This window comes from Ralstonia sp. 1138, assembly GCF_040544795.1.
In the GTDB taxonomy this organism is placed as follows: Bacteria; Pseudomonadota; Gammaproteobacteria; order Burkholderiales; family Burkholderiaceae; genus Ralstonia; species Ralstonia flatus.
On record NZ_JBEPKQ010000003.1, the window covers coordinates 907,021 to 962,872 of the forward strand.

Annotated in this window: 54 protein-coding genes and 1 tRNA gene (2 of these 55 running past the window's edge); 35 read left to right on the top strand and 20 right to left on the bottom strand. The window is 63.5% G+C overall.

The genetic code is table 11. The features are described 5' to 3' along the window. Positions 1-278: the 5' portion of a DUF1488 family protein gene (locus ABIC76_RS17115; protein WP_102067569.1), read on the bottom strand. It extends 1 nt beyond the left edge of the window; 278 of the gene's 279 nt are visible here — the first part of the coding sequence; the start codon lies at positions 276-278; only part of the stop codon is in view: it crosses the left edge, with 2 bases visible at positions 1-2. Between the two features lie 237 nt (positions 279-515). Here ABIC76_RS17115 and ABIC76_RS17120 point away from each other — a divergent pair, with 237 nt between their 5' ends. Beyond that, complete coding sequence (locus tag ABIC76_RS17120) at positions 516-1,013, top strand: hypothetical protein (protein WP_102067570.1); 498 nt, start codon at positions 516-518, stop codon at positions 1,011-1,013. A 69-nt stretch (positions 1,014-1,082) separates the two neighbouring features. Here ABIC76_RS17120 and ABIC76_RS17125 read toward each other — a convergent pair whose 3' ends face one another. Beyond that, on the bottom strand, positions 1,083-1,742 hold the full coding sequence (locus tag ABIC76_RS17125) for a response regulator transcription factor (RefSeq protein ID WP_027681145.1): 660 nt from the start codon (positions 1,740-1,742) through the stop codon (positions 1,083-1,085). Between the two features lie 248 nt (positions 1,743-1,990). Between ABIC76_RS17125 and ABIC76_RS17130 the strand changes: the two genes are divergently transcribed. The 4 genes from ABIC76_RS17130 to ABIC76_RS17145 all read left to right on the top strand — a co-directional run bounded on the left by ABIC76_RS17130 (position 1,991) and on the right by ABIC76_RS17145 (position 4,534). Continuing rightward, positions 1,991-2,659, top strand: a complete 669-nt coding sequence (locus ABIC76_RS17130) for a DUF2589 domain-containing protein (protein WP_027681146.1) — start codon at positions 1,991-1,993, stop codon at positions 2,657-2,659. 108 nt (positions 2,660-2,767) lie between these two features. Next, the gene (locus ABIC76_RS17135) at positions 2,768-3,541 is read left to right on the top strand and encodes a DUF2589 domain-containing protein (RefSeq protein WP_354534657.1); all 774 of its coding nucleotides are present in this window, start codon (positions 2,768-2,770) and stop codon (positions 3,539-3,541) included. Further along, a complete protein-coding gene (locus ABIC76_RS17140; RefSeq protein ID WP_354534658.1) occupies positions 3,531-3,983 on the top strand; it encodes a lysozyme in 453 nt (150 codons plus the stop codon). Before ABIC76_RS17135 ends, ABIC76_RS17140 begins: the two co-directional genes overlap by 11 nt. Before the next feature lie 41 nt (positions 3,984-4,024). After that, positions 4,025-4,534: a hypothetical protein gene (locus tag ABIC76_RS17145; RefSeq protein ID WP_354534659.1), complete on the top strand. Its 510-nt coding sequence runs from the start codon at positions 4,025-4,027 to the stop codon at positions 4,532-4,534. 17 nt (positions 4,535-4,551) lie between these two features. On the opposite strand, the gene rnhA is transcribed toward ABIC76_RS17145, so the two are convergent. Beyond that, positions 4,552-4,998 carry a ribonuclease HI gene (rnhA, locus tag ABIC76_RS17150; RefSeq protein ID WP_009240904.1) on the bottom strand — a complete coding sequence of 149 codons (447 nt, stop codon included), beginning with the start codon at positions 4,996-4,998 and terminating at the stop codon, positions 4,552-4,554. A gap of 39 nt (positions 4,999-5,037) precedes the next feature. Then, entirely contained in the window at positions 5,038-5,943 is a 906-nt protein-coding gene (locus ABIC76_RS17155) for a class I SAM-dependent methyltransferase (protein WP_354534660.1), read from the bottom strand. Between ABIC76_RS17155 and gloB the strand changes: the two genes are divergently transcribed. The 8 genes from gloB (at position 5,942) to ABIC76_RS17195 (ending at position 17,116) form a co-directional block, all read left to right on the top strand. Beyond that, positions 5,942-6,781, top strand: coding sequence for a hydroxyacylglutathione hydrolase (gene gloB / locus ABIC76_RS17160; protein ID WP_354534661.1), 840 nt, complete (start codon positions 5,942-5,944; stop codon positions 6,779-6,781). The two genes, ABIC76_RS17155 and gloB, sit on opposite strands and share 2 nt — an antisense overlap. Before the next feature lie 138 nt (positions 6,782-6,919). Beyond that, complete coding sequence (locus ABIC76_RS17165) at positions 6,920-8,470, top strand: transglycosylase SLT domain-containing protein (RefSeq protein ID WP_102067575.1); 1,551 nt, start codon at positions 6,920-6,922, stop codon at positions 8,468-8,470. Positions 8,471-8,613: 143 nt separating this feature from the next. Then, positions 8,614-10,515, top strand: a complete 1,902-nt coding sequence (prpE, locus tag ABIC76_RS17170) for a propionate--CoA ligase (protein ID WP_354534662.1) — start codon at positions 8,614-8,616, stop codon at positions 10,513-10,515. A gap of 347 nt (positions 10,516-10,862) precedes the next feature. Then, a complete protein-coding gene (gene carA, locus ABIC76_RS17175) occupies positions 10,863-11,999 on the top strand; it encodes a glutamine-hydrolyzing carbamoyl-phosphate synthase small subunit (protein WP_206275250.1) in 1,137 nt (378 codons plus the stop codon). Between the two features lie 21 nt (positions 12,000-12,020). Continuing rightward, positions 12,021-12,695 carry a leucine efflux protein LeuE gene (gene leuE, locus ABIC76_RS17180; RefSeq protein ID WP_354534663.1) on the top strand — a complete coding sequence of 225 codons (675 nt, stop codon included), beginning with the start codon at positions 12,021-12,023 and terminating at the stop codon, positions 12,693-12,695. Positions 12,696-12,711: 16 nt separating this feature from the next. Then, positions 12,712-15,957, top strand: coding sequence for a carbamoyl-phosphate synthase large subunit (gene carB, locus ABIC76_RS17185; RefSeq protein ID WP_354534664.1), 3,246 nt, complete (start codon positions 12,712-12,714; stop codon positions 15,955-15,957). A gap of 195 nt (positions 15,958-16,152) precedes the next feature. Next, on the top strand, positions 16,153-16,629 hold the full coding sequence (gene greA, locus ABIC76_RS17190) for a transcription elongation factor GreA (RefSeq protein ID WP_027681156.1): 477 nt from the start codon (positions 16,153-16,155) through the stop codon (positions 16,627-16,629). 19 nt (positions 16,630-16,648) lie between these two features. Then, positions 16,649-17,116: a DUF4149 domain-containing protein gene (locus ABIC76_RS17195; RefSeq protein WP_027681157.1), complete on the top strand. Its 468-nt coding sequence runs from the start codon at positions 16,649-16,651 to the stop codon at positions 17,114-17,116. A 57-nt stretch (positions 17,117-17,173) separates the two neighbouring features. On the opposite strand, the gene ABIC76_RS17200 is transcribed toward ABIC76_RS17195, so the two are convergent. Next, on the bottom strand, positions 17,174-17,674 hold the full coding sequence (locus ABIC76_RS17200; protein ID WP_354534731.1) for a YhbY family RNA-binding protein: 501 nt from the start codon (positions 17,672-17,674) through the stop codon (positions 17,174-17,176). Between the two features lie 108 nt (positions 17,675-17,782). Here ABIC76_RS17200 and ABIC76_RS17205 point away from each other — a divergent pair, with 108 nt between their 5' ends. From ABIC76_RS17205 to phoR, 11 genes are all read left to right on the top strand, one after another. Next, on the top strand, positions 17,783-18,448 hold the full coding sequence (locus tag ABIC76_RS17205) for an RlmE family RNA methyltransferase (RefSeq protein ID WP_343547478.1): 666 nt from the start codon (positions 17,783-17,785) through the stop codon (positions 18,446-18,448). 129 nt (positions 18,449-18,577) lie between these two features. Further along, the gene (ftsH, locus tag ABIC76_RS17210; RefSeq protein ID WP_102067580.1) at positions 18,578-20,464 is read left to right on the top strand and encodes an ATP-dependent zinc metalloprotease FtsH; all 1,887 of its coding nucleotides are present in this window, start codon (positions 18,578-18,580) and stop codon (positions 20,462-20,464) included. Between the two features lie 148 nt (positions 20,465-20,612). Then, positions 20,613-21,476, top strand: a complete 864-nt coding sequence (folP, locus tag ABIC76_RS17215) for a dihydropteroate synthase (protein WP_354534732.1) — start codon at positions 20,613-20,615, stop codon at positions 21,474-21,476. Between the two features lie 108 nt (positions 21,477-21,584). Continuing rightward, a complete protein-coding gene (gene glmM / locus ABIC76_RS17220; RefSeq protein WP_354534665.1) occupies positions 21,585-22,928 on the top strand; it encodes a phosphoglucosamine mutase in 1,344 nt (447 codons plus the stop codon). Positions 22,929-23,119: 191 nt separating this feature from the next. After that, positions 23,120-24,154 carry a phosphate ABC transporter substrate-binding protein PstS gene (gene pstS, locus ABIC76_RS17225; RefSeq protein ID WP_027681163.1) on the top strand — a complete coding sequence of 345 codons (1,035 nt, stop codon included), beginning with the start codon at positions 23,120-23,122 and terminating at the stop codon, positions 24,152-24,154. A gap of 116 nt (positions 24,155-24,270) precedes the next feature. Then, on the top strand, positions 24,271-25,245 hold the full coding sequence (gene pstC / locus ABIC76_RS17230; protein ID WP_102067582.1) for a phosphate ABC transporter permease PstC: 975 nt from the start codon (positions 24,271-24,273) through the stop codon (positions 25,243-25,245). Between the two features lie 38 nt (positions 25,246-25,283). Then, complete coding sequence (gene pstA / locus ABIC76_RS17235; protein ID WP_027681165.1) at positions 25,284-26,168, top strand: phosphate ABC transporter permease PstA; 885 nt, start codon at positions 25,284-25,286, stop codon at positions 26,166-26,168. Continuing rightward, positions 26,165-26,956 (top strand): phosphate ABC transporter ATP-binding protein PstB, encoded by a 792-nt coding sequence (gene pstB / locus ABIC76_RS17240; protein ID WP_004634243.1) that lies wholly within the window; start codon positions 26,165-26,167, stop codon positions 26,954-26,956. Before pstA ends, pstB begins: the two co-directional genes overlap by 4 nt. 40 nt (positions 26,957-26,996) lie before the next feature. After that, on the top strand, positions 26,997-27,704 hold the full coding sequence (gene phoU, locus ABIC76_RS17245) for a phosphate signaling complex protein PhoU (protein ID WP_027681166.1): 708 nt from the start codon (positions 26,997-26,999) through the stop codon (positions 27,702-27,704). A 24-nt stretch (positions 27,705-27,728) separates the two neighbouring features. Then, a complete protein-coding gene (phoB, locus tag ABIC76_RS17250) occupies positions 27,729-28,442 on the top strand; it encodes a phosphate regulon transcriptional regulator PhoB (protein ID WP_004634238.1) in 714 nt (237 codons plus the stop codon). 86 nt (positions 28,443-28,528) lie between these two features. Continuing rightward, positions 28,529-29,857 (top strand): phosphate regulon sensor histidine kinase PhoR, encoded by a 1,329-nt coding sequence (gene phoR, locus ABIC76_RS17255; RefSeq protein ID WP_027681167.1) that lies wholly within the window; start codon positions 28,529-28,531, stop codon positions 29,855-29,857. 77 nt (positions 29,858-29,934) lie between these two features. Here the strand turns inward: phoR and ppk1 are convergent, their stop codons facing one another. Beyond that, positions 29,935-32,106: a polyphosphate kinase 1 gene (gene ppk1 / locus ABIC76_RS17260; protein WP_027681168.1), complete on the bottom strand. Its 2,172-nt coding sequence runs from the start codon at positions 32,104-32,106 to the stop codon at positions 29,935-29,937. A 169-nt stretch (positions 32,107-32,275) separates the two neighbouring features. Here ppk1 and ppx point away from each other — a divergent pair, with 169 nt between their 5' ends. Then, positions 32,276-33,814 (top strand): exopolyphosphatase, encoded by a 1,539-nt coding sequence (gene ppx / locus ABIC76_RS17265; RefSeq protein WP_027681169.1) that lies wholly within the window; start codon positions 32,276-32,278, stop codon positions 33,812-33,814. 80 nt (positions 33,815-33,894) lie between these two features. Here ppx and ABIC76_RS17270 read toward each other — a convergent pair whose 3' ends face one another. The 5 genes from ABIC76_RS17270 to ABIC76_RS17290 form a co-directional block, all read right to left on the bottom strand. Next, positions 33,895-34,728, bottom strand: a complete 834-nt coding sequence (locus ABIC76_RS17270; RefSeq protein ID WP_027681170.1) for a GNAT family N-acetyltransferase — start codon at positions 34,726-34,728, stop codon at positions 33,895-33,897. A gap of 128 nt (positions 34,729-34,856) precedes the next feature. Further along, positions 34,857-35,330 carry a phosphohistidine phosphatase SixA gene (gene sixA, locus ABIC76_RS17275; protein WP_354534733.1) on the bottom strand — a complete coding sequence of 158 codons (474 nt, stop codon included), beginning with the start codon at positions 35,328-35,330 and terminating at the stop codon, positions 34,857-34,859. Between the two features lie 138 nt (positions 35,331-35,468). Beyond that, positions 35,469-35,545, bottom strand: a tRNA-Pro gene (locus ABIC76_RS17280). A 35-nt stretch (positions 35,546-35,580) separates the two neighbouring features. Next, positions 35,581-36,402 (bottom strand): sulfite exporter TauE/SafE family protein, encoded by an 822-nt coding sequence (locus tag ABIC76_RS17285; protein WP_354534666.1) that lies wholly within the window; start codon positions 36,400-36,402, stop codon positions 35,581-35,583. A gap of 2 nt (positions 36,403-36,404) precedes the next feature. Then, positions 36,405-36,770, bottom strand: a complete 366-nt coding sequence (locus ABIC76_RS17290; protein WP_102067588.1) for an ArsR/SmtB family transcription factor — start codon at positions 36,768-36,770, stop codon at positions 36,405-36,407. A gap of 100 nt (positions 36,771-36,870) precedes the next feature. On the opposite strand from ABIC76_RS17290, the gene ABIC76_RS17295 reads away from it, so the two are divergent. Then, positions 36,871-37,731 carry an MBL fold metallo-hydrolase gene (locus ABIC76_RS17295; protein WP_354534667.1) on the top strand — a complete coding sequence of 287 codons (861 nt, stop codon included), beginning with the start codon at positions 36,871-36,873 and terminating at the stop codon, positions 37,729-37,731. 4 nt (positions 37,732-37,735) lie between these two features. Here the strand turns inward: ABIC76_RS17295 and ABIC76_RS17300 are convergent, their stop codons facing one another. Continuing rightward, positions 37,736-38,632, bottom strand: a complete 897-nt coding sequence (locus ABIC76_RS17300) for a LysR family transcriptional regulator ArgP (RefSeq protein WP_354534668.1) — start codon at positions 38,630-38,632, stop codon at positions 37,736-37,738. 74 nt (positions 38,633-38,706) lie between these two features. On the opposite strand from ABIC76_RS17300, the gene ABIC76_RS17305 reads away from it, so the two are divergent. Beyond that, on the top strand, positions 38,707-39,348 hold the full coding sequence (locus tag ABIC76_RS17305) for a LysE/ArgO family amino acid transporter (RefSeq protein WP_102067591.1): 642 nt from the start codon (positions 38,707-38,709) through the stop codon (positions 39,346-39,348). A 27-nt stretch (positions 39,349-39,375) separates the two neighbouring features. On the opposite strand, the gene ABIC76_RS17310 is transcribed toward ABIC76_RS17305, so the two are convergent. Further along, the gene (locus tag ABIC76_RS17310; protein WP_354534669.1) at positions 39,376-39,603 is read right to left on the bottom strand and encodes a hypothetical protein; all 228 of its coding nucleotides are present in this window, start codon (positions 39,601-39,603) and stop codon (positions 39,376-39,378) included. 300 nt (positions 39,604-39,903) lie between these two features. Between ABIC76_RS17310 and ABIC76_RS17315 the strand changes: the two genes are divergently transcribed. Then, positions 39,904-40,254: an avidin/streptavidin family protein gene (locus tag ABIC76_RS17315; protein ID WP_354534670.1), complete on the top strand. Its 351-nt coding sequence runs from the start codon at positions 39,904-39,906 to the stop codon at positions 40,252-40,254. Positions 40,255-40,260: 6 nt separating this feature from the next. Here the strand turns inward: ABIC76_RS17315 and ABIC76_RS17320 are convergent, their stop codons facing one another. Further along, entirely contained in the window at positions 40,261-40,719 is a 459-nt protein-coding gene (locus tag ABIC76_RS17320) for a MerR family transcriptional regulator (RefSeq protein ID WP_354534671.1), read from the bottom strand. Positions 40,720-40,807: 88 nt separating this feature from the next. Between ABIC76_RS17320 and ABIC76_RS17325 the strand changes: the two genes are divergently transcribed. Together ABIC76_RS17325 and ABIC76_RS17330 are read left to right on the top strand one after the other, a co-directional pair. Further along, positions 40,808-42,043 (top strand): NADH:flavin oxidoreductase/NADH oxidase family protein, encoded by a 1,236-nt coding sequence (locus ABIC76_RS17325; RefSeq protein ID WP_354534672.1) that lies wholly within the window; start codon positions 40,808-40,810, stop codon positions 42,041-42,043. A gap of 90 nt (positions 42,044-42,133) precedes the next feature. Beyond that, positions 42,134-42,967: an aldo/keto reductase gene (locus tag ABIC76_RS17330; protein ID WP_354534673.1), complete on the top strand. Its 834-nt coding sequence runs from the start codon at positions 42,134-42,136 to the stop codon at positions 42,965-42,967. Positions 42,968-42,988: 21 nt separating this feature from the next. Here ABIC76_RS17330 and ABIC76_RS17335 read toward each other — a convergent pair whose 3' ends face one another. The 3 genes from ABIC76_RS17335 to ABIC76_RS17345 form a co-directional block, all read right to left on the bottom strand. Further along, on the bottom strand, positions 42,989-43,408 hold the full coding sequence (locus ABIC76_RS17335; RefSeq protein ID WP_354534674.1) for a hypothetical protein: 420 nt from the start codon (positions 43,406-43,408) through the stop codon (positions 42,989-42,991). A gap of 514 nt (positions 43,409-43,922) precedes the next feature. Further along, a complete protein-coding gene (mdeB, locus tag ABIC76_RS17340) occupies positions 43,923-46,622 on the bottom strand; it encodes an alpha-ketoglutarate dehydrogenase (RefSeq protein ID WP_354534675.1) in 2,700 nt (899 codons plus the stop codon). A gap of 91 nt (positions 46,623-46,713) precedes the next feature. Next, the gene (locus tag ABIC76_RS17345) at positions 46,714-47,730 is read right to left on the bottom strand and encodes a 1-aminocyclopropane-1-carboxylate deaminase (protein WP_024975458.1); all 1,017 of its coding nucleotides are present in this window, start codon (positions 47,728-47,730) and stop codon (positions 46,714-46,716) included. A gap of 145 nt (positions 47,731-47,875) precedes the next feature. Between ABIC76_RS17345 and ABIC76_RS17350 the strand changes: the two genes are divergently transcribed. Continuing rightward, positions 47,876-48,397, top strand: a complete 522-nt coding sequence (locus tag ABIC76_RS17350; protein WP_027681186.1) for an Lrp/AsnC family transcriptional regulator — start codon at positions 47,876-47,878, stop codon at positions 48,395-48,397. 130 nt (positions 48,398-48,527) lie between these two features. On the opposite strand, the gene ABIC76_RS17355 is transcribed toward ABIC76_RS17350, so the two are convergent. Further along, positions 48,528-50,006 (bottom strand): aminotransferase class V-fold PLP-dependent enzyme, encoded by a 1,479-nt coding sequence (locus ABIC76_RS17355; RefSeq protein WP_354534676.1) that lies wholly within the window; start codon positions 50,004-50,006, stop codon positions 48,528-48,530. A 145-nt stretch (positions 50,007-50,151) separates the two neighbouring features. Between ABIC76_RS17355 and ABIC76_RS17360 the strand changes: the two genes are divergently transcribed. Next, positions 50,152-50,622 carry an Lrp/AsnC family transcriptional regulator gene (locus ABIC76_RS17360; RefSeq protein ID WP_147214506.1) on the top strand — a complete coding sequence of 157 codons (471 nt, stop codon included), beginning with the start codon at positions 50,152-50,154 and terminating at the stop codon, positions 50,620-50,622. Between the two features lie 55 nt (positions 50,623-50,677). Here ABIC76_RS17360 and ABIC76_RS17365 read toward each other — a convergent pair whose 3' ends face one another. Beyond that, positions 50,678-51,736, bottom strand: coding sequence for a type VI secretion system protein TssA (locus ABIC76_RS17365; protein ID WP_354534677.1), 1,059 nt, complete (start codon positions 51,734-51,736; stop codon positions 50,678-50,680). A gap of 76 nt (positions 51,737-51,812) precedes the next feature. Then, a complete protein-coding gene (locus ABIC76_RS17370) occupies positions 51,813-51,947 on the bottom strand; it encodes a hypothetical protein (protein WP_354534678.1) in 135 nt (44 codons plus the stop codon). Between the two features lie 24 nt (positions 51,948-51,971). Here ABIC76_RS17370 and ABIC76_RS17375 point away from each other — a divergent pair, with 24 nt between their 5' ends. From ABIC76_RS17375 to ABIC76_RS17385, 3 genes are all read left to right on the top strand, one after another. Continuing rightward, positions 51,972-53,051 carry a type VI secretion IcmF C-terminal domain-containing protein gene (locus ABIC76_RS17375; RefSeq protein ID WP_354534679.1) on the top strand — a complete coding sequence of 360 codons (1,080 nt, stop codon included), beginning with the start codon at positions 51,972-51,974 and terminating at the stop codon, positions 53,049-53,051. After that, entirely contained in the window at positions 53,051-53,647 is a 597-nt protein-coding gene (locus ABIC76_RS17380) for an OmpA/MotB family protein (RefSeq protein ID WP_354534680.1), read from the top strand. Before ABIC76_RS17375 ends, ABIC76_RS17380 begins: the two co-directional genes overlap by 1 nt. An 803-nt stretch (positions 53,648-54,450) precedes the next feature. Then, positions 54,451-55,852, top strand: partial view of a two-partner secretion domain-containing protein gene (locus ABIC76_RS17385; protein WP_354534681.1) — the 5' portion only. It continues 743 nt past the right edge of the window; only the first 1,402 of its 2,145 coding nucleotides appear in the window; its start codon is at positions 54,451-54,453; the stop codon falls past the right edge of the window.

Sequence of the window (55,852 nt, forward strand, 5' to 3'; positions counted from 1 at the left end):
TACATGCCGAAGCGGAAATGGCCGCTGCGCAGCACGATGTTGTGTGAGTCCGTCAGCTTGAACAGCGACCGCGCCATGTCTTCAATGGTGCCGCGATGCGATTCCATTGCTTGCAGCAGATCTTCCTGCCGCCACGAGCGCGCGCCGAAATGCTCTTCGAGCGCTTCCGCCGTCACCGCGTAGCAGGCGAGGCGGCCGTCGACGCTGGCGGTGCAGGTCAGGGTGAGATCCGCGGCGCAATAGCGTGGCGGGCTGGCGTGGAATTCGATGGTTTCCATGGGCGGCCTCCATGAAAAGACGGCGATGCACCGTGCGCCGCCTTCCAACCAGTGTATGGCGTGGTCGCGTGAATGCAATGAAATGACCGGCTTCGTGTCCGGATAAGGTGGATGCGGGCGCGAAACGCAACGCCCGGGCCGCTGGTCCCTGTCCTTTGCTCCATTGTTGGCGCGCCGCCGCGCAGACACGATCAGGGAGCGCATCCGCGCACCCAACCCTGATCAACGGAGTTCACCATGAAACATACGTTCCTGTTGGCGCGTCGCGCCGCTGCCCTTGTTGCTGCTTCGGCAGCCATGCTGGCCGCCGTGCCGGCTCACGCTCATGCCATCGAAGGCTGCCCGAGCGGCAGCTACCTGTATCACTTCGGTTTTGCCGATTGGCGCAAGACCGGTACCGCCTGGCAGGCGCGCGATTCGGACTACGCACATACACCGTCGGGTCTGTCCGTGTTTCTCGATCTGACCGAGTCGGAATACCGGAAGATGAACCAGGCGCGCTCCGACGAGCTTGGCGCCGTGTCGGTGGTGCTGCGCGTGCCATGCGACAACTCGTATTCGAAGAACCTCACGCTGACGGCCAACCCGGTCACGCTCAGCAACTGGGTGAGTGAAGGCGGCAGCAAGCACGCTGTGCTGAGCATCAAGGGCAGCAACCCGAGCGCAGAGAAATTCAACCAGGCGTTCCAGAATGAGCTGATCAACCACTCCAGTCTCATGGCGACGGAGCGCTGATTCCCGGCCGCCACTCTGCGACCTTCGGCGATGTGTCGAAGGTCGCGAGCAAGGCAGCTGTGTGCGGCGCTACATCGCACACATCTGCAGACGGGCAAGGCTCGCCTTGCAACGCGACAGCCACAGCGCCGCTTCTGTCCGATTGTTGACGCCAATCTGCCGGAACAGCGCGTACAGATGGTTTTTGATCGTGCCTTCAGCCACGTTCAGCACGCGGCAAATCTGCTTGTTGGATTTGCCCTCTGCAAGCAGTTGCAGCACCTCATGCTGTCGCGGCGTAAGGCGGCGCCAAAGTTCGGCCGGGCTTTCTCCCGATGTTTGGCGCGGATCGTCGGGGTAGAGATTGCTGATGGGCGGCAGGTAGACCGCGCCCGAGGTAATGCGCTGCAGGGCTTCGAGCAGAACGTCGGCCGTGGCCTGCCGGTCGACCACGCCGGCCGCGCCGAAGCGTAGCGCGTCGCCCACCACATGCCGGCCGACCGCTTGCACCGTCAGCAACACAGGCACTTCGGGCAGCACCGCTTTCAGCTCCGATAAACGTTGTCGTGCGTCGTCGTCTTCTGCGCTCCATTCCATCACGACGGCGCTGGGCTCGGCCTGCCTGCAAGCCGGCCCGATTTGCGCCGTGTAGTGCGTATCGATAAACACACCCTGTGCGTCGAGTGCATTCAATACATTGGACACACCTGCCGCAAAAAGCGGCAAGCTATCGATTACCAGAATATTCATCGACCCCTCGTACTTCAGTTAATTGTTTTCAGCGAGACCGATTATTTTGTAGAGCGGGATCGATCCGGATGCATTGAAACGGAAGTTCAGTGCCGAAAGTCACGGGCTGGCTATCGCCATGTACTGGGCCGCTGTTCCGTGGCCTTGGCTGGGACTTTCGAGGCATCGAACCCCGCCGGAAAAACTCTTACTTTGGATTCGGGCGCACAAACCTGCGCGTCCGAATAATTCAATGTGAGGAGTTTTAAATGGACAACGGACTTATCGGGTCGGTTATCAATGCGCTGCCGATCGACAAGATGATCTCTGCGCCGCTGCAGGCCATGATCGCAGCGCAAACCTCGGCGGCAAAATCCTATGCGGATTTTCTGTTGCAGGTCTGTATTCAGAACGGCAAAGCCGTTGCGGTGCAATTTGACTACGACGAAACCATCGTCGACGAGAAGGGCGTGTCGCAGGGCACGATCCAGAAGACGATGCGCATTCCGCTGCTGTGCGCGGTCGTGCATCCGGTGATCGCCATCGAGGAAGGCACGATCGACTTCGAGCTGGAGATTTCGCAGTCGGAGAAATCGTCGTCCACCACCGAGGCGGAAGGGTCGTTCCAGGCCAAGCTGGGCTGGGGCCCGTTCAGCGTGTCGGTGTCGGGCCGCGCTTCGCACAAGTCGGAGCAGACGCGCAGCACCGATACGCGCGCCAAGTACTCCTTCCACACCCAGGTCAAGCGTCAGAACCCCCCGGAAGCGCTGATGCGCGTGATGGAGTTCTTGACTGACGCGGCAACCAAGCCGGTGGTCGTCAAGGGCAAGGAGAACGACGTCAAGCCGCTGCCGGCCACGCCGACCGACGGCACGATGGTTGGCGAAAAGGTGCCGGCTGGTGGCAACGCTCCGGCCCCGGCTCCGGCAACGCCGTAAGCCGCCGCGGCGATGGACGCCGGCCGGCCTCCCCACGGTCGGTGTCCTGATCGGTGCGCGCCTGCGCGCGTCGCCCATTGATCTGTTCGATTCGACCGACCCGACACCATGTTCAAACTCTTCAGCCGCCGCGGGCGTGACGATGGCCGTGCGTCGTCCGCGCCTGCCACACCGCCGGCGCCCGCCGCCAGCGCGCCACCCACGCCACCCACGCCACCGGTCTCTTCCGATGCCGCGCCGTTTCCCGAGACTGCGTCCGATGCGTCTCCACCGTCGCCACCGGGTTCGTCTCCGCCTGGAGGCGGCAATGGCGGTGGAAGCAACAGCAACAGCCACGGTCATCCGGGCTTGAACGGCCTGACGCTGGACGACATCACGCGCGGTATGCAGCACGCCGCAGCTTCCGCCAACCAGATGCTTGCGCAGCAGTACACCACGTTGCTCGACCAGTTTTTCGACGCCGACGAGAGCGGCACGCTGGTCGCCCGCGAAGTGGAACTTGCGCTCGACAGTCAGCACCGGCTGGCGCTGCCGCTGGTGTCGCTGGCGATGCCGCGCGGCCTCGCACTCGACGAAATGACGGTGAACATGACCGTGCGCAGCGACCTCGCCGAGGCCTTGCCCTTGCACGGCGCAGCCACTGGCGGTGTGGGCCGATTCTACGTTTCGCTTGCGCCGCATTCCCAGCGTGAGACCGGCCGCGATAGCGAGCACATCGACATCGAGATGAAGTTCACCGCGCTGCAGCCTCCGGAAGCTGTGATGCGCGTGATCGACGAATACACGAATCGGCTGGTGCCAAGGCCGCTGCAGCCCAATGCCGCGGGTTCCGACGGCCCCGGCACACCCAGCACGCCCCAGGAGAAAAGCGATGAGCACTGAGCACAACCCGCGCACCACAGGCGAGCGAGGCCTCGCGCTGATCAAGGAATCGGAAGGGCTGCGTCTGTCGACGTATCTGGACGCGGTCGGCAAACCGACCATCGGCTACGGCCACCTGATCCGGCCCGGCGAGACCTTCAACGGGCCGATCTCGCAGCAACAGGCCGAAGCGCTGCTGCGCAAGGACCTAGCCGACACGGAGCAGGGCATTGCCAAAGCCGTACGCGTGTCGATCACGCAAGGGCAGTTCGACGCCCTGGCGTCGTTCGTCTTCAACCTGGGGGCGGGGCGGCTGCGCTCGTCGACGCTGCTGCGCAAGCTCAACGCGGGCGATTACGTCGGCGCGGCCAATCAGTTCCTGTTGTGGGACAAGGCCGGCGGCAAGCCGCTCAAAGGGCTGACGAAGCGTCGTCAGGCCGAACGCAAGCTGTTCCTGTCCTGATTCACCACCACGTTACTTCAACGTTCAACGGAGAAGCTCGCATGCATACCGAACCGATGTCCGTGATTCCCACCACCCGCCCACGCCGCCTGTATCGCGTATTGACGTGGCTTGTCGCCGCGGCGGTTGCGATCGGCATGTCCTACGCCCGCGCCGCCGACAATACCGCCCCCACGTGCACTGCCGAGGCAGAGCGCATCCGCAGCGAACTCGGCAAGCAGGATCTCCCGACGTTCAACGAGCAAGCCGGGGGCTACCTGGCCGACACGCTGAATCAGCTCTACGCCTACGGCACGTTGCCCAACCGTTATGTGCCGGAGCGCCAGGCCAACTGGGAGCCGGGCGCGAATCGCCCCGTCATGATGCAGAAGCGCAGCATCGGCGGTGATGCATGGGTGCAGGCCGGCCTGCTGCAGGCGGATATCGACGATGGCCTTTCCAAGCGAGGCCCGCTGCGGCTGGTCTACGCGCAGGACGGCAAGCCGCAGTACGTCACGACCACCGCCGCCAATGCGCCGCAGATCCCGACGCAGCGTTGCGCGGGCAAGTGATCGTGCGCGCGGCCGCGTCAGGCTTTCGCCTGGCGCGCCATCTCGACGCCCTTGTTGGCCAGTGCATCAGCGCGCTCGTTGCCGGGGTGGCCGGCATGGCCCTTGACCCAATGCCAGCTCACCTCATGTCCGGCGACGAGTTCGTCCAGCGTGCGCCAGAGGTCGTCGTTCTTGACCGGCTTCTTGTCGGCCGTTTTCCAGCCGCGCGCCTTCCAGCCGGCCAACCATTCGCTGATGCCTTTCTGGACGTACTGCGAATCGGTATAGACCTGCACCCGGCATGGCCGCTTCAGCGCGCGAAACGCCTCGATCACGGCCATCAATTCCATGCGGTTGTTGGTGGTCAGCGCTTCGCCGCCAAAGAGTTCTTTTTCGTGGCTGCCCGAGACGAGCACGGTGCCCCAGCCACCAAGGCCGGGGTTGCCCTTGCACGCGCCATCGGAATAAACGGTGACTTCCTGCATTGAGAAACGATGGGTGATCAGTAAATGGAACGGGCGCGCTCAGACGCCCGATTTGCCGTCACGCGCGGTCGCCGATGGAGCCTTGCTCGAATGCGAGCCCGAAGGTGTCGCGACCGGTGTACCGGCCGGCACCAGCGCCGGCGATTTGCGTGTCTTCCATGCCGGGCCGACCAGGCGCATGGTGCGCACGCGCTTGACGGCCTGCAGCATGTAGACCGCGCCGAAGATCGGCCACCAGCGGTCGCCGGCCTTTTCCATGAAGGCGGTGCGCTGCAGCCATTTGTCCGAGCGATTGGGCGGGCAGTAGCAGCCGAAACGGCCGCGCACGATATCAAATCCAAGCAGCTTGAGCCAGTCCTTCAGACGCGTGAACGCAATCATCTGGCTCTGCGCGGGCAGAAACGATTCCGTGCCCAGGCGCCGCATGCCCTGTCGCATGCCCCATAGGCTGAGCGGGTTGAAACCGGTGATGACGAGACGCCCCTCCGGCATCAGCACGCGCGCCACTTCGCGCAGCACTTCGTGCGGATCGTCAGTAAATTCGAGCACGTGGGGCAGGGCGACGAGATCGATGCTCTGCGAAGCAAAGGGCAGCTCGTCATAGCGGCAGATCACGCGGGGCGTGGCTTGGCGCTGCGGCGTGTTGGTGTCCGGGTCTGCGTCGGCGGCATCGGCGGATTCTGCCGGGTTGCCGTCCATCGGGTCGAGCGTTTCGATGGGGGCTGTCGGATCGATGTCATCCACCACGCGGGCGATCAGCGGGATGCGGTTCTCGCGCAGCGCCCCAAAACCCGGGTGGCCCAACTGCAGCGCGTGATAGCCGAACATGTCGGCCACCGTGCGATCGAATTGAGCCTGCTCCCAGCGCAGGACATATTGCCCGGGCGGCGAAGCCAGCCAGTGGTGCCAATCTATAATGCGACGATCGTTAGAGGAGTCGGACATGGTCCAGGGTGGTGTGCCGCGTGGTGTAGCGCTTGAGGTGGAGGCGATCGCTGCGTTTACCGACAATTATATTTGGGCACTACACGATGGCCGTGTGGCTGCTGTCGTCGACCCGGGCGACGCGCAACCGGTGCTGCGCTTCCTGAAGGAGCGCGGGCTCGCGCTCGGTGCCATTGTAATCACACATCATCATGGCGATCACGTCGGCGGGGTGCGCGAACTGCTCGCGGCGTATCCGGAGAATCCCGAGGGCGCGCCGCTGCCCGTCATCGGCCCAGCCAACGAATCGATCCCGTGCCGCACGCAGGCCGTGCGCGAAGGCGATGTCGTCACGCTCGCGCAGCCGGCCGCCACCTTCCGGGTGTTCGATGTGCCCGGGCATACCAGCGGTCATGTCGCCTATGTGGGACACCTTCAGGGTAATGCCGCATCGGCGAGCCTGTTTTGTGGCGATACACTCTTCGCCACCGGTTGCGGCCGGCTTTTTGAAGGGACGCCCGCGCAGATGCGCGCGTCGCTGGCCAAGCTGGCGGCGCTGGCGCCCGATACGCGTGTCTATTGCGCGCATGAATACACTGCATCGAATGTGCGCTTTGCGCGCGCAGTCGAACCTGGCAACGCCGACTTGGCCGCCTGGGAGGATGAGGTAACGGCGTTGCGGGCCGAGGGCCGCGCGACTGTACCCACGACCGTTGGCCACGAGCGGGCGACCAATCCCTTCATGCGATCGGATGACGCCAATGTGACGCAGGCCGTGGCCCGCCATGCGGGTATCGAGGCCGATGATCCGGTTGCGATATTCGCTGCGTTGCGACAGTGGAAGAACGATTTCCGTTGAGAAACCTTGGCGCGCGGTGATGACGCGGCCAGATGTGATGCATCCAGCAGGCGCTCCGCCGGGTGAACGCGGGTTGACGCGGTCGGATGCGTTTCTTACTATCTGGGGCAATTTTTAGCCCTAACCCCACAGAACTTGATGCGATCCGTGCGACTTCTTGCGGCAACTGTGCTCAGTCTGCTCCTCGCGGCCTGTGCAACGGCCCCCGGGCCGAATGCCGACACGGCCAGCACCAGCGCCTCCACCGTCTCCGGCCAAGCCTCTGCGCCGGTCGTCAATATCGACCAGCAGCCCGTCGCGTCCCTGAAAGGGCCGGCCAAGGATCTCTGGGCGCGCATTCGCCAAGGTTTTTCCATGCCCGATCTGCAAAGCTCGGCCGTGGATGATCGTACCGACTGGTATGCGCAGCGCCCGGACGCCTTCCGCCGCATGGTGGATCGCTCCAACCGCTACCTGTATCACATCGTCGAAGAGCTGGAGCGGCGCAACATGCCCACCGAGCTGGCGCTGCTGCCGTTCGTGGAAAGCGCGTTCAATCCGCAGGCGGTGTCGAGTGCCAAGGCTGCCGGCATGTGGCAGTTCATCCCCAGCACCGGCCGAACCTACAACCTCAAGCAGAACGTTTTCCAGGACGAGCGCCGCGATGTGCTGGCCTCGACCGACGCCGCGCTCGACTATCTTTCCAAGCTGCACGACCAGTTTGGCGACTGGCAACTCGCGCTGGCCGCCTACAACTGGGGTGAAGGCGCGGTGGCGCGGGCGATTGCGCGCAACCAGGCCGCCGGCCTGTCGACCGATTACGTCAACCTGAACATGCCCGCCGAGACGCGCATGTACGTGCCCAAGCTCCAGGCGGTGAAGAACATCATCGCCAACCCGGAGCGCTATGGCGTCACGCTGCCCGAGATTCCGAACCATCCATATTTCGTCACCGTCACCACGTCACGCGATATTGATGTGACGCTGGCGGCCAAGCTGGCGAATCTGCCGATGGATGAGTTCAAGGCGCTGAACCCGTCGTTCAACCGGCCGGTGATCCTCGGCGCGTCGAACCCGCAGATTCTTCTGCCGTACGACAACGCGGAAACGTTCCAATACAACCTCAACACCTATCGCGGCGGTCTTTCGAGCTGGACAGCCGTGACAGTCGGTAACCGCGAGCGTGTCGAAGCGCTGGCGGCCCGGCTCAAGGTCGACCCCGATACCATTCGCGAGATCAACCGCATTCCGAAGGGCATGCGCTTGAAGGCGGGCTCCACCGTGGTGGTGCCGCGAGTGGACGGCGCGCAGGAGAACGCACCCGACATCAGCCCCGAGCTGGCCGAGAACGCCACCATGGCGGTCGAGCCGGACATGCCCGACCTCAGGAAGGTGGTGGTGCGCGCGGGCAAGCGCGACACGGTGGCGGGTCTGTCGCGGCGGTACGGCGTATCGGTTGCGCAGATTCGTGCATGGAACCAGTTGCCTGGCGATGCCATCCCCAAGGGACACAGCGTCGTGCTGATGCTGCCGCAAGCGCGTGGCGGCAGCCGTGGCGGGCACGTGCGCGTCATGCGCGTGTCGGCCACGACGTCGCGCGCCACAGCGGCAACCCCGCGCGTGCCGACTGCGAAGGTGGCCGGCAAGCCGGTGGTCAAGGCGAAACCGGTGGCCACCTCATCCAGTTCGGTCAAGCGCAAGAAGCGCTGAGTCTGGCAAGAAACGGCGTCCTGCGGGGCGCCGTTTTGTTTTTGGGGCGGCGGTAAGACCTGCGTAAGTTGGCCGCCGCACAGTAGGCGCATCCAGCACATCGAAGATCGAGCCATCGCACACGATGGCCAGGAGACAACGTCATGCCCATGTCCGCCGCATACCGCGCGCTGTATCAGCGTTCCATTGATGATCCCGCAGGCTTCTGGGGCGAGCAGGCCCAGCGCATCGAGTGGCAAACGCCGTATTCCGCAGTCCTCGACGATTCGCGCCTGCCGTTTGCCAGGTGGTTCGTGGGCGGCCGCACCAACCTATGCCACAACGCCGTCGATCGGCATCTCGCCACGCGCGGCGAACAGGCGGCGCTCGTGTACGTCTCCACCGAAACCGGTGTCGAGACGACGTACACGTATCGCCAGCTCCATCGCGAGGTCAACCGCATGGCGGCGAGCCTGCAGGCGTTGGGTGTCAAGCGCGGCGACCGCGTGCTGATTTATCTGCCGATGATTCCCGAAGCCGCATTTGCCATGCTCGCCTGTGCACGCATCGGCGCGATCCATTCGGTGGTGTTCGGCGGTTTTGCCTCCAACAGTCTCGCCACGCGCATCGACGACGCCACGCCGCGCGTGATCGTCAGTGCGGATGCGGGGTCGCGCGCGGGCAAGGTGGTCGAGTACAAACCGTTGCTCGACGCTGCGATTGAGCTGGCGGCGCACAAGCCCGAGCGCGTGCTGCTCGTCAATCGCCAACTTGCGCCCATGCAGCACAACGCGCGCGACGTCGATTACGCAACGCTGGCCGCGCAGCATGCCAATGCCGATGTGCCGTGCGAATGGATGGAATCCAGCGAGCCCTCATACATCCTCTATACCTCCGGCACCACCGGCAAACCGAAAGGCGTGCAGCGTGATACCGGCGGCTATGCCGTCGCGCTGGCGGCGTCGATACCGCTCATTTTTGGCGCCCAGCCTGGCGACACGATGTTCACCGCATCCGATGTCGGCTGGGTGGTGGGGCACAGTTACATCGTCTATGCGCCGCTGCTCGCGGGCCTGACGACGGTCATGTACGAAGGCACACCAATCCGCCCGGACGGCGCGGTCTGGTGGCGCATCGTCGAGCAATACGGCGTCAACGTGATGTTCACGGCGCCGACCGCCATTCGTGTGCTCAAGAAGCAGGATCCCGCGCTGCTGCAGCGGCACGACCTGTCGAGCCTACGCCGCCTGTTCCTTGCCGGCGAGCCGCTGGACGAGCCCACCGCAAGCTGGATCGGCGAAGCGCTGCACAAGCCCATCGTCGACAACTACTGGCAGACCGAGACGGGCTGGCCGATGCTGGCGATTCCGCAAGGTGTCGAGCCTTCCGTGCAAAAGCTCGGCTCGCCTGGCTTTCCAGTCTATGGCTACAAGCTCGACATCCTGGATGAGGCCACCGGCGAGCCGTGCGCCCCGGGCGAGAAAGGGCTCCTCGCCGTTGCGGCGCCCCTGCCGCCGGGCTGCATGACCACCGTCTGGGGCGACGACGCCCGCTTCCTGAAGACGTACTGGTCCGCGTTTCCCGGGCGGCACATCTATTCCAGCTTCGACTGGGGCGTGCGCGATGAGGAGGGCTATGTGACCATCCTCGGCCGCACCGACGATGTCATCAACGTGGCCGGCCACCGCCTCGGAACGCGCGAGATCGAAGAAAGCCTGTCGTCGCATCCCGCCATCGCCGAGGTGGCGGTGGTGGGCGTGGCAGACCAGCTCAAAGGCCAGGTGGCGATGGGGTTTGCCATCGTGCGTGATGCTTCGCGCATTGCCGAGCCCGCAGGGCGCTTGGCCCTCGAAGGCGAACTGATGCGCACGGTGGAGGCGCAGCTCGGCGCCGTGGCGCGCCCCTCGCGGGTGTTTTTTGTCGGCGCGTTGCCCAAAACGCGCTCCGGCAAACTGCTACGCCGCGCAATGCAGGCGGTGGCGGAGGGGCGTGACCCTGGAGATCTGACCACCATCGAAGATCCCACGGCGCTGGCCCAGGTCCAAGCTGCTCTGCGAGGCGAGTAAGGAGGAGGGTGGGAAGTGACGTTCTCGTCAGCTCTGGGCCACACCTGCCGGCTTCGTGGGACAGCCAAATTCAGAGGCTGCACGCCGTTAAGTCCTTCCTTTCATTGAGTTTTTTGCGGCGCCGGGGTATACTCGTCGGGTTTGAGTTCAGAAACCCATCACCCTAGCGCCAACCGCTTCCTACCTCCCGCCTACCGCCCCGTCTGCCTCGCTTCTCGGTGATTTCTGGTGAGTTCTGTCCCAGCCCCGACTCGACGCGCAAACGGTCAGGATTCCGCGCAGCCGGAATACCGCTTTGGCGCCAAGGTGATCAGGTCGGCACAGGGTGAATCCAGCAGGAGCTACCCGTGTTGCCGTCTTTCCCGCCCGCCATCCTCGCGCTTGCAGACGGCACGGTCTTTCGTGGCTATTCCATCGGTGCGGCCGGTCATACGATCGGCGAAGTGGTGTTCAACACCGCGATCACCGGCTACCAGGAAATCCTTACCGATCCGAGCTACTCGCGCCAGATCGTCACGCTCACGTACCCGCATATCGGTAACGTCGGTGTGAACCGTGAGGATGTCGAAGCCACGAAAGTCCATGCCGCCGGTCTCATCATCAAGGATCTGCCGATCCTGGCGTCGAACTTCCGCAAGGAGCACTCGCTCTCGCACTACCTCAAGGGTGAGAAGGTTGTCGCCATTGCCGGCATCGACACCCGCAAGCTGACCCGCATCCTGCGGGAGAAGGGCGCCCAGAACGGCTGCATTCTCGCGGGCGAAGACAACGTGCAGAAGGCCATCGATCTGGCGCGCTCGTTCCCGGGCCTGTCGGGTATGGATCTGGCGAAGGTCGTGTCCGTGACCGAACCGTACGAGTGGACCCAGACCGAATGGGCGCTGGGCCGCGGCTACGGCAAGCAGGAAGCGCCGAAGTACCACGTGGTCGCGTACGACTTTGGCGTCAAGTTCAACATCCTGCGCATGCTGGCCGAGCGCGGCTGCCGCGTGACGGTGGTGCCGGCGCAGACCAGCGCAGCCGACGTGCTGGCGCATAACCCGGATGGCGTCTTCCTCTCCAACGGCCCCGGCGATCCGGAACCGTGCGACTACGCCATCGCCGCTGCCAAGGAATTCCTGGAGCGCCGCCTGCCGACGTTCGGCATCTGCCTGGGTCACCAGATCATGGGCCTGGCTGTCGGTGCCAAGACGCTCAAGATGAAGACCGGCCACCACGGCGCGAACCACCCGGTCAAGGATCTGCAGGACGGCCGCGTGGTCATCACTTCGCAGAACCACGGCTTTGCAGTCGACCCGGAATCGCTGCCGGCCAACGCACGCGTGACGCACGTTTCGCTGTTCGACGGCACGCTGCAGGGCTTCGAACTGACGGATCGTCCGGCATTCTGCTTCCAGGGTCACCCGGAAGCGTCGCCCGGTCCGCACGACATCGCGTATCTGTTCGACCGCTTCACCGCGGCGATGGACGCAGCCAAGCAGTAAAGCAACGAGACCGCATCCGCCATGAACGCCTTCATGCTCGCCCACTTCGGTATCACCGAGTTCTGGACCTTCCTGCTCGGCACGATCTTCATCGTGCTGCTGCCGGGGCCGAACTCGATGTACGTGCTGTCGGTGGCGGCCCGCCGCGGTGTGCGCGCGGGCTACCAGGGCGCTTGCGGCGTGTTTCTGGGCGATGCCATCCTGATGGTGTTGTCGGCGGCGGGCGTGGCTTCGCTGTTGAAGGCGAGCCCGGCGCTGTTCTACGTCGTGAAGTACATCGGTGCGGCCTACCTGGCGTGGATTGGCCTGCAGATGCTGCGTGGCGCGCTGCGCAACTGGCGCGTGCGCAAGGCCGGCGAGTCCGTCGCACAAGACGCGGCGCCGGCTGACGAGTCGCATCCATTCAAGAAGGCGCTGATCATCAGCCTGCTGAACCCGAAGGCGATCCTGTTCTTCATCTCGTTCTTCATCCAGTTCGTCGATCCGCACTACGCGCTGCCGGTGGTGTCGTTCGTCGTGCTGGGGCTGGTCTGCCAGATCTGCAGCTTCCTGTACCTGACCACCATCATCTTCGTGGGCGCGCGGCTGGCCGCGGCGTTCCGCGCGCGACGACGTTTGTCTGCCGGTATGAGCAGCGGCGTCGGCGCCATGTTTATCGGCTTTTCCGCCAAGCTGGCGACGGCCACACTGAATTAATCGAATCGAGCGGGTTATGCCAAAACGTACAGATATCAAAACCATCCTGATCATCGGCGCGGGTCCGATCATCATCGGCCAGGCGTGTGAATTCGATTACTCCGGCGCGCAGGCTTGCAAGGCGCTCCGTGAAGAAGGCTTCAAGGTGGTCCTGGTCAACAGCAACCCGGCCACGATCATGACCGACCCCAACACGGCCGACGTGACCTACATCGAGCCGATCACCTGGGAAGTCGTCGAACGCATCATTGCCAAGGAGCGCCCGGACGCGATCCTGCCGACGATGGGCGGCCAGACCGCGCTGAACTGCGCGCTGGACCTGCATCGCCACGGCGTGCTGAAGAAGTACAACGTCGAGCTGATCGGCGCATCGCCCGAGGCCATCGACAAGGCCGAAGACCGCCAGAAGTTCAAGGACGCGATGACCAAGATCGGTCTCGGTTCGGCCAAGTCCGGCATTGCACATTCGATGGACGAAGCCGTGGCCGTGCAGTCGCAGATCGCCAAGGAAACCGGCACGAGCGGCTACCCGATCGTGATCCGTCCGTCGTTCACGCTGGGCGGCACGGGCGGCGGCATCGCCTACAACCGCGAAGAATTCGAAGAGATCTGCAAACGCGGTCTTGATCTCTCGCCGACCAACGAGCTGCTGATCGAAGAATCGCTGCTCGGCTGGAAGGAATACGAGATGGAAGTCGTGCGCGACAAGGCCGACAACTGCATCATCGTCTGCTCGATCGAAAACCTGGACCCGATGGGCATCCACACCGGTGATTCCATCACCGTGGCCCCGGCGCAGACCCTGACCGACAAGGAATACCAGATCCTGCGTAATGCCTCGCTGGCCGTGCTGCGCGAGATCGGCGTGGATACCGGCGGCTCGAACGTGCAGTTCTCGATCAATCCGAAGGATGGCCGGATGATCGTGATCGAAATGAACCCGCGTGTGTCGCGTTCGTCGGCGCTGGCGTCGAAGGCCACCGGTTTCCCGATCGCCAAGGTCGCTGCCAAGCTGGCCGTGGGTTACACGCTGGACGAGCTGAAGAACGAAATCACCGGCGGTGCGACCCCGGCGTCGTTCGAGCCGTCGATCGACTACGTGGTCACCAAGGTGCCGCGCTTCGCGTTCGAAAAATTCCCGCAGGCCGACAGCCACCTGACCACGCAGATGAAGTCGGTCGGTGAAGTGATGGCCATGGGCCGGACCTTCCAGGAATCGTTCCAGAAGGCACTGCGCGGCCTGGAAGTCGGCGTGGACGGCCTGGACGAAAAGTCCACCGACCGCGACGAGATCATCGAAGAGATCGGCGAAGCCGGTCCGGACCGCATCTGGTATCTGGGCGACGCATTCCGCCTGGGCCTGTCGATCGACGAGGTCTACGCCGAGACGTCCATTGATCCGTGGTTCCTGGCGCAGATCGAAGACATCGTCAAGACGGAAGCACTGGTCAAGGCCCGCACGCTGGAAAGCCTGTCGGCCGCCGAGCTGCGTCTGCTCAAGCAGAAGGGTTTCTCCGACCGCCGCCTTGCCAAGCTGACCAAGACGACCGCCAAGACCGTGCGCGAGAAGCGTATCGCCGAGAAGGTGCGTCCGGTCTACAAGCGCGTCGACACTTGCGCCGCTGAATTCGCGACCAACACGGCGTATCTGTACTCGACGTACGAAGCCGAGCATGGCGAGTGCGAAGCCGAACCGACCAGCAACAAGAAGATCATGGTCCTGGGCGGTGGCCCGAACCGGATCGGCCAGGGTATCGAGTTCGACTACTGCTGCGTGCACGCCGCGCTGGCGCTGCGCGAAGACGGGTACGAGACCATCATGGTCAACTGCAACCCGGAAACCGTCTCGACCGACTACGACACGTCCGATCGCCTGTACTTCGAGCCGGTGACACTGGAAGACGTGCTCGAAATCGTCGACAAGGAAAAGCCGGTCGGCGTGATCGTGCAATACGGCGGCCAGACGCCGCTGAAGCTGGCGCTGGACCTGGAGGCCAACGGCGTTCCCATCATCGGCACGTCGCCGGACATGATCGACGCGGCCGAAGACCGTGAGCGCTTCCAGAAGCTGCTGCACGAGCTGGGCCTGCGTCAGCCGCCCAACCGCACCGCGCGCGCCGAAGACGAAGCCCTCAAGCTGGCCGAAGAAATCGGCTATCCGCTGGTGGTGCGCCCGTCGTACGTGCTGGGCGGCCGCGCGATGGAAATCGTGCACGAGCCGCGCGATCTCGAGCGCTACATGCGCGAAGCCGTGAAGGTGTCGAACGACAGCCCCGTGCTGCTCGACCGCTTCCTGAACGACGCCATCGAATGCGACGTGGATTGCCTGTCTGACGGCAAGCGCGTCTTCATCGGCGGCGTGATGGAGCACATCGAGCAGGCCGGCGTGCACTCGGGCGACTCGGCTTGCTCGCTGCCGCCGTACTCGCTGTCGCAGGCGACCGTCGACGAACTGAAGCGCCAGACCGCCGCGATGGCCAAGGCGCTGAACGTGGTCGGTCTGATGAACGTGCAGTTCGCCATCCAGCAGAAGGGCGGCGAAGACATCGTCTACGTGCTGGAAGTGAACCCGCGTGCTTCGCGTACGGTGCCGTACGTTTCGAAGGCGACCGGTGTCTCGTTGGCCAAGGTTGCAGCTCGCTGCATGGCGGGTCAGTCGCTGGATTCGCAGGGCGTCGAGACGGAAGTCGTGCCGGCCTACTACAGCGTCAAGGAAGCGGTGTTCCCGTTCAACAAGTTCCCGGGCGTTGATCCGGTGCTCGGACCGGAAATGCGCTCGACTGGCGAAGTCATGGGCGTCGGCAAGACGTTTGGCGAGGCGCTCTTCAAGAGCCAGCTCGCCGCCGGTTCGCGCCTGCCCGAGAAGGGCACCGTGCTGATGACCGTCAAGGACAGCGACAAGCCGCAAGCCGTGGAAGTTGCCCGCGCGCTGCATACGCTGGGCTACCCGATCGTGGCGACGCGCGGTACCGCCTCGGCCATCGAAGCCGCCGGCATTCCGGTGCGCGTGGTCAACAAGGTGAAGGACGGCCGTCCGCACATTGTCGACATGATCAAGAACAGCGAGATCGCGCTCGTCTTCACGACCGTCGACGAGACGCGTGCCGCGATTGCCGACTCGCGTTCCATCCGCCAGGCTGCATTGGCGCAGCGTGTCACGTACTACACGACCATCGCCGGTGCGCGCGCCGCGGTGGAAGGTCTGAAGCACATGCAGCACCTGGATGTGTATGACCTGCAGGGCCTGCACGCCACCCTGTAAGCCCATCGTCAGGGCCTGCGACGCGGCATAGCGTCGCGGTGAACCGCCCGGAGAGGAGCAGTTGCCGCCTCCGGACGGTTCGCCTAAACTAGAGCGTCCGTGTCAAAACAACGACAGCCGCCGTCAGGCGGGTGTGCGCTACGCGCCCTCCCGCTTCGCAGCGGCTGATTTTTTTGTGATTCCGAATTACTTACGATGAGCACCATTCCGATTACCAAGCGCGGTGCCGAGATGCTGAAAGAGGAGCTTCAACGTCTGAAGACCAAGGAGCGTCCGGCCGTCGTCAACGCCATCGCCGAGGCACGTGCCCAGGGCGATCTGTCCGAAAACGCCGACTATGATGCCGCCAAGGAGCGCCAGGGCTTCATCGAAGGCCGCATCCAGGAAATCGAGGGCAAGCTGTCTGCCGCGCAGATCATTGATCCGGCTTCGCTGGACGCCGACGGTCGCGTGGTTTTTGGCGCCACGATCGACCTGGAAGATCTGGACTCGGGCAAGCCCGTCACGTATCAGATCGTCGGCGATGACGAAGCTGATCTGGAAACCGGCAAGATCTCGATCAGCTCCCCGATCGCACGTGCGTTGATCGGCAAGTTCGAAGGCGATGTCGCTACCGTGGTCGCCCCGGGCGGCGAGCGCGAGTACGAAGTCCTGGCCGTCAAGTACCTCTAACCAGATCGGGGCAACCACCATGCCGCAGCGCTTCTTCCAGTTGCTTGCCACGGTATGGTGCGGTTCGCTCTGGACCATCGGCTACATCGTCGCGCCGACGCTGTTCGCGATGCTGGAAGATCGCCAGTTGGCCGGCTCGATTGCCGGCCGGTTGTTTCATGCGGAAGCGTGGATCGGCCTGGCGACAGGGTGTTTGCTGCTGCTGGCTGCCACGGCGCTGGTACGCCGCGGTGAGGTCGGCTACCGGCGGCTGCGCTGGCTTGTGCTGGCGATGCTGCTATGTGTGCTGGTGGGCTACTTCGGCCTGCAGCCGTTCATGGCTTCGCTGCGCGCACAGGCCGATGCGCTTGGCGTGGCGGTGGGGGATTCGCCTTACCGCGCACAGTTCGGCATGTTGCACGGCGTATCGAGCGTGTTCTATCTGGTGCAGAGCCTCTTGGGCTTGGCGCTGATCTGGAAGGCAGCCGGTGCTCGGCAAGCCGTCTGAGACCCAAAAAAAGACCGGCTGAAAAGCCGGTCGTTTTCTGTGCAGCCCCGAACTGGATCAGGACAGCGCTTTCTTTTTCTGGCTGGTTTGGCGCGGCTTTGCACGTTTGACGTTGCCGCCGGCCGTGACGCGTTCGTTGCCAAGGACGCTCAGCCGCACCGGCTTCGGACGGCGCGCGCTATTCGGGTTCGGCTTGCGCACGGTAACCGAGCGTGGACCAGCGCCCACCGTGGTCTTGCGCGGCGGCTTGAGGTCTCGCGGCTGGTTTTCCTTCAGGTACGCCGAGCCTTCGCGCCAGATCACCAGCAGCTTGCCGATGTGCTGTACGGGGGCCGCCTGCAGGCGGGCGCAGATGGTGTCATAGAGTTCGATGCGCGCTTCGCGGTCATCGCCGAAGACGCGGATCTTGATCAGCCCGTGGGCCGCCAGCGAGCGGTCGATTTCGGCCAGAACGGCCTTCGTCAGACCCTCCGCACCGATGATGACGACCGGGTTCAACGCGTGCGCTTCGGAGCGCAGTTCCGATCGTTGGGCAGGGGTGAGGGTAAGGGCGGGCATAAATAAGGGCGAGATCGCGCAAAAAGACAAACGGCGCGTATTATCCGCCAAAACCAGTCCTGGCCGCCATGTTTGGCGCGACATCCGGGCGAAATTGCAACCAATTCGATGGCAAAGAACAAGTTCAACCAGTCGTGGCTGCACGACCACATCAACGATCCGTACGTCAAGCTGGCGCAGCGCGAAGGCTATCGCGCGCGTGCCGCCTACAAGCTGAAAGAGATCGACGAGCAGGACAAGCTCATCAGGCCGGGCCAGGTCATCGTCGATCTTGGTGCCGCGCCCGGCAGCTGGAGCCAGTACGTACGCAACAAGCTGGCCGCCTCGCCGCGCGCCAAGGACGGCCGGATTGACGGGGCGATCGTCGCCATCGATATCCTGCCGATGGAAGCCATCGCCGACGTCACCTTCATTCAGGGTGACTTCCGGGAGGACGACGTTTTCCGGCAACTGGAAGAAATCGTTCTGGAAGCCACCGGCGGGGGGAAAGTGGACCTTGTTTTGTCCGATATGGCCCCCAATCTCTCTGGCGTGGCGTCGGCAGACGCCGCACGCATGGAGCACATCGCCGAGCTGGCTGTGGAATTTGCCATGGCGCACCTGAAACCTGAGGGCGCGCTGCTAATCAAATGTTTCCACGGCAGCGGCTATAGTCAGATCGTCGAGATGTTCAAGCGTCATTTCAAGATCGTGGCGCCACGCAAGCCCAAAGCCTCGCGCGACAAATCGTCCGAGACATTCCTGTTGGGCCGCCAGCTCAAGCATCCGGGCTGACGGACGATACTCAGGAAAGGGCCCCGCTGGCGTGGTGGTCCGTCGGTCTTGCGGGCAATCAACCCGCGGCGGTGTCCGTGCATTACAATGCCAAGCATCCCGTCAAGGCATTTCTAAAGGAGTCTCGCCTTGAATAACAACTGGTTTCAGAAGGCGGCCATCTGGCTGGTGATTGCCTTGGTGCTGTTCACCGTCTTCAAGCAGTTCGACAAGCCGCGCACCCAAGAAGGTGTGACGTACTCGCAATTCATGGACGACGCAAAGGCCGGCAAGGTCAAGCGCGTTGAAGTCCAGGGCCGTACGTTGTTGGTCACGCCCAACGAGGGCAACAAGTATTCGATCATCTCGCCGGGCGACATCTGGATGGTCGGCGACCTGATGAAGTACGGCGTGCAGGTGACCGGCAAGGCGGAAGAAGAGCAAGGTGTGCTCCTGACCGCGCTTTACTACCTCGGCCCCACGCTGCTGATCATCGTGTTCTGGTTCTACATGATGCGGCAGATGCAGGGCGGCGGGAAAGGCGGCGCCTTCTCGTTCGGCAAGTCCCGGGCGCGGCTGATTGATGAGAACAACAACAGCGTCACGTTTGCCGACGTGGCAGGCTGTGACGAATCGAAAGAAGAAGTCGTCGAACTGGTCGACTTCCTGAAAGATCCGCAGAAATTCCAGAAGCTTGGCGGGCGTATCCCGCGCGGCGTATTGCTGGTGGGCCCCCCGGGTACCGGTAAGACGTTGCTGGCGCGCGCCATTGCTGGTGAAGCCAAGGTGCCGTTCTTCAGCATCTCCGGTTCGGACTTCGTTGAAATGTTCGTCGGCGTGGGCGCAGCCCGCGTGCGCGACATGTTCGAAAACGCTAAAAAGCAGGCGCCCTGCATCGTGTTCATCGATGAAATCGATGCGGTCGGCCGCCATCGCGGCGCCGGCATGGGCGGTGGCAACGACGAGCGCGAGCAGACCCTGAACCAGATGCTGGTTGAGATGGATGGTTTCGAGGCCAACTCGGGCGTCATCGTGATCGCGGCAACCAACCGTGCAGACGTGCTCGACAAGGCGCTGCTGCGTCCGGGGCGCTTCGACCGTCAGGTCTATGTTGGGTTGCCCGACATCCGTGGCCGCGAGCAGATTCTCAAGGTGCACATGCGCAAGGTGCCGATCGGCAACGACGTCGATGCATCGGTGCTGGCGCGTGGCACGCCGGGCTTCTCGGGCGCCGACCTGGCCAACTTGGTCAACGAAGCTGCGCTGTTTGCTGCACGCCGTAACAAGCGCGTGGTGGACATGCAGGACTTCGAAGACGCGAAGGACAAGATCTACATGGGTCCGGAGCGCAAGTCGGCCGTGATTCGCGAAGAGGAGCGCCGCGCGACGGCGTACCACGAGTCGGGCCACGCGGTTGTCGCCAAGCTGCTGCCGAAGGCTGATCCGGTGCACAAGGTCACGATCATGCCGCGCGGCTGGGCGGGCGGTCTGACCTGGCAGCTGCCGGAGCACGACAAGCACTACGCCTACAAGGACACGATGCTCGAAGAGGTCGCGATCCTGTTTGGCGGCCGTGCTGCAGAAGAGGTGTTCCTGGGTGCGATGAGCACCGGTGCCTCCAACGACTTCGAGCGTGCCACCAAGATGGCTCGCGATATGGTGACGCGCTATGGCATGAGCGACGCGCTCGGCACCATGGTCTACGTCGATACGGAACAGGACGGCTTCTTCGGTCGCATGGCGTCGAAGACGGTGTCCGAGGCGACTCAGCAGAAGGTGGATTCGGAAATTCGCCGTATCGTTGATGAGCAATACGCCCTGGCGAAGGGCCTGCTCGAAGCGAATCGCGACAAGGTCGAAGCCATGACTGCGGCGCTGCTCGAGTGGGAGACCATTGACGCCGACCAAGTGAACGACATCATGGAAGGCAAGCCGCCGCGCCCGCCGCGCTACGGCTCGACCGGTGGTGGCAGCACCCCGCCGGGTGGTGGTACGCCGGCTGGCGTGAGCCCGGGCAACGTGCCTGCCACGGCGTGATGATGCCTCGTTAGTTAGTTTGTCGCCTCGGGGCGACGCAGAAGAGCCGGTGCAAACGCACCGGCTTTTTTGTTGGCGCTTTCTGGCGTGCTTGGCGTAGCATTCCGGTCCTGCGCAGCATTTCTGGCTATCTATCTTGTCTGTTTCCATTCCGACCACCACGCACTTCCAGTGCGGACGTTTTCTTTACGCGCGTGACCGGCGCCCGCTGGTCATGGGCATTCTTAACGTTACGCCCGACTCCTTTTCCGATGGTGGGCAGCACGCCACGCGCGATGCAGCGTTGCGCCACGCGGAGCAATTGATTGCCGAAGGTGTCGACATGATCGACATCGGTGGCGAATCGAGCCGCCCGGGCGCCGAGCCGCTGAGCCTGCAAGCCGAGTTGGACCGCGTGATGCCCGTCGTCGAGGCCCTGCGCGATTGCGGCAAACCGCTGTCGATCGATACCTACAAGCCCGAGGTGATGCGCGCCACGCTGCAGGCAGGCGCCGATCTGATCAACGATATCTGGGGCTTTCGCCGGCCGGGTGCGATCGAGGCTGTGGCCCAGGGCAATGCGGGCCTGTGTGTCATGCACATGCAGCGCGATCCCGAAACGATGCAGGAAGCGCCCAGCTATACGGATTTGATGGGCGAGGTGGAGGCTTTCCTCCGCACGCAGACGGAGGCCCTGGTGGCTGCCGGCGTGGCGCCTGAGCGTATTTCGCTTGATCCGGGATTTGGCTTTGGGAAGACGCCGGATCACAATCTCACCATGCTCAATCGCTTGGCCGAGTTCGAGCCGATCGGTTTGCCGCTGCTGGCGGGCTTGTCGCGCAAATCGACGCTGGGCGCTGTGCTGGGCGGCAAACCGCCTGCCGAACGCATCACGGTCAGTGTGGCGGCCGCGCTGCTGGCGGTGGAGCGGGGGGCGTTCATCGTGCGTGTGCACGACGTGCGGCCGACCGTGGAAGCGATTCAACTCTGGTGGGCCATGCGCCATGAGCGCGTAAATCCGCCACTGGCCTGACAGCCGTCCCGGCCTCACGCGGCCGGGGGTCGAGCGAACAGAGGATTGCCCGGCGATGGCCGGCGCCTTACAAACAAAGAAAGAAACATTCTCCAGGAGAGACTCCCCATGTCCAGGAAGTATTTCGGCACCGACGGTATCCGCGGACGTGTCGGTGAAAGCCCGATCACGCCGGATTTCGTGTTGCGTCTAGGTTATGCCGCCGGCCGCGTGCTGGCCCACGGTGGCGAGGCGCATGGCCACGGCCGTCCCACCGTGTTGATCGGCAAGGACACGCGCCTGTCGGGCTACATGTTGGAAGCCGCGCTGGAAGCGGGCTTTACCGCAGCCGGCGTGGACGTGCTGATGAGCGGGCCGCTGCCGACGCCCGGCGTGGCGTATCTCACGCGTGCATTGCGGTTGTCGGCTGGTGTGGTGATTTCTGCATCACACAACCCGTATTACGACAACGGCATCAAGTTCTTCTCGGCCACCGGCGACAAGCTCCCGGACGAAACCGAGCTGCAGATTGAGGCCGAGCTGGAAAAGCCGATGGCGTACGCTGCCTCCGATGCGCTGGGCCGCGCCCGCCGTATCGAGGATGCCGCGGGCCGCTACATCGAGTTCTGCAAGAGCACGTTCCCGAGCGACCTGAACCTGTTCGGCATGAAGGTCGTGCTGGACAGCGCGCATGGCGCCGCTTACCACATCGCACCGCACGTGTTCCATGAGCTGGGCGCGGACGTGGTGTCGATCGGCAACCAGCCGAACGGCCGCAACATCAATGACGGCTATGGGGCGACGGCGCCGGGCAAGCTGGTCGAGGCGACGCGCGAGCATGGCGCCGATATCGGCCTGGCTTTCGACGGGGATGCCGACCGCCTGCAGGTGGTGGATCGCAATGGCCGCCTCTATAACGGCGACGAGCTGCTCTACGTGATGGTCCAGGCGCGCCGCGCGGCGGGTCAGACGGTGCCGGGCGCCGTCGGTACGCTCATGACGAACCTTGCCGTGGAACTGGCGCTCAGGGCGCAGGGCGTGGAGTTCGTCCGTGCCAAGGTGGGCGACCGCTACGTGCTGGAAGAGCTGAAGAAGAACGGTTGGCTGCTGGGTGGCGAAGGGTCGGGCCACTTGCTCTGCCTGGACAAGCACAGCACAGGGGACGGCATCATCTCTGCGCTGCAGGTGCTCGCGGCATTGCGTCGCAGCGGGCAGACGCTGGACGAGATGCTGGACGGCGTGCGCCTGTTCCCGCAAAAGCTGATCAACGTGCGGGTCGAAAAGGGTTTCGACTGGAAATCGCACGCAGGCTTGCAGGCCGCGTTGAAGACCAGCGAAGCCGAATTGGACGGCAAGGGGCGTGTGCTGATTCGCCCCTCCGGGACGGAGCCGGTCGTGCGCGTGATGGTGGAAGCGCAGGACGCCGAACTGGCCAACCAACATGCGGAGCGTCTTGCCGCCACGTTGCAGTAAGTTGCTGCCAGATCAAGCAAAGACGTAGAAAAGCGGCCTTCGGGCCGCTTTTTTTATGCGCGTGAGTCGACTTTCGTGCCTTGCAGGTCAGTTATGAGAAGTTTTCGTGTTGTCACAGAACTGTCATTTGGGCGGCCTAAAGTTCGGGTGTCAAAAATCTGTCATCGCTCAACCGCTCCTCTGGAGAACTCATGAAACTGGTCAAAACCGCACTCGCTGGCGTGGCTGCACTGGCTTTTGCTGGTGCCGCATTTGCTGTCGACATCACCGGCGCTGGCGCAACGTTCCCGGCACCCGTCTACAACAAGTGGGCGGCCGACTACAACAAGGCAACCAACACCAAGGTGAACTACCAAGGTATCGGTTCGTCGGGTGGCATCAAGCAGATCACGGCCAAGACCGTCGACTTCGGCGCATCGGACATGCCGCTGAAGGACGAAGAGCTGAACAAGGATGGTCTGATCCAGTTCCCGACCGTGATCGGCGGCGTGGTGCCTGTGATCAACCTGCCGGGCGTGAAGCCGGGCGAGCTGACGCTGAACGGTCAATTGCTGGGCGACATCTACCTGGGCAAGATCAAGAAGTGGAATGATCCGGCCATCGCCAAGCTGAACCCGAAGGCCAAGCTGCCGGACCAGGACATCCTGGTGGTGCGCCGTGCTGACGGTTCGGGCACCTCGTTCATCTTCACGAACTACCTGTCGAAGGTGAACGCCGAGTGGAAGAGCAAGGTCGGCGAAGGCACGACCGTGAACTGGCCGACCGGTACGGGCGGCAAGGGCAACGAAGGCGTAGCCGCGTTCGTGCAGCGTCTGGGCGGTGCAGTTGGCTACGTTGAGTACGCCTACGCCAAGCAGAACAAGATGACGTACGTGAATCTGCAGAACAAGGCGGGCGCCACCGTGCAACCGACCGCTGAAGCCTTCAAGGCCGCAGCTGCCGGCGCCGAGTGGAGCAAGTCGTACTACCAGATCCTGACGGACGAGCCGGGCAAGGACGCATGGCCGATCGCCGGTGCAACGTTCATCCTGCTGCACAAGACGCAAGCCAAGCCGGAGCAGGGCGCTGAAGTCATGAAGTTCTTCGACTGGGCCTACAAGGGCGGCGACGACGCTGCCAAGAGCCTGGACTACGTGCCGCTGCCGGACGCTGTGAAGAACCAGATCCGCGCCACCTGGAAGTCGAATGTGAAGGATGCATCGGGCAAGGTTGTCTACAACCAATGATCGTTGCCAGCTGCATAGCGATGCGTAAGTAGGTGCAGCACAAGGTGCGGAGGGGCAGCAAGAACGGCCCTCCGCATCATTCCAAAAGCTTCTTTCACGGCTGACCGGTTTCCCTCATGGCCACGCTCTCTGATTCCTCCGGCGCTTCCCGTATGCGCGCACCCAGCCGCCTTGGCGATCTGGTGTTTGGCGGCCTGACCCGCCTTGCCGCAATCGTGACGCTGTTACTGCTGGGCGGCATCATCCTCTCGCTCATCATCAGTTCCTGGCCAACGATCCAGAAATTCGGCCTGTCGTTCCTGTGGAATTCGGAGTGGGATCCGCCCTCCGACATCTATGGTGCGCTGGTGCCTGTCTACGGCACCCTGGTCACATCGCTGATCGCGCTCATCATTGCCGTGCCTGTGAGCTTCGGCATTGCCCTGTTTTTGACCGAGCTGTCGCCGGCCTGGCTGCGCCGACCGCTCGGTACCGCCATCGAGCTGCTCGCTGCAGTGCCGTCCATCGTCTACGGCATGTGGGGTCTGCTCGTGTTTGCGCCGATCTTCGGCGAGTACTTTCAAAAGCCGCTGGCTGCGACCGTCGGCAAGATCCCCGTTATCGGGGCGCTGTTCCAGGGCGCGCCGATCGGCATCGGTCTGCTGTGCGCGGGCGTGATTCTGGCGATCATGATCATTCCGTACATCTCGGCGGTGATGCGCGACGTGTTCGAGATCACGCCGACGCTGCTCAAGGAATCCGCCTACGGCGTGGGCTGCACGACGTGGGAAGTCATGTGGAACGTGGTGCTGCCGTACACCAAGGCCGGTGTGATCGGCGGTGTGATGCTGGGTCTCGGTCGTGCGCTTGGCGAGACCATGGCCGTGACGTTCGTGATCGGCAACACGAATCTGCTGTCCGATGCGTCGCTGTTCTCGCCGGGCAACAGCATCACGTCTGCGCTGGCCAATGAATTTGCGGAAGCGGGCCAAGGCCTGCACACCGCGGCGCTCATGGAGCTGGGCTTGATCCTGTTCGTCATCACGTTCATCGTGCTGGCGGCGTCCAAGTTGCTGCTTCTGCGCCTGCAGAAGAGCGAGGGTCAAAAGTGAACCAACGCGATCTGCCTGACGCTATGAGACCCAACACCATGCGTACGTCTTCCATCCCTGCCGTCCGCGCCGACTCTGAAAAGATCAAGGCACGCCTGCAGGCCCGCCGCCGCAACGTCAACGGGATTGCGCTGGCACTGTCGCTCGCCGCCATGGCTTTCGGCCTGGTGTGGCTGGCGTGGATCCTGTGGACCACGCTTTCGCTGGGCGTGGGTGGCCTGTCGATGTCGCTCTTCACGGAGATGACGCCGCCGCCCAACACGCCCGGAGGCGGCCTCGCCAACGCCATCGCAGGGTCGTTCCTGCTGGTGGGCATGGCCACGCTGATCGGCACGCCGCTGGGCATCCTGGCCGGCATCTATCTGGCCGAGTACGGCAAGACGTCGATGCTGGCGAGCGCCACCCGCTTCATCAACGACATCCTGCTGTCGGCGCCGTCGATCGTGATCGGCCTGTTCGTGTATGCCGTCGTGGTGGCACGCGTGCAGCACTTCTCGGGTATTGCCGGCGTGCTTGCACTCGCGCTGCTGCAGATTCCGATCGTGGTGCGCACCACCGAGAACATGCTCAACCTGGTGCCCAACGCCATGCGCGAAGCTGCCATGGCGCTTGGCACGCCCAAGTGGAAGATGATCCTGTCGATTACGCTCAAGGCATCGTATGCCGGCGTGATTACCGGTGTGCTGCTGGCCGTGGCGCGCATTGCCGGCGAAACCGCGCCGCTGCTCTTCACCGCGCTGAACAACCAGTTCTGGAGCCTGGATCTGAATCAGCCGGTGGCCACGCTGCCGACCGTCATCTTCAAGTTTGCGATGAGCCCGTTCCCCGAATGGCAGCAATTGGCCTGGGCCGGGGTGTTCCTGATTACGCTGGGTGTGCTGGGGCTGAACGTCCTCGCGCGTGCCTTGTTCACCAAGAAATGACCATGACTGCTACGTCCCTCGAAGTGCGCACGCAAAGCCCGAAGATCGATGTTCGCGACCTGAACTTCTACTACGGCAAGTTCCACGCGCTGAAGAACATCTCGCTGCAGATTCCCGAGAAGCAGGTGACGGCGTTCATCGGTCCGTCGGGCTGCGGCAAGTCCACGCTGCTGCGTACGTTCAACAAGATGTACGCGCTGTATCCGGAGCAACGTGCCGAAGGCCAGATCAACATGGACGGCGAGAACCTGCTGACCTCGCGCATGGACATCGCCCTGCTGCGTGCCAAGGTCGGCATGGTGTTCCAGAAGCCGACGCCGTTCCCGATGTCGATCTACGACAACATTGCCTTTGGCGTGAAGCTGTTCGAGCGTCTGTCGCGCTCCGAGATGGACGACCGCGTGGAATGGGCGCTGACCAAGGCCGCGCTGTGGAACGAAGTGAAGGACAAGCTCAACCAGTCCGGCTACGGCCTGTCGGGCGGCCAGCAGCAGCGTCTGTGTATCGCGCGCGGCATTGCCATCCGCCCTGAAGTGCTGCTGCTGGACGAGCCGTGCTCGGCGCTGGACCCGATCTCCACCGGCAAGATCGAAGAGCTGATCGCTGAACTGAAGGACGACTACACGGTTGTCATCGTCACGCATAACATGCAGCAGGCGGCGCGTTGCTCCGACTACACGGCGTACATGTACTTGGGCGAGCTGATCGAGTTCGGCGATACCGAAAAGATCTTCATCAAGCCGCAGCGCAAAGAAACCGAAGACTACATCACCGGCCGCTTCGGCTGACCTGCAACAACGCTGAAGCTGAAGCGACAAGGAGAAACCGATGTCTGAAAAGCATCTGTCATCGCAGTTTGATACCGACCTGACCTCCATCAGCACCAAGGTGCTGCAGATGGGCGGCCTGGTGGAAGCGCAGATCGCACGCGCCATGCGCGCACTGGCCAACTTCGATACCGCCATGTGCGATCAGGTCCTGGCCGTGGAACTGGAAATCAATGCGCTGGAGATCGAGATCGACGGCGACTGCAACAACATCATCGCGCGCCGCCAACCGACTGCACGCGACCTGCGGTTGGTGATGGCGATTTCCAAGACCATCACGAACCTCGAGCGCGCCGGCGACGAAGCCGAAAAGATCGCCAAGCGGACCAAGCGCATCATGCAGGACCCGTCGGCACATGCGCTGAACTACGCCGGTGTTGAACGTTCGGGCGAGATGGCCGCAACCATCCTGCGCCATGCGCTGGACGCCTTCGCGCGCCTGGACACCGCTGCTGCCGTGTCGATCCTGCAGGAAGACAAGGCCATTGATGAGGAATTCCGCGGCTTCATGCGCGAACTCATCACGTACATGATGGAGAACCCGCGCACGATTTCGGTGGCGCTGGATCTGCTGTTCATTGCCAAGGCCATCGAGCGTATCGGCGACCATGCCAAGAACATCGCCGAGTTTATTATCTACATCGTCAAGGGAACGGACGTCCGGCACGCTTCGCGTGAAGCGCTGGAACGCGAGATCCTGGGTGAGTAAAAAGGCAGGACTGGAGACGTGAGCATGCCGAGCAGCATTCTCGTCGTAGAAGACGAACCGGCGATCGCTGAGCTGATCGCCGTCAACCTGCAGCACGCGGGGCATTACCCGATCCGTGCGTACAACGCCGAGCAGGCGCTGTCGCTGATGAGCGACGTATTGCCCGATCTCGTCCTGCTCGATTGGATGCTGCCGGGCAAGTCGGGTGTGATGTTCGCCAAGGAGCTGCGCGCCAACGAACGCACGCGCCAGATCCCGATCATCATGCTGACGGCCCGCAGCGAAGAGCAGGACAAGATCATGGGGCTGGACAGCGGCGCGGACGACTACGTCACCAAGCCGTTCTCGCCCAAGGAATTGCTGGCTCGTATCAAGGCCGTGCTGCGCCGCCGCGCACCGCAGCTGACCGACGACGTGGTGGCCATCAACGGCCTGAAGCTCGACCCGGCCACGCACCGCGTGACGGCCACGAACGTCGAGGCCGAAAACCCGATCAAGCTGGACCTTGGCCCGACGGAGTTCCGCCTGCTGCATTTCCTGATGACGCATCCCGAGCGCGTGCACAGCCGCTCGCAGCTGCTCGATCAGGTGTGGGGCGACCACGTGTTCGTGGAAGAGCGTACGGTGGACGTGCACATCAAGCGCCTGCGTGCAGCGCTCGCTCCCGGCGGCTACAGCAACATGATCGAAACCGTGCGCGGCAGCGGCTATCGCCTAGCGCGCAATCCGGGGCAATAACGCACCTGTCAGACGAACGCGCGAGCGAGGCTTTTTTCAATCGCGCGTTCACACGCCCGTCGCGGTCCAGCGCTTAGAATGCCTTCATGAACGTCTTCTGGACCCGCTTTGCCGTCTTTGCCGCCCTCATGGGCATCGTCACGGCATGCCTGTACTTCTTCGTCAACCATGTCGTTGCGCTGGCCGTGCTCAGCGCAATGCTGCTGGCGATGCTCCTGTATTACATCTACCAGATCCAGCGTCTATGGCGTGTGCTGGACTCGCCGGCCTATGGCGAGATCCCGAGCGCGCTTGGCCTGTGGGGCGAGGTCTACTACCGCCTGCACCGGTTGATGAAGGGTTGGCGAACGCAGGTGCTGCAGGTCGAGCAACAGCACAGCCGCTTCATTCAGGCCATTCAGGCATCGCCCAACGGCGTGCTGATGCTCGATGGCGAAGACCAGATCGAATGGTGCAACGCGGTAGCCGAAGAGCACTTCGGGCTCTCGGCCAAGCGTGATCTGCGCCAACGCATTACCCACCTGATCCGCCGGCCGGAGTTCGTGCGCTACCTGGCGCGCGGCGAGTTCGAGGAGCCGCTCACCATGCACGACGTGGGCCCGCACAAGCAAAGCATCGTCTCCGCCCAGATCTTGCCGTATGGCGAGGATCGCAAGCTGCTGGTGTCGCAGGACATCACCAAGCTGGAGAACACCGAAGCGATGCGCCGCGATTTCGTGGCCAATGTCTCGCACGAGCTGAAGACGCCGCTGACCGTGCTCTCCGGCTTTCTCGAGACGGTGCGCGATATTCCGCTGCCGGAAGAGGACAAGAGACGCTACCTGGACATGATGCATACGCAAGCCATGCGCATGCAGCACCTAGTGGAAGACTTGTTGGCGCTCGCCACGCTGGAAGGCAATTCCGAGCCGCCGTCGGTGGCGCCGGTGCCAATGCAGCGCATGATGCTGCAGCTCCAGCACGATATCGAAGCGCTGTCTGCGGGCCGGCACACGGTCAGCATGACATGCGACCCGGCCGTGAGCGTGTGCGGCGCCGAGCTTGAACTGCTTTCCGCGTTCAGCAACCTGGCATCCAACGCGGTGCGCTATACGCCGGATGGCGGCAGTATCCGACTCGATTGGGGCGTGCGCGACGGGCATGCGGTGTACTCCGTCACCGATACGGGAATCGGAATTGCGCCCGAGCATATTCCGCGTCTGACCGAGCGTTTCTATCGTGTTGACCGCAGCCGCTCACGCGACACTGGCGGCACCGGGCTGGGCTTGGCCATTGTGAAGCACGTGCTGTCACGCCACGGCGGCGAGCTGCAGGTGACCAGCGAGCACGGCAAGGGCAGCACCTTCCGCGCCGTGTTCCCGCCCGAGCGCACGGTCGTGCGCAGCGCCACCGTGACCGACGAGCGCGTCGCCTGATCGCTGCTTTTTCCAATGCATCAATAAAAAACGCACGCTGTTGAGCGTGCGTTTTCGTTTGCGGGCAGGCCCGAACATCAGCCTGCGGAGATCTCCACCGGAGCGCGCACCGTCGGTTCAGCAGCCGTCGCTGCCGCCACCGCGGCCGCCGTCTCCGCAGCTGCAGCTGCCTGCGGCGAGAAGTGGTTCAGCAGTTCCAACTGGCTGACGCGCACATGCTTGCCGCGCGTCTGGCGCTGCACGTAGCGACCATCCTGTTGCATGATCCACGCCGATGCGTTGTCGCGCAGATGCACCTGCAGGCTCTCCTTGATGACGCGTGCCTTGAGCTTGCGATCGAGCACGGGGAAGGCCACCTCCACGCGGCGGAACAGGTTGCGGTCCATCCAGTCGGCGCTCGAGAGATAGACGACTTCCTCGCCGCCGGCATGGAAGTAGTAGACGCGGTGATGCTCCAGGAAGCGGCCGACGATGGAGCGCACGGTGATGTTCTCCGACAACCCAGGTACGCCCGGCTTGAGCGCGCACACACCGCGCACGATCAGGTCGACCTTCACGCCCGCGCGCGACGCCTTGTACAACTCGTCGATGATGGTCGGTTCCAGCAGCGCATTCATCTTGCCGATGATGCGCGCACGTTTGCCCGCACGCGCGGCGCGCGCCTCGGCGCGGATATGCTCGATCAGGTTGTCGTGCATCGTGAACGGCGAGTGCCACAGATGATGCAGCTTGACCTGCGCGCCGGTGCCCGTCAGCAGCTGGAACACGTGGTGCACGTCTTCGCAGATCTGGTCGTTGGCCGTCATGAGGCCGAAGTCGGTGTAGAGCCGGGCAGTCTTGGGGTGGTAGTTGCCGGTGCCCAGATGCGCGTAGCGGCGCAGCTTGACCGTCTTGCCCTTGCCGGACACCTCACGGCGCACCACCAGCAGCATCTTCGCGTGGCACTTGTGGCCGACCACGCCGTACACAACATGTGCGCCGGCCGATTCCAGCTGGTCGGCCCAGTTGATGTTCGTCTCTTCGTCAAAGCGCGCGAGCAGTTCGACGACAACGGTCACCTCCTTGCCGTTGCGCGCCGCCTTGATGAGCGCTTCCATGACCGTCGATTCGTTGCCGGTGCGGTAGACAGTCTGCTTGATGGCAACCACGTCGGGGTCGCGCGCGGCTTGCTGCAGCAGCTCCAGCACGGGCGTGAAGCTTTCGTACGGATGGTGCAGCAGGATGTCGCCCTGGCGGATGGCGTCGAACACGTTCGAGCTGTTGGCGACTTGCCTGACTGTTGCCGGCACGTGCGGCGGGTACTTCAGCACCGGCTTGTCGACCATGTCCGGCACCTGCAGCAGTCGTACGAGGTTCACCGGGCCCTTGACGCGGTAGCAGTCCGCTTCCGTCAGGCCGAATTCCTGCAACAGACGCACGACCAGCGCCGGCGACGTGTCGTGCGCGATTTCGAGACGCACCGCATCGCCAAAGTGGCGCGTGGACAGTTCGCCCTGCAGCGCTTCGCGCAGGTCCGTGATTTCATCTTCCGATACGAACAGGTCGGAGTTGCGCGTCACGCGGAACTGGTAGCAGCCATGTACGTCGATCTGCGGGAACAGCTCATGCACAAAGCCCTGCATGAACGACGACAGCAGCACGAAACCATACTGATAACCCGACAGCTCCGGCGGCATCTGCACAAGCCGGGGCAGGGCGCGCGGCGCCTGCACGATCGCCAGTTCAGCCTCACGGCCGAAGGCATCCTTGCCAGACAGTTCGATGATGAAGTTCAGGCTCTTGTTGAGCACGCGCGGGAAGGGGTGCGCCGGGTCCAGCGCCATCGGCGTCAGGATCGGCACCAGTTCGCGCTGGAAGAAGCTGCGGCACCAGGCGCGCTGGGCTTCGTTCCAGTTGGTGGTCATGTGGAAGAAGACGCCTTCCTTCTCCAGCAGGGGCAGGATCTCATCCTGCAACATGGCATACTGTTGCGCGACCAGTTGCCGCACTCGCTCAGAGACCACGCCAAATGCCTGCTGCACCGACAGCCCGTCGGGCGTGACCGACGAAGGGTTGTCGCGCATCTGCTCTTTCAATCCGGCAATGCGGATCTCAAAGAACTCATCGAGATTGCTCGACACGATGCAGATGAATTTCAGCCGCTCCATCAGCGGCACACCCGGGTCAGCGGCCTGGGCGAGCACACGGGCATTGAATTCCAGGATGCCCAGTTCGCGATTGAGCAGATCGCCCGCGGGCAATGTCGACATGTTGTGTTCAGACGGATGACGATCCGGCCACTTTTTCATAGTTCAGTGTCAAATTTGTGACACATTGGATTTGTCACGTTCGGGACACAATAAAGACATATTTTGTTGCGCATTGTTTCGAACGACAATACTCCGCGCCCCTGATCCTGCTTCTCACCCGTTTTCATTCATGAGTCCCACCCCCCGTCTGCTGGCTGCTGTCGACATGGGCTCCAACAGCTTCCGGCTGATGATCGGCCGCGTCGACGAAACCCCTGGTGCCAACGGCGCCAGCAGCGCCCAGATCTTCCAGGTCGACGCGCTGCGAGAGCCGGTGCGTCTGGCCGCCGGGCTAACGCAAGATAAATACCTGGATCAGCCCGCACGCCGCCGCGGCGTCGATGCCTTGCGCCGCTTCGGCGACCGCCTGCGTGATTTCCCGCCCGAGCATGTGCGCGCCGTGGCCACCAACACCTTGCGCGTGGCCAAGAATGCGCAGGAATTCCTGATCGAGGCGGAAGCCGCGCTGGGGTTTCCCATCGAAGTGATTGCGGGCCGCGAAGAGGCACGGCTGATCTATCTCGGTGCATCGCATGACGCGCCGGCGTGCCAGGGCAACCGGCTTGTCGTCGACATCGGCGGTGGTTCGACGGAGTTCATCATCGGCAACGGCTACAAGCCCAAGCTGATGGAGTCGCTGTACATCGGCTGCGTGTCGCACAGCCGGCATTTCTTCCCGAACGGCAACGTTGATGAATATGCGATGAAGCAGGCCGAGTTGGCTGCGCGTCGCGAGATCCAGGTGCTCGTCCAGCAGTACCGCACGGCAGGCTGGAATCAGGCCGTGGGCTCATCCGGTACGGCACGTGCGCTGGCCGAGCTGATCGAGCTGAACGGCTTCAATGACAAGAGCAACGAACACGGCATCACGCGTGAAGGGCTGGAGCGCCTGAAGCGCGCCCTCGTCAAGTCGGAGAACACCAACCGCCTGAAGCTCAACGGCCTGAAGGCGGACCGCATTCCGGTCCTGCCGGGTGGCCTGTCGATCATGCTCGGCGTGTTTGCCGAACTCGATGTCGACCGCATGGACGTGACCGATGGCGCCTTGCGCCTGGGCGTGCTGTACGACCTGCTCGGCCGCACGCATCACGAAGACATGCGCACGGTGACGATCGAACAGTTCATGCGCCGTTACAACGTCGACCGTGCGCAGGCGAGCCGTGTCCGCGATGCGGCGACGGCGCTGCTGTCGCAGTTTCCCGATCCGCCCGACGAGCGCCGCGAAGACAATCTCGCGCTGCTGGGTTGGGCCGCCAACCTGCACGAGATCGGCATGAGCATCTCGCACAGCGGATACCACAAGCACTCGGCGTACATCGCCAGCCATGCCGATATGCCGGGCTTTTCCAAGACCGATCAGGCGCGTCTGGCCACGCTGCTGCTGGGCCACGCCGGCAAGCTCGGCAAGCTCTCGGGCGGCGGCAAGTTCCTGGATTGGCGGATGCTGTTCAGCCTGCGTCTGGCGTTCGTGCTGTGCCGTCGGCGCGGGGCAATCCAGTTGCCGGGCTTGCGCGTGCGTCACAGCGAAGGCGAACTCAATGAAGGCGGTTTCGAAGTCGAGCTGCCAAAAAGCTGGATCGAGCAAAACCCGCTGGTCGAATACAGCCTGATGAAGGAAGCCGACGAATGGCAGCGCATCGGCCGCCGCTACAAGGTGGTGTACGTGTAAAGCGTTGCGCCGCATCCTAAGCAAAACGGCCCGGAATGACCCGGGCCGTTTTCTTTTGCGGCGAGCTGTTCGGCGTGATATCAGCCGCGCAGGAAGTGGCGTGCGTAGCGCGGGTTGATGTCCGACAGACGCAGCAGCGTGAGGAAGTCAGCGACGTTGAAGTCGGGGTCCCACGCCGGTGCGCCGCAGATGCGTGCGCCCAGGCGCAGATAACCCTTCACGAGCGCAGGCGGTTCGACTTCCAGATCCTGGTTCAGCTCATCCACAGGCAGTGCCACGCGCGGGAAGGCGTGGTACTCGATCGGCGCGAGCGAGCCATCGTCGACGAAGCTGCGATACAGGCTAGCAGCAAAGTGACCGCCGTCGCCCATCGACACGCTCGCGCAGCCCAGCATCGATTCGAAACCGTGGCGCTGCATGTATTCGCCGAGGCCGGCCCACAGCGCCATGATGACGCTGCCCGAGCGGTAGTCGCGGTGCACGCATGAGCGGCCGAGTTCCACCATCTTCGGGCGCAGGTGGGCTAGGCGCACGAGGTCGAATTCGGATTCGGAGTACAGGCAACCGATCTGCTTGGCGGCGTCCGGGCGCAGCACGCGATAGGTGCCGACCACGCGCAGCGTCTTCTGGTCGCGCACGATCAGGTGGTCGCACACGGCATCGAACATGTCGACGTCCAGCTCGGTGTGAGCCGAGGGCAGGCGGGCGCCCATTTCTTCGGCAAACACCTTGTAGCGCAGGCGCTGTGCTTCCGTTACTTCATCCTGATGGCGCGCCCACGAAACGGCCAGAACAGGCTTGTCACGCGCCGGAACAGCTTCGGGTGAGCGAGGAAGGCCCCTCCGAGCGTTGCCCAGATTCAGGCTCGGCAGTGCGTCGATCAACGGCTGGGTGGGCGTGGGCAGGTCTCGCATTCGTGCATCCCCAAGGGTGGATTTCGGGGCGATTCTAGAGACGCTGCATGACAGATCCGCGACAAAAGCGTGTCAATCGTGACCGTTGCGTGAATTTTGCGTGGCGATCCTGTGACCAGGGTGATGTGTCACACGATATCGGGATTCACCACCGCCCGCAGCACCGTCTGCGCTTCGTCTTCGCGCATGCGGCGGCAGAGCCACCACACGCCGGCTTTCTTCACGCTCCAGTCCATTTCCGTGCCTGTGATGAGCAGGCTGGCGAGGCGGCCGAGCCACGGTTGATGGCCGACCAGCAGCAGGTTCGTGTTCGACGGCCAGTCCAATGCATCGAGGATCTCGCTGACATCGGCGCCGGGCGCGAGTGCGGCCAGCGTCTGGAAATGCTGGGTGAGGGCGCGTGCGGTCTGCTGCGTGCGCACGGCCGGGCTGGCGAGTACGAGCGTGTCGTCCGGCAGGCGAGGCCGCAGCCAATCGGCCATCTTCTCGGCCTGCTTGTGGCCGCGCTTGGTGAGTTCCCGCTGGAGATCGGTGTTGCGCTGAATGCGCAGCGATGCGGCCACGTCTTCGGCTTCAGCGTGGCGCCACAGGATGAGGTTCATGGAGGAAGTGAGCGACATTGCACGATACGGATGCTGTCGTTATAGCATCGGCAGATGACACCCTGCGTTGCAGCGCGCCGCGCCAAACAAAAACGGCTTACGTAGTGAACGTAAGCCGTTTTGTTTGCTGCTCAATTCTGGTCGGGGCGGCAGGATTTGAACCCGCGGTCTTCCGGTCCCAAACCGGACGCGTTACCAGACTACGCTACGCCCCGAAGACCGCGATTGTACCGCTTTTGCAACACGCCGGTCAAATCAGTGTTCGGGCGATCATCCCAAGCGCCACGACGCCTGCGAACGCGGCAAAGCCTTGCTGCAGCGCCGGTCCTGCCAAATGCTGCGCAAAGCGTCGTCCCACCAGCATGCCGGTCAGGGCGCCGGCTGCAAACGGCAGTGCGATATGCCAATCGACATGTCCGCCGATGGCCGAAGCGACCACGCCGCCCGTGGACACCAGCGCAATCACTGCCAACGAGGTGGCGACGATGGTCTGCATCGGCAGATCGGTCGCGCGGCGCAACGCGGGCACGATGACAAAGCCGCCCCCCACGCCCAGCAGCCCGGACAGAAAGCCTGCGCCCGCACCGGCTGCAGCCAATGCGCGCGCGCACGGCAGCGTCCAGACGAGCCTGGCCGTGGTGGTATCAAGGTGGCAGGGCGGTCCTGTCCGCGTCGGCTGCGACTCGGTTGCCGGCGCTGCGCGCGCTTGGCGGAACATGCGCACCGCCACATAGGCGAGCACCACGGCAAACAGCAGCGTGAGCGGCGTGTTCGGCACGCGATGTGCAACCCAGATGCCGAACGGCGAGATCGCCACGCCGCACAGCGCCATCAACCCGGCGGCCTTGTAGCGGACCTTGCCTTCCCGCAAGCCGAGCATCGCACCGAGCCCCGCGGACAGCCCCACCGCCAGCAGCGCGATGGGCGCAGCCTCCGGCACCGACAGATGCAACCCGAAAATCAGCAGCGGCACCGCGACGATCGCACCGCCTGCCCCTGTCAACGCCAGAATGAGCCCGACCACAGAGCCCAGCCCCGCGCTGACGATCCAACCCGCTTCCACAGGCGACATGGTCAACGTCCCGCCATCTTCTTCAAGACCTTGCCGCAGTAAAGCTCGGACAGCGTCTGCATGATCTGGATGACCTCGAAGCTGGCGAGCCGGTAATAGATGTATTTGCCTTCGCGCCGCGTGGTGACCAGCCCTTCGTCGCGCAGCACGCCCAATTGCTGCGACAGGCTGGGCTGATGCAGGCCGACCAGCGCCTCCAGCTCGCCGACATTGCGCTCGCCCTGCGTGAGCTGGCAGAGCAGCAGCAGGCGGTCTTCGTGCGCCATGGCCTTGAGCACGGCACACGCTTGCGACGCAGAGGCGCGCAGCATGGAAATGGCGGCATCGGGCAGCGGCACGACGTCGGGATTGGTAGTGGAGTGACTCATCGCGGTGTGATGCAGGGGCTATGCGCGCGTGTTGCGCTATTGGCAGACAGAATGTCAGACGATATTCTATAAAAATATAGATTGTTAGCAAAAGCCCGCCATGCACGCCCAGATCGAATCCTTCTTCGACCCCGATACCTGCACCGTGACCTACGTGGTGCACGCGGGGCCCGGCACGCCGTGCGCCGTGATCGATTCCGTACTCGATTACGACCCGAAATCGGGCCGCACGACGACGCGGTCCGCGGACCGGGTTGCGGCATTCATCGAAGCGCAGGACTTGCGTGTCGAATGGCTGCTGGAGACGCACGCGCATGCCGATCACCTCTCGGCCGCGCCGTATCTGCGTGGGCGTTTCGGCGGGCGCATCGCCATTGGCGAGCGTATTCGCGTCGTGCAGGGCGTATTCAAGCCGATCTTCAATCTCGAGCCGGCATTCCTGCTCGATGGCTCACAGTTCGATCATCTGTTTGCGCCCGACGAGGTCTTCCATATCGGCGATTTGCAAGCCAAGGCGCTTGCCGTGCCGGGCCACACGCCGGCGGACATGGCCTATCAGGTGGGCGATGCGGTGTTTGTGGGCGACACGCTGTTCATGCCCGACGTGGGCACTGCGCGCTGCGATTTTCCGGGCGGGAATGCGGGCACGCTGTACCAGTCGATTCGCCGTCTGCTGGATCTGCCGCCGCAGACGCGGCTCTACATGTGCCACGACTATCCGCCCGCCGGCCGAGAAGCCGTGTGCCACACCACCGTGGCCGAGCAGCGCCGCGCCAACATCCATGTACGTGATGGCGTGACCGAGGCCGAGTTCGTCGAGATGCGCACAAAGCGCGATGCCACGCTGGGCATGCCCACGCTGATGCTGCCGGCCATTCAGGTGAACATTCGCGCGGGCATGCTGCCGCCGGCGGAGCCGAACGGCGTGCAGTACCTCAAGATTCCGCTGAACGCGCTGTAACGAATCAAGGTGCAAGTAGCGCGGCGCGCGCCGCCGTCATCACCTCGCGGCTGAGTTCGTCGAGCAGCGCGGAGGCCGCCCGCGCGTGCTGCCAGTACAGCGGAACGTCCAACGGCGTATCCGGCACCAGCTCCACCAGCGAACCGTCTTCAAGATGCTGCGCAATCAGCGCATGCGGATGCAGCCCCCAGCCCATGCCCGCCACGGCCGCAGTCACAAACGCCTGTGACGACGGCAGTAGATGGCGCGGCAGTTCCACGTGTCGATGGCACAGGCGCCGCGCCCAGGTGGCCTGCAACGCATCCTTGGTGTTGAACACGAGGCAGGGCGCTTTCGCCAGTTCACCTGCGCCGACACCGTCCGCGAAATATTGCTGCACGAATGCGGGACTGGCCGCCGCCAGATAACGCATGGCCCCGAGAGGACGGCTGTTGCAGCCCGCCGCCGGCCGAGCCGTGGCGGTAACGGCTGCCAGCACGGCACCGCTGCGCAGCCATTCGCTGGTGTGATCCTGATCATCCACGGCCACCTCCATCAACACCGGGTGGGCCGCAGCGAATGTGGCGATGGCCGGGGCGAGCCACGTCGCCAGGCTGTCCGCATTCACGGCAATGGGCAGCGCAACGCGCGCGACGCCTTCCGGCGCCAGCGTTGGCAGCGCGCCTTGCAGTTCCTGTTCGAGCAGACGCACGCGATCGACGTGCTGGCAAAGCCGCCGGCCTGTTTCGGTCGGTCGGCACGGCTGGTCGCGCACGACCAGCGCGCAGCCCATGCGCTCTTCCAGCAACCGAATCCGCTGCGAAATGGCCGACGGCGTGACGTGCAGTGCGCGGGCTGCCCGCTCGAAGCTGCCTTCTCGGATGACGGCAGCCAGCGCCGCCAGGGCGGAATAATCCAGCACGAAAATTAGAGAAACTGAATTGAATGAAGAAAAGATAGTTTGTCTTCATTCAATCGGGCCGGCAAGCTGCGCGCATGACGACCTCGATTGCAACTTCCTCTTCCGTCTTCCTGCAGGGCTTGGCCTTGAGCTTTGGCCTGATCGTGGCTATCGGCGCGCAGAACGCGTTCGTGCTGCGTCAGGGCCTGCGCCGTGAGCATGTGGGCAGCGTCGTGCTGTTCTGTGCGATGGCCGATGCGGTGCTGATCCTGGCGGGCGTGCTGGGCATGGCGCAGGCGTTGGGCGAACGACCCAGCCTCGCGCGATTTCTTGCGTTGGCGGGCGCCGCGTTCCTGTTGCTGTATGGCGTGCAGGCGCTGCGGCGGGCGCGGCATTCCAACCAGTTACGAGCCGCCGCAGGCGGGGATGGCCTCAGCCGGCGCGCGGCGCTGGCGCAGGCCGCGGCCTTTACGCTGCTCAATCCGCACGTCTATCTGGATACGGTGCTGCTCGTGGGCAGCATTGGCGCGCAGCAAGCCTCGGCATTGCGTGGCTGGTTTGTGGCGGGCGCCGGGTCGGCCAGCCTCTTCTGGTTTGTGTCGCTGGGGTTTGGCGCGCGCTGGCTCGCGCCATGGTTTGCCCGGCCGAAAGCGTGGCAGGTGCTGGACGGGTTGATTGGCGTGACGATGCTGGTGCTGTCCGCCTTGCTGCTGCGTCACGCCCTGGGCGGTTTTTGATTCGATTCGGTGCCCGTTCCGTGCCGGTTATGCCACCGCCCCCAGCATGCCCTTGCACGCCCGCAACACGCCCAGCGACTTCAGCAGCGCATGCCCCTGCAGCGTGACGCGCGGCTCGCTCACGCCGGGGCTTGGGCGTTCCAGCGTGATGAGCTGAAGCGCGAGCAGCGTTTCCATATCGAGCGTATCCAGGTCTCGTGGGTGCGAGTCGCCGCACAGCAATACCAGCGTCGCAATTTCGTGTGGGCTCAGCATCGTTGTCTCCAGCTTGTTTTGTAAGGGACGGTGCCTGTTCCGTCGCGCGGATGGCTTTTGTACAAAGCCCCGCGTAAGCGTTACTGCATGGCCTGCATCGGAGGCGCCACCGGCCGCTCTGCGGTGTGCTGCTACGCGATCTGAAGTGCGTTTCCTTTGGCGCTGACGCCGGCGTTTGCGGCATCGCGCGCGGGGGAGGACGCAATTGCCATTCCCGCGGCCGCCATGCCGCGCTCCCGAACGGGTACAGGTTCTGCTGCCTCCGATACGTTCAGCACAAGAACGATGTGAGGAGGCGAAATGGCAACCTGGACAGGCAGTTGGAAAAACCAGTACGGCTCCGTCGTGACATTGAAGGAAGACGGCGAGCGGCTGTCCGGCACATTCCGTACGGCGCTGGACGACAGCGGCTTCTTTGGCCGGGACTACGACGTGGTCGGAACCTGCCACGGGGATTGCATCGCGTTTGCGTTTGCTGGCGCGACGCCCAAGGGCGACATGGTGTGTGCGTTCACCGGCGTGCTGCGTGCAGGCAAGTTGGAAACGGTCTGGCACGTCGTGTCGGACCAGGCCACCGATGGCGAGGGCAAGCGCGCGTGGCCGCATGCCGTCATGACCAACGCCGACACGTTCGAGCGTGTCTCGGAATAGGCGGCGTCAGCCGCGCTTTCTTGTGGCGCGCACCTGCGGTTCGGCTGTCGGTTGTTCCAGCGGCCGGAGGTTCATCTTGTCGAACACGCGGCGCGCGCGGTCGGCGCAGTCTTCGCCGTCGGGCTCGTGGTCCACTTCGCGGATGAGCGCAAGCAGGTCGCGCTTGTTTTGCGCCAGGCGCTGCTCCAGTACGCCGATTTCCGCGACCTTGCTGTGCAGCGCCTGCAGCAGGTCTTCGCGCGGCCACGCGCCTTGGTGTCCGGGCAAGAGGGCGCGAATCTCTTCCAGCGAGAACCCCGCGCTTTGCGCGCGCAGGATGATCTGCAGCCGCGTCACCGATTCCGGCGCGTATTCCCGATAACCATTGGATTGGCGCTCCGCCGGTTGCAACAGGCCGCTCGCTTCATAAAACCGAATTCGGGAGGCGGCCACGCCGCTCAAGCGGGCCAGTTCACCAATCTTCATGTGCGTGCTCCGCAGACTTGACATTCAAGTTGACTTTAATCTTAGGGTTGAGGTGTCGTCAAACGTCAAATCCCCCGCGGATGCCACCATGAAGCTCTTCACGCCCCTCGTTCTGCCCAACGGCGCGGTGATTCCGAATCGCCTTGCCAAAGCCGCCATGGAAGAGAACATGGCCGATGCCGATCACGCGCCTTCCGACGCGCTGCTGCGCCTGTATGAAGCCTGGGCCGCCGGCGGCGCGGGCCTGATCCTGACCGGCAACGTGATGGTCGACCACCGCGCCATGACAGGCCCCAACGGCGTCGTGCTGGAAGACGGCGCGCATCTCGAACGCTTTCGCCGTTGGGCCCAGGCGGCGCGTGCCCACGGCGCGCATGCGTGGGTACAGATCAACCATCCTGGGCGGCAGATGCCGGCATCGCTCGGACAGCCGACGGTGGCGCCGTCGGTAGTCCCGCTGGCGCTAGGCGCGCTGTCCAAGCAGTTCCCGGTGCCGCGCGAGATGACCGAGGCGGATATCCGCGATTTCCAGCAGCGCTTCACGCGCAGCGCGCAACTGGCCGAGCAGAGCGGCTTTACCGGTGTGCAGATCCACGCCGCACATGGTTATCTGCTGAGCCAGTTTCTGTCGCCCATTTCCAACCTTCGACAGGACCAGTGGGGCGGCCCGATCGAAAACCGTGCGCGCCTGCTGCTCGATATCGTGCGCAGCGTGCGCGCCGCCGTGTCGCCGCAGTTTGTGGTGGCGGTCAAGCTGAACTCGGCCGATTTCCAGCGCGGTGGCTTCAGTCCGGACGATGCAAAGCAGGTGGTCGAGCTGCTCAATCCGCTGGGCGTCGACCTCGTTGAACTCTCCGGCGGCAGCTACGAAGTGCCGGCCATGCAAGGGCAGGCGCGCGATGGACGCACACTCGCCCGCGAAGCGTATTTCCTGGAATTCGCCCGCGACATTGCGGGCATTGCCCGCATGCCGCTGATGGTCACGGGCGGCATCCGGCGCCGGGCCGTGGCGGAGCAGGTGGTCGACAGCGGTGTCGATATGGTGGGCATTGCGACGGCGTTGTCCATCGATCCGAACCTGCCGCGCGACTGGGCGGGAGGCAAGAACAGCGCGCCGGTGCTGCAGCCCATCACGTGGAAGAACAAGGCGCTGGGCGCACTCGCCAACATGGCTGTCGTCAAGTTTCAGCTCGGCCGGTTGAGCAAGGGGCGCACGACGGCCCCTGGCGTGTCGCCTCTGCGGGCGCTGATCGAGCAGCAACTGGCCGCGGCCTGCCAGTCGCGGCGCTATCGCCGGTGGGCGGCGCAACGTCAGGCGCGCTAGTCGTATTTTCTGATCGGACGGGCGCGACCTTAACGGCGCGCCGCGTCTCTTGTAGATTCATGTTTTGCCTGACCGATCGGAAAGCACGACATGAAACACGTCACTCTGCCCAACGGCGAACGCGTCCCTGCACTCGGCATGGGCACCTGGAACATGGGCGACAACCGCGCCACCCGTGCCGAAGAAATCGCCACGCTGCGCCTGGGCCTCGACCTGGGTTTGCGCCTGATCGACACGGCCGAGATGTACGGCGAAGGCCTCTCCGAATCATTGATTGGCGAGGCCATTGCCGGACGGCGCGATGAGGTCTTTCTCGTCAGCAAGGTCTATCCGCACAACGCCAGCCGGCGCGGTATCGCCGCGGCGTGCGAGCGCAGCCTGCGCCGCCTCGGCACCGACCGGCTCGATTTGTACCTGCTGCACTGGCGTGGCGATGTGCCGTTCGAAGAAACATTGGAAGGCCTGCAGGCCCTGCAGCGCGACGGCAAGATCCGCCAGTACGGCGTGAGCAATCTTGACCTGTCCGATATGGAGGAGTGGTGGGACACGCCCGGCGGCGATCAGACCGCCGTCAATCAGCTGCTCTACAACCTCAGCCGGCGCGGCATCGAATGGGATGTGTTGCCCTGGCTGCGCGAGCGCCGCGTGCCGGTGATGGCCTATTCGCCCATTGAGCAGGCGCGGCTCGTTCGGCATCCGAAGCTGGTGCGCTTTGCGCAGGAGTCCGGCATGACGCCAGCACAGGTGGCGCTCGCGTGGCTGTTGGCGAATGACGACATCATCGCGATTCCCAAGACCGGCCACCGTGACCGCTTGCGCGAGAACATCGGGGCGCTGTCGCACCCGCTCACGGCTGAGCAGCTTGCGACGCTGGACAGCATCTTCCCGCCGCCCAAGGGGCCGCGCGCGCTGGAGATGCTCTGAGCGGCCAAGTGCGCTAAGCGCTCAGCGCGACTTCGCCAGGTAGCGCGCGTGGTCGACGTAGCCCATCAGGTAGACGCGGGCCTTCTCGCGGGTGTCTTGGGTGACGCGGTCGGCGGCCTTGCGCGCGCCGGATGAAGACATCGACGTGCTGAGATGGTCGCGGAAACCGTCGTGCATGGTGCGCAGGTCGCCTTCGCACGCGTCGAGCGCGGAGGCGACCACAGCCTTCGTCTGCGTGGTGCCCGGCACGCCGCTATCGGCCTGGCGCTGCACGCACGCCATGTAGTTGGCGCGCAGCACCTGCCAGCCGTTGTCTACGCTGGCGTCAGTGGCGGCCGCAGCGGCGGTGGTCGAATCAACGGGCTGCTGTTGCGGGTGCGATGCGCAGGCACCGAGCAAGGCCAGCAGGACAAGAGACGAGCAAGTCAGGGCTTTTTCCATGGCATGGAATGTACTGCAGGGCCTCGCTGCTTGCGCTACGCGAAGTCGACCGGGATGCACGCCGTAACATTTGGAAACGAAAAAGGGTGCTGACGAAACGCCCTTGGCCGAATCCGCCGCACGATCGATTTCACGAGACTCCGCCCAGGACCATTTCGCTGCGCCGATGCATCGACCGCAGCCAGCGCCGCGATTCAGCGCGCCACGCGCCGACAGCAAAGCGCGACGCGCGAGGCAAAAAGCCCGGGCAGTCGAGCAAAAAAGCCTCGTGGGCCGAGTTCTGAGCCTTAATCGTCGAGCAAAAAGCTCGGCACGCCGAGCAAAAAGCTCGACACACGGAGCAAAAAGCTCGGCACGCGGAGCAAAAAGCTCGGCGCACGGAGCAAAAAGCTCGATACGCGGAGCAAAAAGCTCGACACACCGAGCAATTAGCGCCACACGCCGAGCAAAAAGCCTCAAACGTCGAGCTTCGATCTCCGCGAGCGGAGCTAAAAGCCCCGCGAGTGCAGATTGTTCAGCGCATCCACGGCGCGTCGGCCATGGTCGCGTGTTTGCCGTAGCGTGCAGCCGCCTCACGCACCACGGCGTGATCCAGTTCACCGTCGTCGGCGAGCGCCTTCAGTGCGGCGATGACGATGGACGCGCGGTCCACTTCGAAGAACGCGCGCAGCGCCCTGCGGGAATCGCTGCGGCCGAAGCCGTCGGTGCCGAGCGTGACGTAGCGGCGCGGCACATGTGCACGGATCAGCTCCGGCACGGCGCGCACATAGTCGGTGGCCGCGACGACGGGGCCGCGTGATGCGCGCAAGACGGTCTCTACGTACGAAGGCGCGGCTTCTTCGCCCAGGCGGGCGACGCGCTCCGCAGCGATGGCCTCGCGGTGCAGCTCGGAAAAGCTCGTGACGCTCCAGGTGGCCGCGTCGATGTTCCAGTCGTCCTGGAGCATCTGCGCGGCGGCCATGACTTCGCCCAGGATGGCGCCGGAGCCGAGCAACTGCACGCGCGCGGTCGGCAGACGTTGCGGCGTCAGCGGATACATCCCTTTGAGAATGCCCTCGCGCACGTCACGATCCGGCATCGACGGCTGCGCGTAGTTCTCGTTCGTCACCGTGAGGTAGTAGAACGTGTCCTCCTGGCGCTCCAGCATTGCGCGCATGCCTTCGTCGAGGATGACGGCCACCTCGTAGGCAAAGGCCGGGTCCCACGCGCGGCAGTTCGGCACGGTGGATGCGGCAAGATGGCTCGCGCCGTCCTGATGCTGCAGGCCTTCTCCGCCGAGCGTTGTCTTGCCCGCCGTGGCACCGATCAGGAAGCCGCGCGCGCGCTGGTCTGCCGCTGCCCAGATGAGATCGCCGATGCGCTGGAAGCCGAACATCGAGTAGTAGATGTAGAACGGCAGCATCGGCAGATCGTGCGTGCTGTAGGCGGTGGCGGCGGCAATCCACGACGAGATGGCGCCAGCCTCCGAGATGCCTTCCTCCAGGATCTGGCCGCTCGTGTCTTCGCGGTAATACAGCATCGAACCCAGATCTTCCGGTTCGTATTGCTGGCCCAGCGGCGAATAGATGCCGACCTGGCGGAACATGCTCGCCATGCCGAACGTGCGCGCCTCGTCCGCCACCACCGGCACCATGCGCGGGCCCAGCGTGTCGTCTTTCAGCAGGTTGCCGAACATCCGCACGATCGCCATCGTGGTCGACATCTCGCGGCCTTCGGCTTGCAGTGCGAATTGTCCCCAGGATGGCAACGCAGGCACGGTCAGCGCCTGCGTTGCCGCCTTCCGCCGTCTGGGCAGATAGCCTCCGAGGGCAGCCCGGCGCGCATGCAGGTATTGCATCTCCGGGCTGTTTGGCGCTGGCTTGTAAAACTTCAATTGCTCGACGTCGGTGTCCGACAGCGGCAGGCCGAAGCGATCGCGAAACGCCTTGAGCTGATCGACGTCGAGCTTCTTCTGCTGGTGCGTCGTCATCCGGCCTTGCCCAACGCTGCCCATGCCAAAGCCTTTCATCGTCTTGGCGAGGATCACGGTGGGCTGGCCGGTGTGCTGCAGCGCGCGGGCGTAGGCGGCGTGGAGCTTGCGCACGTCGTGGCCGCCGCGGCGCAGGCGGTCGATGTCTTCGTTGCTGAAATGCGAGACGAGCGCGGCAAGCTCGGGGTTCTGGCCAAAGAAGCGCTCACGGTTGTAGGCGCCGTCGTTGGCGGAGAAGGTCTGGAACTGGCCGTCGACGGTCTGCGCGAATGCACGCAGCAAGGCGCCCGAATGGTCGCGGGCGAAGAGGGCATCCCAGTCCGAGCCCCACAGCACCTTGATGACGTTCCAGCCGGCACCCGTGAACTGCGCTTCGAGTTCGTCGACGATGCGGCCGTTGCCGCGCACGGGGCCGTCGAGCCGCTGCAGGTTGCAGTTGATGACGAACACGATGTTGTCGAGCCGCTCGCGCGCCGCCAGCGACAGCGCGCCGATCGATTCCGGCTCGTCCATTTCGCCGTCGCCAAAGAAGCCCCACACCTTGCGTTCGGCGGTTTGCAGCAGCCCGCGGTTGTGCAGGTAGCGCATGAAGCGCGCCTGGTAGATCGCATTGATCGGCCCGATGCCCATCGACCCGGTCGGGAACTGCCAGAACTCGGGCATCAACCACGGATGCGGATACGAGCACAGCCCCGGACCGGTGATTTCGCGCCGATAGTGTTCGAGCTGCGTTTCACTCAGGAAGCCTTCGAGATACGCACGTGCGTAGACGCCAGGCGACGAGTGCGGCTGGAAGTAGACGAGATCGCCGCCGTGCACCGCGTTGTCTGCCCGGAAGAAATGGTTGAAGCCGACTTCGAACAGATCGGCGGCCGAGGCGTAGCTGGCGATGTGGCCGCCCAGCTCGCCGTAGGCCTGGTTGGCGCGCACCACCATGGCGAGCGCGTTCCAGCGCAGCGCGGCGGCCAGTCGCTCTTCGGTATCGATGTCGCCGGGATACGGCGGCTGCGCCTCGACAGGGATCGTGTTGGCGTAGGGCGTGACGCGGGCGAGAGCGGTGCCGACGCCCAGCTTTGCGGCGCGCTCCGCCAAGCGGTCGAACAGAAACTGCGCGCGGGCGGTGCCGGCATGCTGGACGACGGCCTCCAGCGCTTCGAGCCATTCGGCGGTTTCCCCTGGGTCGCTGTCTTCGATGCGGTGCGCGAGGGAGCGCATCGACGCGGCGCCGGTCGATAAATCCGTCATGACGGGTCCTGCCTGAAGGAAGGATGGGAAGGCGGGCCGTGATCATGCGATGCACGCCCGCGCCCGGATGCGCCGCCGCGGCGGCGCTGCATCAACCGTTGCGGAAGATGAAGCTGTAAGCGTTGAGTGCCGGCACGCCGCCCAGGTGGGCGTACAGCACGCGCGAGCCTTCAGGAAATTCACCGTTGCGCACCATGTCGATCATGCCGTGCATGGATTTCCCTTCGTACACCGGGTCGGTCAGCATGGCTTCCTGGCGTGCGCACAGGCGAATGGCTTCGAGGGTGCCTTCATTGGGCAAGCCGTATTCCGGGCCGCCGTAGCGCGTGTCGAGCACCACGTCCTTCTCCGTGATGTTTCGGCCGAGGTCCACCAGTTCGGCGGTGTGCTGCGCGATGCGGAGGATCTGCGCGCGCGTCTGTTCGGGCTTGGCCGAGGCATCGATGCCGATCACCTTGTCGGCCCGGCCATCCGCCGCAAAGCCGACGACCATGCCGGCTTGCGTGCTGCCCGTGACCGAGCACACCACGATGTAGTCGAACTTGAAGCCCAGCTCCGCTTCCTGCTGGCGTACTTCCTCAGCAAAACCGACAAAGCCCAGGCCGCCGAGCGGATGTTCGGAACAGCCGGCCGGAATCGGGAACGGCTTGCCGCCGCGCTTGCGCACGTCTTCCATGGCCTGTTCCCAGCTGGGCCGGATGCCGATGTCGAAGCCCGCTGCATCAAGGCGCACGTCGGCGCCCATGATGCGCGACATCTCGATATTGCCGACGCGGTCGTACACGGCGTCGGAGTAGTTCACCCAGTTTTCCTGCACCAGCACGCACTTGAGGCCGAGGTGCGCGGCCACGGCGGCCACCTGGCGCGTCTGGTTCGACTGAATGCCGCCAATGGACACCAGCGTGTCGTACCCGCCTTCCAGCGCTTCCGGGATCAGGTATTCCAGCTTGCGCGTCTTGTTGCCGCCGAAGGCCAAGCCGCTGTTGCAGTCTTCACGCTTGGCAAACAGCTCCACCTTGCCGCCCAGGTGCGCGCTCAATCGTTTCAGCGGTTGGATGGGTGTCGGGCCGAACGTCAGGGGATAACGGGGAAATCGCTGCAGGTTCATGAGGTGGCTCCTTCAGTGCCGCAAATGGCGGGATGTCGGAAACCAATGGTACGCAGAACGCCGCGAAATGAGGTTGCAAAGATCGTCTACTATCCGGAACGTAGTCGGCCGTAGACCAGATGACGAATATCTTTATTTCTTGAAAATGAAAAAGAGCGAAACAAAATTGCAGGAGGATTCTGACGCGTCGGCAGCTTCGGCGCGCCACGCCTTGGATCGCACCGATCGCGCGATTCTCCGGGCGCTCCAGCGCGATGCGTCCATCTCGAACGTGGCCCTGGCGGCCAAGGTGAACCTCAGCCCGCCGGCCTGCCTGCGCCGCGTGGAACGGCTCAAGGAGCTGGGGCTGATCAAGGGGATTGTTGCGCTGCTCGATCCGAGGGCGCTGGATCTGGGGTCGCTGGTGATGATCGGCGTCGTGCTGGATCGCTCGACGCCGGAATCGTTCACCGCATTCGAGAAAGCGGTGCAGAAGGTGCCCGGCTGCCTGGAGTGCCACGTCGTGACGGGCGAATTCGATTACTTCATGCTCGTGCGCACGAAAGACAACGAAGGCTACAACCGGCTCCACGCCGAGCAACTGCTGTATCTGCCCGGCGTGCGGCAGATACGGACGTTCATGGTGCTCAAGCAGGTGCTATCGACGACGGAGCTGCCGGTGGCGTAGCGTCGCGAACAAAACCCTCCTGGCGTCGTTGCGCCTCCTTGCCGTACCAGTTGTACTGTCTGCGTCGGCGCGCCTAGCCAGGCCCGCTTCGCTGGGTTTTGTTAGCGACGCTTGGCAGCCGGGCTGAGGCTCAGCTCTTGCGCTGCTCCATCAGGCGGTTCCACAGCATGCCGGCCCGGTTGCCGCTTCTGCAATACGCGAGGATGGGCTTGGGCAGCGTGTCGACCAAGGCGCCGAATGCGGCAACGTCTGCATCGCCAATGCCGTTCGGCTCGACCGGCAGGTAGCGCGCTTCCAGGCCCAGTTCGCGGGCGGCGGCGGCAATGTCCTCGAAGGCGGGCTGGTCGCTGCTTTCGCCATCGGGGCGGTTGCAGATGACCGAGCGGAAACCGGCATTGCGGATGGTCTTCAGATCGGCCGGCATGATTTGCCGCGATGCGGTCAATCCGCTCGATGCCGTGGCGCGGCATTGCTCGATCGCGCGCTGGAAGCACGCCGCGGCAAAGTCGACGTTTTGTTCGGTGGCAAAGCGGCCCAGGCTGATGCGGACGGTGCGGCCTGCGGCATCGGCATCCAGGCCGATGGCCGTCAGCACGTGCGATGGTGTGCCTGCTGCAGAGTTGCACGCCGATGTGGACGACACGGCAAGGTCGTCGCCCAGCATCATCGGCATGAAGCCCGGCGCGTTGACCGTCAGGCTGAGGGTGTGGGGAATGCGTCGTGCCACATCGGCGTTCTGCACCACGTCGCCCAGGGCGAGCACCGCTGCCTTCAGCCGCTGGCTCAGCGCACCAATGCGAGCGGTTTCGTGCTCCAGTTCAACGGCCGCCAATTCACACGCCACGCCCATCCCGACAATCTGATGCGTCGCCAGCGTGCCCGAGCGCAGACCACGCTCATGGCCGCCGCCGTGGATTTGCGGCGCAATGCGCGAGGCGATGTCGCGGCGGACATACAGCGCGCCGATCCCCTTCGGCCCATAGACCTTGTGGGCGGACATCGAGAGCATGTCGATGCCGAGTGCCCGCACATCGATCGGCGTCTTGCCGAGTGCCTGCGCGGCGTCGACGTGGAACAGCGCGCCGGCGGCATGCACGATCTGCGCGATCGTGCCAACGTCGGTCAGCGTGCCCAGCTCGTTGTTCACTAGCATGAGCGAGACGAGACCGGTGTCGGGCGTCATCGCAGCGGCCACGGCTTCGGGCGTTATTTCACCGTCGCGTGTCGGCGAGAGATACGTGACCGAACAGCCGCGCGCCGCCAGGTTCGCCATCGTGTCGAGAATGGCCTTGTGTTCGATGCGGCTGGTGATGAGGTGGCGCTTGCTGGTGGCCGCGTCTGCGTAGCCCTTCAGCGCGAGGTTGTTGGATTCGGTGGCGCCCGACGTCCAGATGATCTCGTCGGCATCGGCGCCGATGAGCGCGGCAACTTGCTCGCGCGCTTGCTCGACCTTGTTCCGCGCAACGCGGCCGGTCGCGTGTGAACTCGACGCTGGGTTGCCGAAGGCGCCTTCCATGCCAAGGCAGGCGGTCATGGCTGCAATTACGCGCGGGTCGGCGGGCGTGGTTGCTGCGTAGTCGAGGTAGTGGAGGGTATTGCAGTCGCTCATTTCGTTTCTGTGCTGCGGTGGATGCTGGGAAAATGATACGGCGGACAGCCGGGAAAAATAATTCAAAGTTTCCTGGGAAATCCTCGATGTGGCGGGGAATATTCTCTAAAATCAAGCTTCCATAGAAGAAAGTTTCTCTACAGAAATGGATGCCATTGACCGCGAACTACTGAGGCTGCTACAGGCCGATGCGACGCTGCCCATCGCAGAGCTGGCGCAGCGCGTGAACCTCTCGCAAACGCCGTGCTGGAAGCGGGTGCAGCGGCTCAAGGACACGGGCGTCATTCGCGCCCAGGTGGCGCTGTGCGATGCGCGCAAGCTGGGCGTCGGCACCACGGTGTTCGTGGCCGTGCGCACCGATCAACACACCGAGAAATGGGCGCAGCGTTTCACGCAGGTGGTGCGCGATATGCCCGAGGTGGTGGAGGTCTACCGGATGAGCGGCGAGATGGACTATCTGCTGCGCGTTGCGGTGGCCGGCATCGAAGACTACGACCGCGTGTACAAGCACCTCATCAAGTCCGTGCCGCTGTCGGATGTGAGTTCATCGTTCTCGATGGAGCAGATCAAGTATTCGACGGCGCTGCCGGTGCGGGATGGGGGGCAGGGGGAGTGAGGGCTTGGGTGGTGCGCCAGTCGGATGGTTGTATCGCGGCTGAACGTGGGACTCTTCAGTGCTCCCGCGCCCAGCGTTCAACAAGCTCTGCCGGAATCGCCTGATACACCTCATCAAAGCGCTTGCCGGTCAGCCGTTCTGCTTGCTTGAGCAGAAGCGCAACAGGGCTGCTCGGCTCATGCGCCTCGAACCAGACCCGGGCGGCTTGAATGGAGGCGAGGGCGGTATTACGGTCCATGACGGGCTCAGGTGGGTTGCTATCAAGCGGCGTTACTACCGGGCCCTCGATGGTGCTGCCCATCAAGCCTTGTGAGACGGCCGGCGAGCGTTCCGAGACCGGAAGTGCAATCACAGCAGGTGCTGCCGGTGGTGACGCGCCAGTCACCGTATCCAGCAGTCGCAACAAGGTGCCCAGGTCAGGATAGTCGTTCGGAAGGTGATGTCGCGCCCAGGAGTCGATCGATGACGCAAAGGCTTGAGCCTCGTCCAGCGCGCACAGTACCGCGCCGTTTTGTTTGCGCAGTTCGTAGAGCTGGTGCTGCACTGCCTCGGGTGCCAACGCATCTGCTGCGCGTGGAGTGCTCAATGATCGCTCGACGTCGCGCACTCGCAGGCGCAACACGCCGTTGGTTGAGATCACTAGATCGCGCACGTCGTGCATCAGCCCCTGCGGGTCGGCCAAGGCGGCCAGCGCGTTAGCGCGCACGGCCGGGTCCGGCTCACCGTCCACCACCACTTGCGGGTAGATGGTCTCCGGCCATGTCTCTAGCAATCGAGACAGAATGCACAGCCCGTCCCGCAACCCAATTGCCTGGTCCAACCGGACCCGGCAGCGCACCAGCAATATGAGGATACGAATATCCCGCGTGCGCAGCAGCAGGCGACGGCAGTCTCGCTCCACTTCCGTCCAGTTGATTGCCTCAGGAGGGCTGACAAAATCACCATACTGAGCATCTTGCTTAGGCGTGACCTTACTTTGTAGAAGAACGAAATCGGGGTCGTATTCCAGATCGCTCCCGCACGGATGCGCCTCGGAGATGGGCTCCAACAGCTCGGGGAAGATCAAGGCACGGAGCGCGGGCTGCGCATCTTTGGTTTTCTTGCTGAAGAACATGTGATGGGTAAGCGGCGGCTGTGGCGCCACCGCCATGTGGTCATTTCGACGGGCGGAGAGTTGTTGAGGGAGCGTCTCAGTGCTTCGCGTACTGCTCCGGCTCGAACACCATGCCGGTAATGGCACGGTTGCGGTCAGGCTCGCCCAGCCAGGTCGACCATCCCAGGCGTTCCGATGAGCCGAGCACGGCTGGCGGAGCAGCGTCAGGCATCACCTGCAACTCAAGGCTCTCGCAGTGCTGGACAAGAAGTCGGACAAGATCAGTGGCTTTGCTGCGCGTGCGGAAGCTCGCCAAGAGCGTGAGCTGGTTGACAACCGCTTCGCCGCGTTGCGCGAAGTTGTCATGGGACAGGCCGACGTTGGCGCGCCCAACGCGCAAGCCGCCAATAACAAGCCGCGATTGGATGCCATTGCCGGTATGGTCAACGCGTACTACACCTCGTTGATGGTTGCCAGCAACGCGTTGGAGACGCGCAATTTGCCACCGCCTTCCGAAGCCGGTGCGCAGTTGCGCATGGAGGCCGCCAAGCTGCCGGCGCCGCTCAAGGAAGTACTGGCAGATTTGGTGATCCAGGGCACGCGTGACGTCAACAAGGGAATCGGCGACATCCTGATCGCGCAGATGAACGCAGTCATCGGCGAGAGTTGCCGCAGCGCTATTGACGGCAAGTACCCCTTCACGCCGACATCCAAGCAGGACGTGGATACGGAAGACTTTGCGCGGGTTTTCGCCAGCGGCGGTGTGCTGGATGACTTCTTCCAGAAAGTCCTGGCGCCACATGTGGATACGACGATTTCGCCATGGCGCTACAAGCTGACCGCGCCGGATGTACCACCGGTTGCCGGCCCCAGTCTTGTCCCGTTCCAACGGGCCAGAGAAATCCGCGAAGTGTTCTTTCGCGACCCTGGTGCCAAGAAAATAGCCTGGAAAGTCGACTTGAAGGTGGTCGAACTGGACCCGGAAATCGTTGAGCTGACGATGGACTTCGATGGCCAGAGCCAGCGCTACGTCCACGGGCCGGTGATTCCGCTCAACGTGACGTGGCCGGGGCCGCGTGGCGGGCAGGGCGCGGAAATCACGGCCAACCCGCGTGTTCGGCCCGAGACTTCCTCGCTCATCGCCAACGGCCCCTGGGCCATGATGCGCGTGATTGCCAAGGGCAAGCTGGACAACTCGGCCTCGCCCAGCCACTTTGTGGCTGAGTACGATTTCGACGGACGTAAGGCGAAACTTGATGTCAACACCGGCAGTCAGGCCAATCCGTGGACGACTGGGTTGCTGCAGGGCTTTCAGTGTCCGGGGAGGTCGGGTTGATGGATCACCGGTCACCGTCGAAGAACCACATCCTTCGCCTCGCCCAACCGCTGTTCTGGTTGCTGGCTGAGCTGTCGCCTGAGCTGGAGTCGGCGGCGCGGCTCGATACCCTCCGATCGGAGGCCCGCACACGGTTGACAACCTTCAAGAAGGCCTCCCTGGCAGCCGCACTCAATGCCGACAGCATCGGTATCAGCACAAAAGACGATCGCATCTATCTTGCCTTTAATAGCGACGAAGGTTTCGCCTCCGGGCGCGCCGACCTTATGCCGATGCTCGCGCGTCAGCTCGATCGACTTGCCACCGTGCTTGCCGACACGCGCGGCAAGGTCATCGTTCTTGGGCACACCGACGATGCCCCTGGCCCGCGCGATCGCGTGGCATCAAACCTTGCGCTGTCAACCTCACGCGCCACGGCGGTCGCGCGGCATCTGCAAGAGCGCGGGATCGCTTCGGATCGCTTGTCGATCGTCGGTCGTGGTGTGAAAGATTCCGTTGGAGATAACCGCACCGCTGCGGGTAGAGCGTTGAACCGACGCGTGGAGATCGTTCTTGAAAGCGTGCCAAATTCACAGCCGACAGGCCTTCAGCGATAGTGGGGCAACGAGGCAAACTTGTGTGGACAGTGATGGGGGAAAGCTGGGGTGTTGAAGGCCGGTCGAGATCGAGCGATACGTGCCAAGGATGAAATCTGAGGAACTTTCGCGAGCTCACTCGTTAAACCAAGAGTCATGGCGGGCAATGCTTGGCCGAACGCTATGAGGACGCGAAGACCTATTATCGTTTCCAGTGCGCGAGGGGCATGAGCGGGCCACCAATGGCGCCTGTATCTTCCGAGGCGCGTGGTGCGCTCCCTGCGCGTGCGAAGCTCGGCGAGTGGGCATAGAAGCGATGCGGAAGATTGCGACCTGGCGCGACGACCTATGTCTATCCGGTACTTACCTCAACAACGCGACCAAGCTGGAATGGGAATGCGTGCGCGGCTACCGATGGCACGCGGCGGCCGGTACCGTCCGCGCCGGACATTGGGTGCGCAATGTCATTTCCTTTCCTTGGTCAAACTACCAACGACCCGGTGCAGGCGTCGCTATGGGGTCGCCGAACGTCCATGGATTAAAGAAAATTTAATTCTGATTTTTGTTAATTTTATATGAGGCGGCCTCGCCGCTTCGAAAAATTCTGACTCTCTCCTGATCGGCTAAATCGTTTAAGTGGTTTCAAACCGATCCCTATTTTATTTGCCTCTTTCCCTGCTTGAGAGGGGTAAATAGCGCATTCAGTTATTGCTGTTTTCTCCGTTTACACCCCGAGTGTCCGTTGTCGCGATCACAGACCGCGTTACCCGCGAACAACTACAAAAACTGGGAGTGTCCCGCCTGATGCGGGCGGTGAAGCAGAGATGGCCGAGTCGATCCATATTGAACTGCGTGGCAAGCATGCCGTGTTTCGCCACATTGCATGCCTTTGCGCGCTCGCGTGGGGTATTCCCACATTTGGGGCGGGCGTGGTGCCAGACGGCGGAACTGTCACGACTGTGGTGTCGGGGGCAAACGGCCGGCAGATCGTCAATATCGCTCCTGCCGTGTCGGGCGTTTCGCAGAATACCTATACGCAGTTCAACGTCGGCACCGCTGGTGTCACCCTCAACAACGTCGGCATCAACGCCCGCACGATCGTCAACCAAGTCACCAGCACAAACCCCAGTCTGATCTCGGGTGAGCTGTCTGTAGCGGGGCCCAGGGCCAACGTCGTACTTTCCAATCCCAACGGCATTACGGTTGACGGTGGCTCCTTCGTCAACACCGGCCACCTCGCACTATCCACAGGCCAAGTCAGCTTCACCGACGTGCAGATCGCACCGGGTCTCAATCAACGTAACGTCAACCTCGACACTAGCAGCGGCACGATCACAGTGGGGCCGAACGGTTTGACCGGTACGTTGATCGGTTTGGACATGCTGGCCAGAAACATCAATGTGCAGGGGTCAGTCAACAACACGTTTTCCTCCCCAACGGCAGTAACCCGGCTGACCGCCGGTACGAGCCGCGCTGTTATCAACACGGGTCTGTCCCCAACGGACAACGGTCACGACTGGCTTCAACTGACGCCGCCCAGTCAACCGCAAACAGCAAGCAGCTATTCCATTGACATCACGGCGGCGGGCAGCCTCGCTAGCGGCCGCATTGAGCTGATCGTCACGGACAAGGGCCCGGGCGTACGCAGTGCCGGTGCATTGAACGCGTCGTATGGCGATTTCGTTCTCACGTCCAATGGGGGCGTTCAGCTCACCAACGCTGCGCTGACGGCTGCTAACAACGTGAGTCTTTCCGCCCAGGATGCGATTCAGCTTGGCGGCATGAACATCAAGGCCAACAGTGGCGGATTCAATGTGTCTGCGACTCGAAACATCGGCCTGTCTGAAAGCAGCGTGGTGGCCAACGGCGCCGTGATACTGGATGGTGCATCGGTTGCGCTTCAGAACAATGGTTCAGGAACCAGCACGCTCGCGTCGGTCAACAGCGGCGTGCTGATCAAGAGCGCAGGCGATATCTCCAACGTAAACACGCTGGTACAAGGCAATACCAGCATCAGCGCAAACTCGGACTCGGTCGGCGCGGTGACCCTGAATGCAGGTGGGAACGTACTGAACCAGACGACGCCAGGCAGTCAGTTGGGCATTCTGTTCGGCCAGAATGGCGATGTTTCGGTCAATGCCGCTGGCAACATCACCAATCGGAACGCGCGCATCCTGTCGAATCAACAGGTTGCCTTGTCAGCGGGTGGGGATTTCTTCAACGTCA

What these genes read in the sequence shown, in the direction of transcription:
- pstC (WP_102067582.1), top strand. Translation starts at nt 24,271, where the DNA reads ATGGCCACGCTCTCTGATTCCTCCGGCGCTTCCCGTATGCGCGCACCC.
- ABIC76_RS17130 (WP_027681146.1), top strand. Translation starts at nt 1,991, where the DNA reads ATGGACAACGGACTTATCGGGTCGGTTATCAATGCGCTGCCGATCGAC.
- leuE (WP_354534663.1), top strand. Translation starts at nt 12,021, where the DNA reads ATGAACGCCTTCATGCTCGCCCACTTCGGTATCACCGAGTTCTGGACC.
- ABIC76_RS17295 (WP_354534667.1), top strand. Translation starts at nt 36,871, where the DNA reads ATGCACGCCCAGATCGAATCCTTCTTCGACCCCGATACCTGCACCGTG.
- ABIC76_RS17315 (WP_354534670.1), top strand. Translation starts at nt 39,904, where the DNA reads ATGGCAACCTGGACAGGCAGTTGGAAAAACCAGTACGGCTCCGTCGTG.
- ABIC76_RS17120 (WP_102067570.1), top strand. Translation starts at nt 516, where the DNA reads ATGAAACATACGTTCCTGTTGGCGCGTCGCGCCGCTGCCCTTGTTGCT.
- ABIC76_RS17285 (WP_354534666.1), bottom strand. Translation starts at nt 36,402, where the DNA reads ATGTCGCCTGTGGAAGCGGGTTGGATCGTCAGCGCGGGGCTGGGCTCT.
- carB (WP_354534664.1), top strand. Translation starts at nt 12,712, where the DNA reads ATGCCAAAACGTACAGATATCAAAACCATCCTGATCATCGGCGCGGGT.
- ABIC76_RS17270 (WP_027681170.1), bottom strand. Translation starts at nt 34,728, where the DNA reads ATGCGAGACCTGCCCACGCCCACCCAGCCGTTGATCGACGCACTGCCG.
- ABIC76_RS17360 (WP_147214506.1), top strand. Translation starts at nt 50,152, where the DNA reads ATGGATGCCATTGACCGCGAACTACTGAGGCTGCTACAGGCCGATGCG.
- ABIC76_RS17365 (WP_354534677.1), bottom strand. Translation starts at nt 51,736, where the DNA reads ATGTTCTTCAGCAAGAAAACCAAAGATGCGCAGCCCGCGCTCCGTGCC.
- pstS (WP_027681163.1), top strand. Translation starts at nt 23,120, where the DNA reads ATGAAACTGGTCAAAACCGCACTCGCTGGCGTGGCTGCACTGGCTTTT.
- glmM (WP_354534665.1), top strand. Translation starts at nt 21,585, where the DNA reads ATGTCCAGGAAGTATTTCGGCACCGACGGTATCCGCGGACGTGTCGGT.
- ABIC76_RS17345 (WP_024975458.1), bottom strand. Translation starts at nt 47,730, where the DNA reads ATGAACCTGCAGCGATTTCCCCGTTATCCCCTGACGTTCGGCCCGACA.
- ABIC76_RS17310 (WP_354534669.1), bottom strand. Translation starts at nt 39,603, where the DNA reads ATGCTGAGCCCACACGAAATTGCGACGCTGGTATTGCTGTGCGGCGAC.
- ABIC76_RS17200 (WP_354534731.1), bottom strand. Translation starts at nt 17,674, where the DNA reads ATGCCCGCCCTTACCCTCACCCCTGCCCAACGATCGGAACTGCGCTCC.
- ABIC76_RS17305 (WP_102067591.1), top strand. Translation starts at nt 38,707, where the DNA reads ATGACGACCTCGATTGCAACTTCCTCTTCCGTCTTCCTGCAGGGCTTG.
- sixA (WP_354534733.1), bottom strand. Translation starts at nt 35,330, where the DNA reads ATGAACCTCATCCTGTGGCGCCACGCTGAAGCCGAAGACGTGGCCGCA.
- ABIC76_RS17325 (WP_354534672.1), top strand. Translation starts at nt 40,808, where the DNA reads ATGAAGCTCTTCACGCCCCTCGTTCTGCCCAACGGCGCGGTGATTCCG.
- gloB (WP_354534661.1), top strand. Translation starts at nt 5,942, where the DNA reads ATGGTCCAGGGTGGTGTGCCGCGTGGTGTAGCGCTTGAGGTGGAGGCG.
- phoR (WP_027681167.1), top strand. Translation starts at nt 28,529, where the DNA reads ATGAACGTCTTCTGGACCCGCTTTGCCGTCTTTGCCGCCCTCATGGGC.
- pstA (WP_027681165.1), top strand. Translation starts at nt 25,284, where the DNA reads ATGCGTACGTCTTCCATCCCTGCCGTCCGCGCCGACTCTGAAAAGATC.
- ppx (WP_027681169.1), top strand. Translation starts at nt 32,276, where the DNA reads ATGAGTCCCACCCCCCGTCTGCTGGCTGCTGTCGACATGGGCTCCAAC.
- ABIC76_RS17155 (WP_354534660.1), bottom strand. Translation starts at nt 5,943, where the DNA reads ATGTCCGACTCCTCTAACGATCGTCGCATTATAGATTGGCACCACTGG.
- ABIC76_RS17125 (WP_027681145.1), bottom strand. Translation starts at nt 1,742, where the DNA reads ATGAATATTCTGGTAATCGATAGCTTGCCGCTTTTTGCGGCAGGTGTG.
- phoU (WP_027681166.1), top strand. Translation starts at nt 26,997, where the DNA reads ATGTCTGAAAAGCATCTGTCATCGCAGTTTGATACCGACCTGACCTCC.
- ABIC76_RS17350 (WP_027681186.1), top strand. Translation starts at nt 47,876, where the DNA reads ATGAAAAAGAGCGAAACAAAATTGCAGGAGGATTCTGACGCGTCGGCA.
- ABIC76_RS17380 (WP_354534680.1), top strand. Translation starts at nt 53,051, where the DNA reads ATGGATCACCGGTCACCGTCGAAGAACCACATCCTTCGCCTCGCCCAA.
- mdeB (WP_354534675.1), bottom strand. Translation starts at nt 46,622, where the DNA reads ATGACGGATTTATCGACCGGCGCCGCGTCGATGCGCTCCCTCGCGCAC.
- ABIC76_RS17290 (WP_102067588.1), bottom strand. Translation starts at nt 36,770, where the DNA reads ATGAGTCACTCCACTACCAATCCCGACGTCGTGCCGCTGCCCGATGCC.
- ABIC76_RS17330 (WP_354534673.1), top strand. Translation starts at nt 42,134, where the DNA reads ATGAAACACGTCACTCTGCCCAACGGCGAACGCGTCCCTGCACTCGGC.
- ABIC76_RS17320 (WP_354534671.1), bottom strand. Translation starts at nt 40,719, where the DNA reads ATGAAGATTGGTGAACTGGCCCGCTTGAGCGGCGTGGCCGCCTCCCGA.
- ABIC76_RS17370 (WP_354534678.1), bottom strand. Translation starts at nt 51,947, where the DNA reads ATGCCTGACGCTGCTCCGCCAGCCGTGCTCGGCTCATCGGAACGCCTG.
- greA (WP_027681156.1), top strand. Translation starts at nt 16,153, where the DNA reads ATGAGCACCATTCCGATTACCAAGCGCGGTGCCGAGATGCTGAAAGAG.
- phoB (WP_004634238.1), top strand. Translation starts at nt 27,729, where the DNA reads ATGCCGAGCAGCATTCTCGTCGTAGAAGACGAACCGGCGATCGCTGAG.
- pstB (WP_004634243.1), top strand. Translation starts at nt 26,165, where the DNA reads ATGACCATGACTGCTACGTCCCTCGAAGTGCGCACGCAAAGCCCGAAG.
- prpE (WP_354534662.1), top strand. Translation starts at nt 8,614, where the DNA reads ATGCCCATGTCCGCCGCATACCGCGCGCTGTATCAGCGTTCCATTGAT.
- ppk1 (WP_027681168.1), bottom strand. Translation starts at nt 32,106, where the DNA reads ATGTCGACATTGCCCGCGGGCGATCTGCTCAATCGCGAACTGGGCATC.
- rnhA (WP_009240904.1), bottom strand. Translation starts at nt 4,998, where the DNA reads ATGCAGGAAGTCACCGTTTATTCCGATGGCGCGTGCAAGGGCAACCCC.
- ABIC76_RS17140 (WP_354534658.1), top strand. Translation starts at nt 3,531, where the DNA reads ATGAGCACTGAGCACAACCCGCGCACCACAGGCGAGCGAGGCCTCGCG.
- ABIC76_RS17195 (WP_027681157.1), top strand. Translation starts at nt 16,649, where the DNA reads ATGCCGCAGCGCTTCTTCCAGTTGCTTGCCACGGTATGGTGCGGTTCG.
- ABIC76_RS17205 (WP_343547478.1), top strand. Translation starts at nt 17,783, where the DNA reads ATGGCAAAGAACAAGTTCAACCAGTCGTGGCTGCACGACCACATCAAC.
- ABIC76_RS17335 (WP_354534674.1), bottom strand. Translation starts at nt 43,408, where the DNA reads ATGGAAAAAGCCCTGACTTGCTCGTCTCTTGTCCTGCTGGCCTTGCTC.
- ABIC76_RS17355 (WP_354534676.1), bottom strand. Translation starts at nt 50,006, where the DNA reads ATGAGCGACTGCAATACCCTCCACTACCTCGACTACGCAGCAACCACG.
- ABIC76_RS17145 (WP_354534659.1), top strand. Translation starts at nt 4,025, where the DNA reads ATGCATACCGAACCGATGTCCGTGATTCCCACCACCCGCCCACGCCGC.
- ABIC76_RS17135 (WP_354534657.1), top strand. Translation starts at nt 2,768, where the DNA reads ATGTTCAAACTCTTCAGCCGCCGCGGGCGTGACGATGGCCGTGCGTCG.
- ABIC76_RS17165 (WP_102067575.1), top strand. Translation starts at nt 6,920, where the DNA reads ATGCGATCCGTGCGACTTCTTGCGGCAACTGTGCTCAGTCTGCTCCTC.